This is a genomic window from Pseudomonas sp. IT-P218, assembly GCF_949767605.1.
GTDB classification, from domain to species: Bacteria; Pseudomonadota; Gammaproteobacteria; order Pseudomonadales; family Pseudomonadaceae; genus Aquipseudomonas; species Aquipseudomonas putida_AE.
This window is the reverse complement of the sequence record NZ_CATKQQ010000014.1, coordinates 1-56570: the sequence shown is the minus strand read 5'-3', so window position 1 is coordinate 56570 and position 56570 is coordinate 1. Positions and strand designations below refer to the sequence as shown.

Here is a 56570-nt window from a genome sequence, read left to right as displayed (position 1 = left end):
CATATAAAGAAGCGACTTCATCCGCATAGCCGTTGAACATCAGCGTGACGCGTACATTCGGCTTGAACAGGCCACTGGGCAATCGACGCTCGCGCGCCTGAGTCCAGCGCGGGTGGTCAACCGTAGGGTTCACGTTCGCGTAAAAGCCGTACTCGTCGGAGGCAATGCTCTGCCAGGTGGTTTCAGGCTGCTCGCTCACCAGGCTTATCCGGACAATGGACTTGATGCTTTTGAACCCGTATTTCCATGGCACCACCAGACGCAGGGGCGCCCCGTTCTGATTCGGCAACTCTCGCCCGTACATGCCCACCGCCAGTATTGCCAGTGGGTTCATGGCTTCATCCAATCGCAGCCCTTCTACATAAGGCCAGTCGATCAAGGCGAACCCGGACCGTTGGCCTGGCATGCTCTTGGGATCCTGCAGGGTTTCGAAGCGGATGAATTTGGCTTTTGACGTAGGTTCCACCTGTTTGAGCAATGCCGAAATCGGGAAACCGATCCATGGAATCACCATCGACCACGCCTCCACGCAGCGCAGACGGTAGATGCGCTCTTCCAACTGATAAGGCTTCATGAAGTCTTCCAGCGCATACCGCCCAGGCCGGCCCACCTCCCCGTCCACGACCACGGTCCAGGGTTGGGTCTTCAGTGCGCCAGCGTTGGCAGCCGGGTCGCCTTTGTCTGCGCCGAACTCATAGAAGTTGTTGTAGTGCGTGGCGTCCTTGAACGGGGTGATTGCCTCATCCTTGACGGTGACGGCGCCCCACTGTGTGGCAGGAAGCTTTTCGGCAAACCAGGACGGTGCCTTGCCAGGCTCGACATCCGGGTAACGCGCCGCTTCATCGGCCACAGCCCATCGAGGCAGACTGCTCACGGCCAATCCGGCCACGGCCGCACCCAAAACATTGCGTCGAGAAAGGTAGAGGGATTCAGGCGTGACGTCCGACTCATGGCAGTCGGACGCTTTTGGGACTTTGATCAGCATGGCTACTCCGCAGCATTGGAGAACAGACGCACCAACGTACTGCGGAGTATGAGGGAAATTACATCACTCGGCGCTTTTGCGCCGACGAAGATGTAACAGGTATTGCACGGGACCTGAGGCTGCGTAGCCGAGGAATACCAGGAGCAGGATACGCGGCGGATCACTGAACACGACTGCAAACACCAGCACCACGGCGAGGATCGCCACGAAAGGTACGCGCCCCTTCAGATCCAGTTCCTTGAAGCTGTTGTACTTGATGTTGCTGACCATCAGCATGCCGGCCGCCGCAACCATCAGCGCCACCAGGAAGGACATCTTCGAACCCTGGATGCCGTAATCGCTGAACGCCCAGACTATCCCCGCCACCACACCGGCTGCGGCCGGGCTGGCCAGACCGATGAAATAGCGCTTGTCGGCGGTACCGACCTGGGTATTGAAACGCGCCAGGCGCAACGCCGCGCCCGCTACATAGATGAAGGCGACCATCCAGCCAACCTTGCCCATGTCGCCCAGGGCCCAGCCGAAGGCGAGCAATGCCGGTGCCACACCAAAGGCGACCATGTCCGACAGTGAGTCGTACTCGGCACCGAAGGCGCTCTGGGTATTGGTCATGCGCGCAACGCGACCGTCGAGGCCGTCGAGCACCATGGCCACGAAAATCGCGATGGCGGCAAAGGCGAAATACTTGCTCGCACCGATCGAGTCACCGGCGCTCAAGGCAGCCTGTGCACTCATCGAGTTGATGATGGAATAGAAACCGGCGAACAGGTTCGCCGTGGTAAACAGATTCGGCAGAAGATAGATACCACGATGCCGGACTTTACGGCCTTCAGCGTCATGCCCTTCTTCGACATGTTCATCGATGGGCAGCAGGCTTTCGGCGTCAGAGGCCTGGTTTGGCTCTTCGGGACGTTCGCTCATGGACATTACCTTGCAACGGGGTGGAAAGTTTCGACAGGTGTCTGGGACGACGGTTCGACCGCAAACGATGCAGCTTTATACCAGAACCAGCCCCCCAAACGAAAAAACGCGGCCTAAGCCGCGTTTTTCGTACAAGAGCTCGACTTAGTTCTTGGCTTTGTCGACGATCTTGTTGGCACCGATCCACGGCATCATGGAGCGCAGTTGCTCGCCGATGACTTCGATACCGTGCGCGGCGTTGTTACGACGCTTGGCGGTCATCGAAGGATAGCCGGTAGCGCCTTCGCTGATGAACATCTTGGCGTATTCGCCGTCCTGAATACGTTTCAGGGCGTTGCGCATGGCCTGACGGGATTCGGCGTTGATGACTTCCGGGCCGGTCACGTACTCGCCGTACTCGGCGTTGTTGGAGATCGAGTAGTTCATGTTGGCGATACCGCCTTCGTACATGAGGTCAACGATCAGCTTCAGTTCGTGCAGGCACTCGAAGTAGGCCATTTCCGGCGCGTAGCCAGCTTCAACCAGGGTTTCGAAACCGGCTTTTACCAGTTCAACGGTACCGCCGCACAGAACGGCTTGTTCGCCGAACAGGTCGGTTTCGGTCTCGTCCTTGAAAGTGGTTTCGATGATGCCGGTACGACCGCCACCCACGCCAGCTGCGTAGGACAGTGCTACGTTTTTAGCGTTGCCCGAAGCGTCCTGGTAGATCGCGATCAGGTCAGGGATACCGCCGCCTTTGACGAACTCGGAACGCACGGTGTGGCCTGGTGCCTTCGGCGCGATCATGATCACGTCGAGGTCAGCGCGTGGCACTACCTGGTTGTAGTGGATCGCGAAGCCGTGGGAGAAGGCCAGGGTGGCGCCTTTCTTGATGTTCGGCTCGATTTCGTTCTTGTACAGGGAGGACTGGAACTCGTCCGGGGTCAGGATCATGACCAGGTCGGCAGCAGCAACGGCGGAAGCAACGTCAGTCACTTTCAGGCCGTGGGCTTCAGCCTTGGCAACGGTGGCCGAGCCTTTGCGCAGGCCAACAGTCACGTCAACACCGGAGTCTTTCAGGTTGCACGCTTGAGCGTGGCCCTGGGAACCGTAACCGATGATGGCAACTTTCTTGCCCTGGATGATCGACAGGTCGCAGTCTTTATCGTAGAAAACTTTCATGAATTTCCCCTATATCAGGCCGTTCAGGCCATTCGCTAATTTGGTTTAGATGCTGAGTACTTTGTCGCCGCGGGCGATACCGGTGACGCCACTGCGGACGGTCTCCAGGATCGAAGCGGTGCCAATGGACTGGATGAAGCTGTCGAGCTTGTCGCTGGTACCGGTCAATTGAACGGTATACACGCTGGCACTGACATCGACGATCTGTCCACGGTAAATATCGGTGGTGCGCTTGATCTCGGCGCGCTGGGCGCCGGTGGCCTTGACCTTGACCAGCATCAGTTCGCGCTCGATGTGAGCACTTTCCGACAGGTCGACCAATTTGACCACTTCGATCAGCTTGTTCAGGTTCTTGGTGATCTGCTCGATGACTTCATCGTGACCCACGGTGGTCAGCGTCAGACGCGACAGGGTCGGGTCTTCGGTTGGCGCCACGGTCAGGCTTTCGATGTTGTAGTTGCGCTGCGAGAACAGGCCGACTACACGAGACAAAGCGCCAGGTTCGTTTTCCAGAAGCAAGGAAATAATGTGCCGCATGATTAAGTACGCTCCGTCTTGCTCAGCCACATATCGCGCATGGAGCCGTCTTTGATCTGCATCGGGTAGACGTGCTCGCTGGTGTCGACCGAAATATCGATCACCACCAGGCGATCTTTCATGGCGAACGCCTCTTCCATCTTCGACTTCAAATCTTTCGAATCGGTAATGCGCACGCCAACGTGGCCGTAGGCCTCTGCCAGCTTGACGAAATCAGGCAGCGATTCCATGTAGGAATGAGAGTGGCGGCTGCCGTAGCTCATGTCCTGCCACTGGCGAACCATGCCCAGCACACCGTTGTTCAGGATGACGATTTTTACCGGCAAACCGTATTGCAGGCAGGTCGACAGTTCCTGAATGTTCATCTGGATGCTGCCCTCGCCCGTTACGCAGGCGACGTCGTCATCCGGAAAGCTCAACTTGATACCCATGGCCGCCGGGAAACCGAAGCCCATGGTGCCCAGGCCACCGGAGTTGATCCAGCGGTTCGGCTTGTTGAACTTGTAGTACTGCGCCGCGAACATCTGGTGCTGACCCACGTCGGAAGCAACAAAGGCATCGCCCTTGGTCACTTCGCACAGGGTCTCGATCACCGCTTGCGGCTTGATGACACTGCCGTCGCCCTTGTCATAAGGGAACAGGCCGCGGTCACCGCGCCACTCGTCGATCTGCTTCCACCAGCTGGCAACGGACTCCTTGTTCGGGGTCTCGCCGATTTCCTTGAGGATCGCGACCATTTCGGTCAGGACGCTCTCGACCGGACCCACGATAGGCACATCGGCCTTGATGGTCTTGGAGATCGAAGCCGGGTCGATGTCGATGTGAATGATCTTGGCGTTCGGGCAGAACTTCGATGCGCCGTTGATGACGCGGTCGTCGAACCGTGCGCCGACGGCCAGGATCACGTCAGCATGGTGCATCGCCAGGTTGGCGGTGTAGCTGCCGTGCATGCCCAGCATGCCGATGAACTGACGGTCGGTGCCAGGGAAACCGCCCAGGCCCATCAGGGTATTGGTCACTGGCAGGTTGAGCATTTTCGCCAGCTCGGTCAGCGGCGCGGAGCCGTTGCCGAGAATCACGCCACCGCCCGAATACATCACGGGACGCTTGGCCGCCAGGAGCATTTCTGCCGCCTTGCGGATTTGCCCCGAGTGGCCGCGAACGGCCGGGCTGTAGGAGCGCAGCTTGGCTTTTTTCGGGAAGATGTATTCGAACTTCTCGGCCGGGTTGGTCATGTCTTTCGGGATATCGACAACGACAGGACCAGGACGACCGGATTGCGCCAGGTAGAAGGCTTTCTTCATGACTTCCGGGATTTCCGACGCGTGCTTGATCATGAAGCTGTGTTTCACGATCGGCCGGGAGATACCGATCATGTCGGTTTCCTGGAAGGCGTCGGTACCGACCATGGTGCTCGGCACCTGGCCGGAAATCACCACCATCGGAATGGAGTCCATGTAGGCCGTGGCGATACCGGTGATGGCGTTGGTCGCGCCCGGGCCGGAAGTCACCAGTACCACGCCGGCTTTACCGGTGGCACGGGCGTAGCCGTCAGCCATATGGGTCGCGGCCTGCTCGTGACGAACCAGGATGTGGGTCACTTCCGGTTCTTTGAACAGGGCATCATAGACATGAAGAAGAGCACCACCCGGGTACCCGTAGATATATTTGACGCCTTCGTCACGCAAAAAGCGGACGAGCATCTCACCGCCAGATAAAAGCTCCACGTTGTTCACCTCTAAAACGCCAGAATACCGCCCACAAAAGGGACGGGTCTTAATAGGTTTACTTCTCAGCAGAGCATGAGCGACGGTGGTCGCCGACTACGTCAGCACTGACTGAGCAAGTATTGGGATCGTCCCAAGTGTTGCGGGCCTTTCCCACCCAGCGCGAGGTAACGCGTTGCGGGTGTAACAGGTCGGCGCGGATGTGCGCCTCATGATCTGCCGAGTGGGTCTGCTTCTGGCAGTCCCTCTACAGCGGACTTTGGATTCTTCTGTTTCGTCCCCTGCAAGTCAAGTCGTCTATGAGGTTTATTCTACTAACCACATGAGAACGCAAGAAAAAACCTGTAAACCTCCAGTGTGTTAGCTTCAATTGCGCAACTTTTGACTAGGAATTGGCATGCGTACGCACTTCTTCATCGCCGGCCTGATGGCCGCCCTCAGCCCGCTGTCCCTGGCCGCGCAAATTTACCAGTGGGTCGACGCCCAGGGCGTTACCCATTTCGATGCGCAACCGCCCAGGGATCAGCCAGCCACGACCCTCGTCACGCCCGCCTCCTCTGGAAAATCGGGTACCGCCGCACAGAGCGGCGCCATTGGTGACCAACAGGCGATCGACAAGTCGGTGAAGCAGCAGGTGGCCGAGCAACAGAATCAATTGAGGGCTTTCTGCGAACAGGCACGAACCAACCTGGCGCAGTTGCAGAATAATCCGCGCTTGAGAGAGGAAGTGGATGGTCAGATGCGGCGTCTGGATGACTCCCAACGCCAGGAGCGCATCGGCGAAACGCAGAAACAGATTGCCGACAACTGCATGTAGGAGCTGTCTCGTGGAACGAGGCTGCGATCTCTTGATCTTTGAAAAGATCGCAGCCTCGTTCCACGAGACAGCTCCTACAGGTTCCCGCAGGCACCACAGGTTCCGACGAAGGGGCGGGTTAGCGGGAGGCAGTGATCAGTTGATCGAACTCTTTGAGCAACACCTGCAGCTGACGATCCCGGCCCTGGACATTGCGTCCGGCGAAGACCATTTCCGCCATTTCCTGGATGCCCGATGCGTTCGGCAATGGCAGGTCCTGCTCGAGGATCATCTTCATGCGCGGCAGGAAGATCCATTGCAGCCACTGCTCGAAGTCCAGTGTATCGACCGAAAACGGCTCAACACTGGACAGCGCTTCAGCGGAGGGTGGAACTTCGTCCCACCACCCTTGCACGCGCAATTCACGCTCGATCAGCAGTAGCTGATCGGCGATTTTTAGAAAGCGTGCATCCATTACGACGTGACCTTGGCTTTCTGACGAGCCAGTGCCGCGCCCGAGGAGTCGCCCTGCTTCTCACGCGCCTGGGCGATCAGTTCCCACAGGCTGGCTTGAAGTGCCGGACGGCCGTTGGCGAAGGTCAGGCCACGGCGGGCAAATTGCTCGGCTTGCGGCGCATCGCCTTGGGCCATGCGCACTTGTGCCAGGCGATACAGCACTTGCGGCTCACGCGGGGCCACACGCTGGGCACGTTCGAGGCTGGACGAAGCGCCATTGAGGTCGCCGCTGGCCTGTTGTTGCTGAGCGGTGGTCAACAGGGCCAGTACCGGACCGTCCAGTTGCTCGTCGGCGGACAGGCCACCGGAACTACTGGCCGACGGAATACCGCTCGGCGTCGACGGCATGCTGTAGCTGCCCTGATTGACCGGTGCCGACTGTACAGGCGACGTGTCGATCGGGCCTGGCGTTATTGGTCCTGGAGTAATGGGCCCCGGAGTAATTGGACCAGTGCTGATCGGTGCCGACGCCACCGCACCACCACCTGGCACCATCACGACCACACCGGTATCGCCTTGTGGAATCTCCTGAGGCCTGGACTGCACAGGACGTTGCACCGTCGTCTGACGGTATCCGCCGTTCGCCGATACGCGCTCGCTGTTGGAAACCCTGGTGCCGGAGTCCTCCACCGGAATCGAGCCGCGCTGCACCGTGGAGCAGCCGCTGAGCAAAGCCACGGCGGTAACCGCTGGAATCAACCACTTGTTCACTTGAAACCCTCTTTGCTTAATTCATCCAGCCCTTGACCCAATCCATCACCGTTTCGCCGGAAGGGCTTTCGCCACCGCAAGCGGCACCGGGAGGCGGTTCGCTGCCGCGAATATACGGCATCTGCACGGCGCCCGGGCAACCGGCGTCGGAACCTTGTCCGGTGCGCGAATCGACCCAGGCCTGAACGATATTATCCGGCTGCGGCATGTCCAGCGGCAACGGGTCGGCCTTGCGCATGAAGCTGGTCCAGACCTGCAACGCACCGGTGGCACCGGTGAACGGGGTCTTGCCGTTATCGTCGCGCCCCAACCAGACCACCGCCAGCAAGTCCTGACTGAACCCGGCGAACCAACTGTCCCGCGAGTCGTTACTGGTGCCGGTCTTGCCGGCCAGGGTCAAGGTCTTTGGTAACACGTTGTAAACCGAGCTGCCGGTACCCTCGCGCATGACCCGCTGCATCGCGCTCTGGATCAGGTAGATCGACGCCGGGTCGAAACGCTGCTGGATCTGGAACGGATAGCGCTTGAGCGGCTCGCCTTCAGCCGTCAATACACTGCGAATCCCGCGCATTGGCGTATTGAAACCACCGTTGGCGAGCGTCTGGTACATGGTTGCCACTTCGATCGGGGTCATGCCGCCGGCACCCAACAACATCGACGGGAAGGCCGGGAACTCGCGGCTGACACCCAGGCGCCCGAGTGTCTTGAGGACATTCGGCACGCCCACGGCCAGGCCCAGGCGCGCGGTCGACAGGTTGTAGGAGTGCGCCAGCCCTTGATAAAGGAAAACCGTGCCGTGGGAGCGGCGATCGTAGTTCTGTGGTTTCCAGACCTGGCCGTCCGCGCCCTTGACCGAGAAGGACTCATCCGACAGCCAACTGGTCAATGTGTACTGGCTGGGTTTTTCCAGCGCCGTCAGGTAAACCGCCGGCTTGATCAACGAGCCGATCGGCCGCACCGCGTCCAGCGCCCGGTTGAACCCGGCAAAGCTGGCCTGGCGACTGCCGATCATCGCCTGCACCTCACCGGTTTCCGGGTTGGTCACGACCATGGCCGCCTCGACATCATCCGAACCCTTGCGGCCGGAGAGGCGCTTGAAGGTGTCATTGACCGACGCTTCGGCTTTCATCTGCAGGATCGGATCGAAGCTGGTAAAGATCCGCAGCCCCTCCTCGGTCAAGTCTTCGTCGCGGTAATCTTCGCGCAGCTGGCGCTTGACCAGGTCCAGGAAGCCAGGGAACGAGCTGTCCGCCAGGCTGCCGCGCTTGGTCACGCCCAGCGGCATTTTCTTCGCCGCTTCGACTTGCTCGGCCGTGGCAACGCCCTGTTCCTGCAGCACATCGAGCACCAGGTTACGCCGCTCGAGTGCACGCTCCGGATAGCGGCGCGGGTTGTAGGAGGATGGCCCCTTGACCATGCCGACCAGCAAGGCCACCTGATGCAGCTTGAGCTCGGCCAGAGGCTGACTGAAGAAGAACTGGCTGGCCAACCCGAAACCGTGCACCGCGCGTTGACCGTCCTGGCCGACAAACACCTCGTTGAGGTAAGCCTCGAGGATTTCACGCTTGTCGTAGTGCAGTTCGAGCAGCAACGCCATCATCGCTTCGGTCAGCTTACGGCTCAGGCTGCGCTCGTTGGTCAGGTAGAAGTTCTTGACCAGCTGTTGAGTCAGGGTACTGCCACCCTGGCGCATGCGGCCCGACGAACCGTTGACCCAGATCGCACGGGCGATCGACTTCGGCGAAACACCAAAGTGGTGATAGAAATCACGGTCCTCGACAGCGACCAGGGTTTCGAGCAGATACGGCGGCACCTGGTCGATCTTGATCAGGATCCGGTCTTCGAGGTTTTTCGGGTACAGGCCGCCGATCAGCAGCGGCTCCAGGCGCACCACCGACAACTTCGAGCCTTTGGTCGACGACAGCTCGGCCACGTAATCACCCGAGAAGCGCACACGCACCGGCTGCGCCTGCTCCATACCCTCATAGAACTGGAAGCCACGGGTATTCAGATCGACGGTATTGCCGTTGACCGACGCCGCGCCCGGACCGTTGGCCACGCTTTCACGGCGATAGCCCAAGGCATCGAGCTCGGTGAGAAAATCGTCCCTGCTCAGCTTTTGTCCGACGAACAGCTCGAGCGGGCGCGCGTAGACCTTGGCCGGAATGGTCCAGCGCTTGCCGGAGAACTTCTCCTGCACGATGGCATCGAGGTACACGGCGAACCCGGCCAGCACCACGAGGCCGACCAGGCTGAGTTTAAGGGCCCAGCCCAGCCAGGGCCGCAGGCCTCTGGAGGGTGGTTTTTTTGGGGTACGGGGGGATCGAGTACGAGTCATGGCGGCGGATTATACGCACTTTATTCATACTCAACAGGAGGCCCGCAAGTTTGCGTTAGGCTGGCTAGACGCCATAATGACGACCTGAATTTTTTCCGACTCTTAAGGATCGCCTGTGAGCCAGTCCCTGATCGCCGCCCTGCAAAACAAGGCCCTCTACCCGCATCCTGTAGATGGATTCAAGGTCATCGAGACCCACATTTCCTGGGTCGTGCTTACCGGCCCCTTTGCTTATAAAGTGAAGAAGCCGATGAACTTCGGCTTCCTCGACTTCACCACCCTCGAGGCTCGCGGGCATTTCTGCGCTGAAGAACTGCGCCTGAACCAGCGCCTGACCCAGGATCTTTATCTCGAAGTGCTACCGATCACCGGTAGCGCCGAAGCACCGCAACTGGGCGGCGAAGGCCCGGCCATCGAGTACGCCCTGAAAATGCGCCAGTTTGGCCAGGACGGTTTGCTCAGCACGCTGCAAGCCAACGGCGAATTGACGCCCGCGCACGTCGACCAGATGGCTGACCAGATCGCCCGCTTCCACCTTGACGCACCGCGCGTGCCGGCAGAACACGAAGCCGGGACCCCGGACAGTGTCATGGCCCCTGTGCGGCAAAACTTCGAGCAGATTCGCCCCTTCCTCAGCGACAAGGCCGACCTGCTGCAACTGGACGCCCTGCAGGCCTGGGCCGACAGCAGCTTCGAACGCCTCAAGCCACTGTTCAGCCAGCGCAAGGCCGAGGGTTTCATTCGCGAATGCCACGGTGATATCCACTTGGGCAACGCTACGGTGATTGACGGCCAGGTCGTGATCTTCGACTGCATCGAATTCAACGAACCGTTCCGCTTCACCGACGTGTACGCCGACACCGCGTTTTTGGCGATGGACCTGGAAGACCGCGGCCTGAAGTGCCTGGCACGCCGATTCATCAGCCAGTACCTGGAGCTGACCGGCGATTACCAGGGCCTGGAACTGCTCAACTTCTATAAGGCCTACCGCGCCCTGGTTCGCGCCAAGGTAAGTCTGTTCAGCATGCCGGCCGAGGCGACCCCGGTACAGCGCGCCACGACACTGCGCCAATACCGCAACTACGCCAACCTGGCGGAAAGCTACAGCACCATCCCTTCGCGTTTCATGGCCATCACCCACGGTGTGTCCGCCGTGGGCAAAAGCCACGTGGCGATGCGCCTGGTGGAAGCACTGGGGGCGATTCGCCTGCGCTCCGATGTCGAACGCAAACGCCTGTTCGGCGAGCAAACCGTGGCCAATGACCTGCAGGCCGGCATTTATAGTGCCGACGCCAGCGCCGCGACCTACCAGCGCCTGCACGACATTGCCGCAGTGATCCTGCACGCCGGGTTCCCGGTGGTGGTCGACGCCACTTACCTCAAGCATGCGCAGCGCGACAGCGCGGCGAAAGTGGCCGAGGCAACCGGCGCACCGTTCCTGATCCTAGACTGCAATGCACCGCAAGCAGTGATCGAGAGCTGGCTGGCCCTGCGCCAGGTCGACAAGAAGGATCCGTCCGACGCTACCCTGGCCGTGATCGAAGCCCAGCAAGCCAGCCGTGAAGCGTTGACGCCTGCAGAAATTCTCTGCAGCAAGCGCGTACAGACCAATGAAAGCGGCACCCTCGACACGGTGGTGGAACAGATTCGCCAGCGCCTGCCGGGACTGTAAGCAAACCTTTGAGCCGTGAAGCCTGCCCCGGCTTCGCGGCTTTTAGATAGTGGCACTACACTGGCGTCATGAATCCAACAGGTGACGCAAAATGAGCCAACCGAAACTGCTCGACACCCCGCTCTACGCCTTGCTGCACAAAGACGACATCGCGGGCTTCAATAAAGAGCGCCCCGAGCAAGGGCCTATCGACATGGTCGGTGGTGATTTCCGCGGCCTGGACCTGCGCGAACTGAACGCCGACGGCATCGACTTCACCGACGCCTATTTCCGCTCCGCCGATTTGCGCGGCATCGATTTTCGCAACGCATCGCTTGAAGGGGCGAGCCTCGCCCACGCGCAGATTTCCGGCGCCTACTTCCCGGTGGAACTGAGCGCCGACGAAATCCTGATGTCGATGAACTTCGGTACGCGCCTGCGTTATCGCACCCGCTGATCGCCCGTCTGAATTGACAAGTCCCGCGCCCTCGCCTCGCGCTTGACTGCGTGCTTTTTTGCCTGAAATTCTATCGTTTTTATCATCCTTACCCTCCTCTTCGCAGCTTTTCGAAGCACTCGCGCCTGCACCCTCTTAGAAGCGTTTGCGTCAAAAACGAGCAAACAATCACGCTTTTCCTACTGATGGCTACACTCCTCAGAAGCTTGCCCACGCACCATTCGGCCATCGCAAGGAGGCTTGATGAATGATGAACTGCAACACCTGAAGAATCTTGGCAAGACGTCGGCGCAGTGGCTGCATGCCGTGGGCATCCACAGCGCCTCGGACTTGCGTCGCCTGGGGGCGGTGGATGCCTATCGGGCCGTGCGCACGCGCGGGTTTCGGGCGTCCAAGGTGTTGTTGTACGCAATCGAAGGCGCGTTGATGGACGTGCACTGGAACGACATTCCCGCCGAACGCAAGGAAGCCTTGAACAAACAGCTCGAAGCCATCTCGTCACGCCACAAGAATTGAACGAGTACCGCTCGCCATGTACTTACTCGGGGAACAACCGGCTTACGCCGAAACACTGATCAATCGACTGCAAAACCTTCCTGCCCGCCTGTTGCAGGGGTTGGCACCGAGTGGGCCCGCCGTCGAGTTTCCTGCCATCGACGACCTCGCCGCGGCGCTACCCAGCGACCAGCTGTACATGCTGGACAGCGGTCGATTGCACGGATGCATCGATGATCGCGCGCTGTTCTATCTGCGCCAGGGCGACCTGATCGGCCTGCGCCAGGACGCGGGGTTGCCGCGCTGTCGTCTGTGCAGCAAGACGCCCCTGGCGCTGACGCCCTACCTTCGATCGCAGGTGTTCCAGCACATCTACGCCGACCCGACTCGCTCGGAACTGTTCCTGCAATACATGGCGGGCCAGACGGCCCTGCTGTCCGATGCCGTAGCACGCCTCAAGCAACCGGAATTTCGCGCCACCAACGGCTTCCAGCGCGTCGCCAGCGGCGAAACGCTGATCCATCAGGGCGATGAGGCGGACCATGTGTTCGTGATCATCGAAGGTCACGCCGAAGCATTTGTCGATGGATTCAAAGTGGGCGATGTGCCCAAGGACGAGATTTTCGGCGCCATGGCGGTGTTTACCGGCGAGAAACGCAGCGCTACGGTCATCGCCAGCGAACCAAGCACCATAATGCGTATTCCCAAGGACCAGTTCCTGAGCCTCACCCAGAGCAATCCGAAGATTGCCAGCTGCCTGATCGAGAGCATGGCCCGCCGTATCGACCTGCTGAATAAACAGGTTACACAACTGATGGCACTGAAAACGACAGGCAGAGCTCAATGAATACAAGGACTTGGAACGAGCGTGCGACACGAATCGAAGAAATGGAAAATCACCTGTTGACTTGGTAATGAGAATCGATATGATTATCACAACTGGTCGCGAGACTGGTCGATCTTCTGAAAAGCCCTTGGTTCGGACTCTCAGATTATCTCCTCATCAGGCTAATCACGGTTATTTGACCCGGCTCTTGCCGGGTCTTTTTTTGCCTGTGGAAAAGTCATCCGGCGCTGCGCCAAGTATCCTGAGCACCTGAGTTCTGCTCGCACCGGGCAATTGCGCCATTTGAGGATCAGCATGAAATTTCTCTGTACCGGCATCGAGTTGGCCGATGCCAGCAGCCGCGGTTTCGACATTGACGGCCAGAGGCTGTTCGCCGTGCGCCGGGGCGGCCAGGTCTACGTCTATATCAACCGCTGCCCGCACCGTGGCGTCGGACTGGAATGGAGCCCCGACCAGTTCCTCGACCCCAGCAACAGCCTGATCCAGTGCGCCACCCATGGCGCCCTGTTCCTGATCGAAGATGGCGAATGTGTCGCCGGCCCTTGCGCAGGGCAATCGTTGACCCGTGTCGATTGCCGCGAAGACGCGCAAGGCATCTGGGTCAGCCTCTAACCGCCGAGCAACACCTGCAGACGCCGGTCCACCACCATCTCCTCATGGCTCAGGCGTACGCCGTAGGCCAGCACTTCAACTCCGCACGCCACGGCTTCGCGCAAGGCCTGGGCGTAGGCTGAGTCGATCTCTTCAGCCGGCCGCACGGCCTCGATGCCCGTGAGATTGACGCAATACAACTGCACCGCGCGAATCCCGTCCCGGGCCAGATGCGCCAATTCACGCAAATGCTTGGCCCCACGCTGGGTAACCGCATCGGGAAACGCCGCCACGGGCGTGCCGTCGTAACCCAAGGTGACGCTTTTGACCTCCACGTACGCTGGGCCACCCGGGTAATCGAGGCGGAAATCGATGCGACTGCTTTCCTGGCCGTAGGCGACTTCACGCTTCAGCTCGGTGAAACCGTTCAACTCGGTGATCACGCCCGCCCGCAGCGCCTCTTCGACCAGGCCATTGGCCCGCCCCGTGTTCACGCAGAACAAGCGCCCGTGCGGGGTCTCGCCGACTTCCCAGGTGCCGGGCAGCTTGCGCTTGGGGTCATTGGTGCGGCTGAACCAGACTTGCCCGCCTTCGACCTGGCAATTGAGCATCGAGCCGGTATTGGGGCAGTGAATGGTCAGCAACTCACCATCGACGGTTTCGATATCGGCGAGAAAACGCTTATAGCGGCGAATCAACCGACCTTCTTCGAGAGGGGGATGAAAACGCATCAGCCTTGCCAGCTCCGCAGACCACGACCGATACGCTCCACCGCTTCCTGCAAGCGTTCGAGGTTTTGGGTGTAGGCAAACCGCACATGGTGCCCGGCTTGATAGCGGCCGAAGTCCAGCCCCGGGGTAATCGCGACATGTTCGGTTTCGAGGAAGTGACGGCAGAACGCGAAGGCATCGCCGCCGAACTTGCTGATATCAGCGTACAAGTAGAACGCGCCTTCCGGCTCGACGGCGATCCCGAAACCGAGATCTCTCAGGGCTGGCAGGAGGAAATCCCGACGACGTCCGAATTCGGCGCGACGCTCTTCCAGGATCGCAATGGTGGCCGGCTCGAAACAGGCCAACGCCGCGTGCTGGGCCATGCTTGGCGCGCTGATGTAGAGGTTTTGCGCGAGTTTTTCCAGCTCGCCCACCGCCGCGTCCGGCGCTACCAGCCAGCCCAGGCGCCAGCCGGTCATGCCGAAATACTTGGAAAAACTATTTAGCACAAAGGCACTGTCGTCGACTTCCAGCACGCTGGCCGCATCGGTGCCGTAGGTCAGGCCATGGTAAATCTCGTCCACCACCAGGTGGCCGTGGCGCTGCTTGATGGCCTGGGACAGGCCCGCCAGCTCGTCGCGGGTGAGGATGGTGCCGGTCGGGTTGGCCGGGGAAGCCACCAGCGCGCCCACGCTGTCGTGATCCCAATGCCGGGCGATCAAATCCGGGGTCAGTTGATAACGCACCTCCGGTCCGACCGGGACCAGCTGCGCGGCGCCTTCCACCAGCCGCAGGAAATGCCGGTTGCACGGGTAACCCGGGTCGGCCAGCAGCCAGTGTTTGCCTGGATCGACCAGCAAGGCACTGGCCAGCAGCAGCGCACCGGAACCACCGGGGGTGATGAGAATGCGGCGCGGGTCGATGTTCAAGCCATAACGCTGCTGATAAAAGGCCGAAATGGCCTCACGCAGCTCGGGAATGCCACGGGCGGCGGTGTAGCGCGTCTTGCCCCCTTCCAGCGCGGCCTGCCCGGCGCGGATGATCGGCTCGGCGGTGGTGAAGTCCGGTTCGCCGATTTCCAGGTGGATCACATCGTGACCGGCAGCCTGCAATTCATTGGCCCGCGCCAGCAGCGCCATGACATGAAAAGGTTCGATTGCGCGACTGCGGGCACTGTAGGACTGAGCCATTGGCCTTCCTTCAACAGGGAAAAGAATCGATTCTACCCAAGCGCAGGAACGAGCGAGAACCTAAAGCGGTCAGAGGCCATATGACCCGGGCCACAAACGAACTGAGCGAGTGCCCCAGGTTTGACTAAAATCATTAATTGAGCCGGGTTCCAGAGCCACCAGGCAACACTTTGCCAGCATTTGCCAGCACCGCGGGCTGCGCCCTCGACATCCGGGAGTAGCGCGGTCTGATTTGATCTGGTAAGTTCGCCCGCTTGCAGCCGCAGGGCCGGCAGGTGCCGGTGATGGAGCAATCCTGCGCAGATGGATTACAAGAGTAGAGGCGGTCTATTTCATGTCCACCCAAGCAAAGCAACAAGCGAATCAGACGATCAGCGGCTTCGAGCCCTATGTTCAGAAAGCTGGCGAAGAGTACATGGGCGAGCCCATGCGCAAGCACTTCACCAAGGTTCTGAATCAGTGGAAAAAAGAGCTGATGGAAGGTGTCGACAAGACTGTGGACCACATGAAGGACGAAGCGGCCAACTTCCCGGACCCGGCAGACCGTGCCAGCCAGGAAGAAGAGTTCGCTCTCGAGCTTCGAGCCCGCGATCGTGAGCGCAAGTTGATCAAGAAGATCGACAAGACGCTGCAGCTGATCGAAGACGAAGAGTACGGCTGGTGTGAATCCTGCGGCATCGAGATCGGCGTCAAGCGCCTTGAGGCCCGTCCTACCGCTGACTTGTGCATCGACTGCAAGACACTGGCGGAAATCAAGGAAAAGCAAGTCGGCAAATAATCGCGGCTTGAACGAAGAACGGAGCGTGCGAACGCTCCGTTTTTGTTTCTGATATTTGCTTCGGCAGGAAACCCTGTGGGAGCGGGCTTGCTCCGGGCGGCGTTCCGACGAAAGCGGTGCATCAGCCTATATTGATGTTGAGGCTGATGGCCTCTTCGCGAGCAAGCCCGCTCCCACAGGGTGGTTGGCGCAAGCCTGGAAAAAGTAATATTGCCCTTATGACTGCCATCGCCGCCTCTACCTACATCGGGCGTTTTGCCCCCACGCCCAGTGGCCACCTGCATTTCGGTTCGCTGGTCGCCGCATTGGCCTCCTACCTCGACGCCCGCTCGGTGGGTGGCCGCTGGCTGATGCGCATGGAAGACCTCGACCCGCCCCGCGAAGAGCCCGGCGCCCAGGCGGCGATCCTCAAGGCTCTGGAGAGCTACGGTTTCGAGTGGGATGGTGAGATGGTCCGCCAGAGCGACCGCCACGAGGCCTATGCCGAAGTGCTCAATCGCCTGTTCAGCCAGGGTCTGGCCTACGCCTGCACCTGCTCGCGCAAACAGCTGGAGCCGTACCACGGCATTTATCCGGGGCTGTGCCGCAATGCCGGACACGGCACGGAAGACGCCGCCATTCGTATTCGCGTGCCTGAACTGGATTATCACTTCATCGACCGCGTGCAGGGCGAGTTCCACCAGCACCTGGGCCGGGATGTCGGCGATTTCGTGATTCGCCGCCGCGACGGGTTGTACGCGTATCAACTGGCGGTGGTCCTGGACGATGCCTGGCAAGGCATCACCGACATCGTCCGCGGTGCCGACCTGCTGGACTCGACGCCGCGCCAGCTCTACCTCCAGGAACTGCTCGGCCTGCGCCAGCCGCGCTACCTGCACATCCCGCTGATTACCCAGCCCGATGGTAACAAGCTCGGCAAGTCCTACCGCTCACCGCCCTTGAGCGAAGACCAGGCCACCCCCTTGTTGCTGCGGGCCCTGCGCGCACTGGGGCAGAAACCCGGCGCCGAACTGGCCTACGCCACGCCACGGGAAGTGCTGGACTGGGGCATAACCCACTGGGATGCCCTGCTGATCCCGCGCACACTGAGCCTGCCCGAGGCGCAGCTACAGTGATCGTGCTTGCAGTGGCGCACCCATCCGTTACCATCGCCGCACGTTTTCGGGCACGCGCATAAAAAAGAGAGGCCGGGATGTACATCTATCGCTTGGTCCTGCTCCTGGTAGTGGGGATTTATCTGTTTTCCCCGGCCATCATGGATTGGTGGATCGACGCCACTGGCGCCTGGTATCGCCCTTATCTGCTCTGGCTGATCCTGATCGTCGTGACCTTCATCCTGCAGAGCCAAAAAGATGCCGATGAGCTTTAGCCTGACCCAGATGATCCTGATCAGCGCCGCGTACCTGGCGGTGCTGTTCGGCGTGGCCTGGGTCAGCGAACGGGGCATGATCCCCCGGGCGATCATTCGCCATCCACTGACCTACACCTTGTCGCTGGGGGTCTATGCCAGTGCCTGGGCCTTTTATGGCACCGTGGGCCTGGCCTATCAGTATGGTTACGGCTTCCTGTCCAGCTACCTGGGCGTTTCCGGTGCATTCCTGCTGGCGCCGGTGTTGCTGTATCCGATCCTGAAGATCACCCGCACCTATCAGCTGTCGTCCCTTGCCGACCTGTTCGCTTTCCGCTTTCGCAGCACCTGGGCCGGCGCGCTGACCACGATTTTCATGCTGGTCGGGGTTCTGCCCCTGCTGGCGTTGCAGATCCAGGCGGTCGCCGACTCCATCGGCATCCTCACCCGCGAGCCGGTACAGCATCGCGTGGCACTGAGCTTCTGCGCCCTGATCACGCTGTTCACGATCTTTTTCGGCTCCCGGCACATCGCCACCCGGGAAAAACATGAAGGCCTGGTGTTCGCGATTGCTTTCGAATCGGTGATCAAGTTGATCGCCCTCGGCGGCGTCGGCCTTTATGCGCTGTATGGCGTGTTCGACGGCCCGCAACAGCTGGAACTGTGGCTGCTGCAAAACCAGACCGCCCTCGCCGCACTGCACACGCCACTGCAGGAAGGCCCTTGGCGCACACTCCTGCTGGTGTTCTTCGCCTCGGCGATCGTCATGCCGCACATGTACCACATGACCTTCACCGAAAACCTCAATCCGCGCTCGCTGGTCAGCGCCAGCTGGGGCCTGCCGCTGTTCCTGTTGCTGATGAGCCTGGCCGTGCCGCTGATTCTCTGGGCAGGCCTGAAGCTCGGCGCCACCACCAACCCGGAATACTTCACCCTGGGCATCGGCATCGCCGCCAACAGCAAGGCCCTGGCACTGCTGGCCTATGTCGGTGGACTGTCCGCCGCCAGCGGCCTGATCATCGTCACCACCCTGGCCCTGTCCGGCATGGCTCTGAACCACCTGGTGCTGCCGCTGTACCAGCCGCCGGCCGAAGGCAACATCTACCGCTGGCTGAAGTGGACCCGTCGAGCCCTGATCGTCGCCATCATCATGGCCGGCTACGGCTTCTACCTGCTGCTGGGTGCCGAGCAGGACCTGGCCAACCTCGGCATCGTCGCCTTCGTGGCCACGCTGCAGTTCCTGCCTGGCGTGCTGTCGGTGCTGTATTGGCCGACCGCCAACCGTCGCGGCTTCATTGCCGGGCTGCTAGCGGGGATCCTGGTGTGGCTGGTGACCATGTTGCTACCGCTGGTCGGCAACCTGCAGGGCTTCTATATCCCGTTGCTGAACATGATCTACGTGCTCGACGACACCAGTTGGCACATGGCCGCGATCGCCTCCCTGGCCGCCAACGTGCTGATGTTCACCCTGATTTCGCTGTTCACCAATGCCAGCACCGAAGAAGCCAGCGCCGCCGAAGCCTGCGCCGTGGACAACGTGCGCCGCCCGCAACGCCGCGAACTGCACGCCGCCTCGCCCCAGGAATTCGCCACCCAGTTGGCCAAACCGCTGGGTGCCAAGGCCGCGCAGAAGGAGGTCGAGCAGGCCCTGCGCGATCTTTACCTGCCCTTCGACGAACGACGGCCGTACGCCTTGCGCCGCCTGCGCGACCGCATCGAAGCCAACCTCTCAGGCCTGATGGGACCGAGCGTGGCCCAGGACATGGTCGAGACCTTCCTGCCCTACAAGGCCGGCGGCGAAAACTATGTCACCGAAGACATCCACTTCATCGAAAGCCGCCTCGAGGACTACCATTCACGCCTGACCGGCCTGGCCGCCGAACTCGATGCCCTGCGCCGTTATCACCGCCAGACCCTGCAAGAGTTGCCGATGGGCGTCTGCTCGCTGGCCAAGGACCAGGAAATCCTCATGTGGAACAAAGCCATGGAGGAACTGACCGGGATCGCCGCGCAGCGCGTGGTCGGTTCGCGCCTGAGCACCATTGCCGATCCGTGGAAAGCGCTGCTGCAAGGCTTCATTAACGTTCCGGATGAGCACTTGCACAAACAGCACCTGGCCCTCGACGGCCAGACTCGCTGGCTGAACCTGCACAAAGCGGCGATCGATGAACCACTCGCACCGGGCAACAGTGGTCTGGTGTTGCTGGTGGAAGACCTGACCGAAACCCAGATGCTCGAAGACAAACTGGTGCATTCCGAGCGCCTGGCCAGCATCGGTCGCCTGGCCGCGGGCGTGGCCCATGAAATCGGCAACCCGATCACCGGCATCGCCTGCCTGGCGCAGAACCTGCGCGAAGAGCGCGAGGAAGACGGCGAGCTCAAGGAAATCAGCGGGCAGATCCTCGAACAGACCAAGCGCGTGTCGCGCATCGTGCAGTCGTTGATGAGCTTCGCCCATGCCGGCAGCCACCAGCACAGCGACGAGCCCGTCTGTCTGGCGGAAGTGGCCCAGGACGCCATCGGCCTGCTGGCCCTGAACCGGCGCAATTTCGAAGTGCAGTTCTACAACCTGTGCGACCCCGACCACTGGGTCGAAGGCGACCCGCAGCGGCTCGCCCAGGTCTTGATCAACCTGCTCTCGAACGCCCGCGACGCTTCGCCTGCGGGCAGCGCGGTGCGGGTAAAAAGCGAAGCCGGCGAACACACGGTCGACCTGATCGTGGAAGACGAAGGCAGCGGAATTCCAAAGAGCATCATGGACCGATTGTTCGAACCCTTCTTCACCACCAAGGACCCGGGTGAAGGTACCGGTCTGGGCCTTGCACTGGTCTATTCCATCGTTGAAGAGCATTATGGACAAATCACCATCGACAGCCCGGCTGATGTACAGAGCCAACGCGGCACCCGGATCCGGGTGACTTTACCGCGTCATGTCGAAGCGACGTCCGCTGTGAACTGAGACCGTCGAGAGTATCGAATCAATGCCGCACATTTTGATCGTCGAAGACGAAACAATTATCCGCTCCGCCTTGCGCCGCCTGCTGGAACGCAACCAGTACCAGGTCAGCGAAGCCGGTTCAGTGCAGGAAGCACAAGAACGCTTCACCATTCCCACGTTCGACCTGATCGTCAGTGACCTGCGCCTGCCGGGCGCGCCGGGCACCGAGTTGATCAAGCTGGGCCAGGGCACGCCGGTGCTGATCATGACCAGCTATGCCAGCCTGCGCTCGGCAGTGGACTCGATGAAGATGGGCGCGGTGGACTACATCGCCAAGCCTTTCGATCACGACGAAATGCTCCAGGCCGTCGCGCGCATCCTGCGTGACCGGCAATCGGCGCAAGCCAGCAGCGAACCGGTTGCCGCCAAAGCCGGCAATGGCGCGGCCAAGCCCGGTAGCGACAACAGCAACGGTGAAATCGGCATCATCGGCTCGTGCCCACCGATGCAAGACCTGTATGGCAAGATTCGCAAAGTCGCGCCGACTGACTCCAATGTCCTGATCCAGGGCGAGTCCGGTACCGGTAAGGAGCTGGTGGCGCGAGCCCTGCACAACCTCTCCAAGCGGGCCAAGGCGCCGATGATCTCGGTGAACTGCGCCGCCATTCCGGAAAGCCTGATCGAGTCCGAACTGTTCGGCCACGAGAAGGGTGCGTTCACCGGCGCCAGCGCCGGACGTGCCGGCCTGGTGGAAGCGGCGGACGGCGGCACCTTGTTCCTCGATGAAATCGGTGAGCTGCCACTGGAAGCCCAGGCGCGCCTGCTGCGTGTGTTGCAGGAAGGTGAAATTCGTCGAGTGGGCTCGGTCCAGTCGCAAAAGGTCGATGTGCGCCTGATCGCCGCGACTCACCGAGACCTCAAGAGCCTGGCAAAGATCGGCCAGTTCCGTGAAGACCTGTATTACCGCCTCCACGTGATCGCCCTGAAACTGCCGGCCCTGCGCGAACGTGGCGCGGACGTCAATGAAATCGCCAACGCCTTCCTGGCGCGGCAAAGCGCGCGGATCAACCGTACCGACCTCAAGTTCGCCGCGGACGCCGAGCAAGCCATTCGTCACTACTCGTGGCCGGGTAACGTTCGTGAGCTGGAAAACGCGGTAGAGCGCGCGGTCATCCTGAGCGAGAGCCCCGAGATTTCCGCCGAGCTGCTGGGCATCGACATCGAACTGGGCGACCTGGAAGACGACGAGTTCATCGGCCTGCCCCCACAACAGGGCAACGGCAACGCCGGTAACAACAATCATGAGCCGACCGAAGACCTGTCCCTGGAAGACTACTTCCAGCACTTCGTGCTCGAGCATCAGGACCACATGACCGAGACCGAGCTGGCGCGCAAACTCGGGGTCAGTCGCAAATGCCTGTGGGAACGCCGTCAGCGCCTGGGTATCCCGCGGCGCAAAACCGGGGTGGCCAGCGAAAGCTGAACCCCACCTGTCTCATGTGCGGGTAACACATGATTTTGTGAAAAAACTGTTACCTCAGGTTTTTCACGTAACAGAAGCCGGGGCTTACGGTAACGAAGCCCCGGCTTTTTTTCGCCCCCATTTACCCCTTCGGTTCGCCTAACCCCTTGTTTTACTGGGGTTCGCTAAAGTTGGCACGCACCCTGCTATATGTTTGGTACAAGAACAATAACAAGCAATGCACAAGACAATAAAAATAAGACGTATCGACTCACGCACAATAAAAACAAGACGGCGAGAGGCGCAGCTAACTGATTCTTTTGGAGAGGCGTTGTATTTGGGGCATGCCCCACGACCAGGCCGAGAACAACAAAAAACTGTCTTAAGACAGAGCCTGAACTGGTTGGATCGCAAGATCACTGCAGCACAGCGACCAAAGCAATCCGTTTGCTCTTGGCTCCCGATTGGGAGTGTCATGAAGGAAAGCTTCATGGCGAGGGCACTCAACAAAAACAAGAAGCCCGAAACCAATAACAAAAATGAGCATGCAACTACTTCTTGGGGAGCTTCGGCTCCCCTTGTAGTTTCTGCGATTCGCCCGCCCCGCCTCGCTCCTACACCTCAAATCCGCTGTGTCCTACACCATCCCTCGACTAAATGCTAGAATCCCCGCCCATCATGCGGTCATTCTTCGTTTTGGCCGAACATTCCTTCAAACAGTGCATCCCATGCTGAAGAAGCTGTTCCAGTCATTCCGTACTCCCGTGCGTCGTACGCAACACATCCGCAGCACGCCTGAAGTGCTCAATAGCGGCCAACATTCGCTGCAAAAGGGGCAATTCAGCCGTTACGCGGTGAACATCGTCGAACGCCTGCAGGGCGCCGGTTACCAGGCCTACCTGGTCGGCGGTTGTGTGCGTGACATGCTGCTCGGCATCACGCCGAAAGATTTCGACGTCGCCACCAGCGCCACCCCTGAACAGGTACGTGCCGAATTCCGTAATGCACGGATCATTGGCCGCCGGTTCAAACTGGTGCATATCCACTTTGGCCGCGAAATCATCGAAGTCGCGACCTTCCGCGCCAACCACCCGCAGAACGACGAAGAGGAAGATCAAAATCAATCCTCGCGTAACGAAAGCGGGCGCATCCTGCGCGACAACGTCTACGGCACCCTGGAAGAAGACGCGCAACGCCGCGACTTCACCATCAATGCCCTGTATTACGATCCGGTCAGCGAACGCATTCTCGATTACGCCAACGGCGTGCACGACATTCGCAACCAACTGATCCGCTTGATTGGCGACCCCAAGCAGCGTTACCAGGAAGACCCGGTGCGGATGCTGCGCGCCGTGCGGTTTGCCGCCAAGCTGAATTTCGGCATCGAAAAACACAGTGCCGCGCCCATCCGCGACCTCGCGCCCATGCTGCGCGAGATCCCGTCGGCCCGCTTGTTCGAAGAAGTGCTCAAGCTATTCCTGTCCGGCCACGCGGCCGACACTTTTGAAATGCTGGTCGACCTGCAATTGTTCGATCCACTGTTCCCGGCCAGCGCCGAGGCACTGGAATACAACCCGACCTACACCCACACCCTGATCAGCGAAGCCCTGATCAACACCGACCTGCGCATCAAGCAGAACAAGCCGGTCACCCCGGCGTTCCTGTTTGCCGCCCTGCTTTGGCCCGCTCTGCCGGCGCGCGTATTGCGCCTGCAGGATCGTGGCATGCCGCCGATTCCGGCGATGCAGGAAGCCGCTCACGAGCTGATTGCCGAGCAGTGCCAGCGCATCGCGATCCCGAAACGCTTCACCATGCCGATCCGCGAGATCTGGGACATGCAGGAGCGCCTGCCACGGCGCAGCGGCAAACGCGCCGACCTGCTGCTGGACAATCCGCGCTTCCGCGCCGGCTACGACTTCCTGCTGCTGCGCGAAAGCGCGGGCGAGCAGACCGATGGCCTGGGCGAATGGTGGACCGACTACCAGGATGCCAATGACAGCGAGCGTCGCGACATGATTCGCGACCTCAGTGGCAAGGACGACGGTACCGGCGGCCCACGCAAACGTCGCCGCAGCGGCGGCTCCAAGCGCAAGCGCTCAGCGGACGCTTCGAGCACCACGGGCGAGTAATCCATGGAACGCATCTACATCGGCATGGGCAGCAACCTGGCTGACCCCGCCGAACAGCTGCGCAGCGCCATCGAGGCGCTGGCTCAGTTGCCGCAATCGCAACTGGTCGGGGTTTCTGCCTTCTATCAAAGCGACTCGTTGCTGCCCGGCCAGCCGCGTTATACCAACGCAGTGGCCGCGCTCGACAGCGCTCTGGCACCGCTTGAGCTGCTGGACGCCTTGCAGTCCATCGAAACCGGCCAGGGCCGCGAGCGCCTTGAGCGCTGGGGCCCGCGTACGCTGGACCTGGACATCCTGCTGTTCGGTGACCGCCTGATCGACGAACCTCGCCTGAAAGTCCCGCATTACCATATGCAGGAGCGGGCCTTCGTCCTGTATCCCCTGGCCGAACTGGCGCCCGCCGACCTGCGCCTGGGCGATGGCCGCACACTCGCCGACTTGCTCGCTGCCTGCCCGTTCGTCGGGCTGGAACGCCTGCCGGTAGACTGAGTTGCACCAAAAGATCGCAGCCTTCGGCAGCTCCTACAGGACGGTGATGACCTGTAGGAGCTGCCGAAGGCTGCGATCTTTTGATGTTGGCATTTGCTGAAACGCATCAGTCACCCCGGTAACACCGCGGGCGTAACAATGCGGTAACACACGCAATTGACTTCCCACGTTCTCCTCACGACTATAGGCGTCCCGCTGCCGTCACCACGGCATCAAGGGCGCAATCCAGGCCTTCAAAGCACGACAAAAGACCGTGCGCCTGTATTCAACGAAGAATCACGCGCGTTACTCGCAGTAGTTTCCACAGCGCCTGAATGAGGAACTTTTTCATGCCAGCCATCACCCTGACCACTCTGCAAGGTCTCAAGCAAAAAGGTGAAAAAATCACCATGCTGACCTGCTATGACGCAACCTTCGCCCACGCCTGCAATCAGGCCGGCGTCGAAGTGCTGCTGGTGGGCGACTCACTCGGCATGGTTCTGCAAGGTCACGACAGCACCCTGCCGGTCACCACCGCCGAAATGGCTTACCACGTGGCAGCCGTCAAACGCGGTAACACCGACGCCCTGATCCTTGCCGACTTGCCGTTCATGGCCTACGCCACCACGGAACAGGCCATGACCAACAGCGCCCTGCTGATGCAGGCCGGCGCTCACATGATCAAGGTTGAAGGCGCATTGTGGCTGGCGGACTCGATCCGCCTGTTGGCAGAACGGGGCGTTCCGGTCTGTGCCCACATGGGCCTGACGCCGCAATCGGTGAACATCCTCGGCGGCTACAAGGTCCAGGGTCGCAACGAAAACCAGGCGCGGCAGATGCGTGCCGATGCCATCGCGCTGGAACAGGCCGGCGCGTCGATGCTGCTGCTCGAATGCGTGCCGAGCGAGCTGGCCGAAGAAATCACCCAGGCCGTGGGCATTCCGGTCATCGGGATTGGCGCCGGCCACCGCACCGACGGCCAGGTACTGGTCCTGCACGACATGCTGGGCCTGTCGATTACCGGTCGCGTCCCCAAGTTCGTGAAAAACTTCATGGCCGGCCAGGAAAGCATCCACGCGGCCCTGAGCGCTTACGTCACTGAAGTCAAAGCGGCGACTTTCCCAGGCATCGAACACGGATTCTCTGCATGAACACCGTCAAAACCGTACGCGAACTACGGGCCGCCGTGGCCCGTGCCCGCAGTGAAGGCAAGCGCATCGGCTTTGTGCCGACCATGGGCAACCTGCACAGCGGGCATGTCGCGCTGATCACCAAGGCCACCCAGCGGGTGGATTTCGTGGTCGCGAGCATTTTCGTCAACCCGCTGCAGTTCGGTGCTGGCGAAGACCTCGACAAATACCCGCGCACCCTCGCCGCCGACCAGGAAAAACTGCTCGAAGCCGGTTGCGACCTGCTGTTCGCGCCGACCGTTGAAGAGATGTACCCCGGCGGCATGACCGGCCAGACCCGCGTCAGCGTCCCGCAGCTTTCCGAAGGCCTGTGCGGCGCCAGCCGTCCGGGGCATTTCGAAGGCGTGGCAACGGTGGTCAGCAAGCTGTTCAACATGGTCCAGCCGGACCTGGCGATCTTCGGCCAGAAAGACTTTCAGCAACTGGCGGTCATTCGCGCGCTGGTGCATGACCTGAACATGCCGATCCAGATCATTGGCGAGCCGACGGTGCGGGCGGCCGATGGCCTGGCGCTGTCGTCGCGCAATGGCTTCCTCGACGCAGATCAGCGCGCCGTGGCGCCGGTGGTGTATCGCACGCTGAGCGAGATCGCCGAAGCGATCAAACAAGGCGAGCGCGATTACCCGGCCCTGATCCGTGCCAAGCTGCAACAACTCGAAGCGGCGGGCCTGCGTCCCGACTACCTGGAAATTCGCCATGGGCTGAGCCTGCGCCCGGCCACCCCGGAAGATCGCGACCTGGTGATCCTGGTGGCGGCGTTCCTTGGGACGACGCGCCTGATCGACAACCTGCACCTGAACCTCGACACCCCCGCCTGAAATCCCCCCACGACCGCACCGGTACAAAAAAGTACCGGTCGCAGGTCCGACAAAGCCAAGACAGATCGTCTCTCTGGGTTTACTGTTACCGGTCTGCGCTATTTAATCGTGTGCACGCAGGCTAACCGGGTTACCGCCAGTCAGTGGTCAGGACATTCCGGTATTTTCAGTGTCTTAAAGGCAGTTCAAGTAAAAGGAAACCCGCAGCGATGGCGTATTACCGCACCCCCCACGACGTGACCACCCTGCCCGCCTGGCAGGCGTTGAAAGACCACCGCCAGGCCATGCAGGATTTCAACATGCGCGAGGCCTTCAACGCCGACCCGCAGCGCTTCAATCAATTCACCCTCAGTAGCTGCGGTCTGTTTCTCGACTACTCGAAGAACCTGATCAACGCCCAGACCCGCGACCTGCTGGTGGGCCTGGCCGACGAAGTCGACCTCAAGGGCGCAATCAAATCGCTGTTCGATGGCGAGATCGTCAACGCCTCCGAAGGACGCCCGGCCCTGCACACCGCCCTGCGTCGCCCGGTCGGCGACAAGTTGTCGGTCAACGGCGTCAACGTGATGCCAGAAGTGCACAAAGTGCTGAACCAGATCACCGACCTCGTGGGCCGTATCCACGACGGCCTGTGGCGCGGCTACTCAGAGAAGCCGATCACTGACGTGGTCAACATCGGCATCGGTGGTTCGTTCCTGGGGCCCGAGCTGGTGTCCGAAGCCCTGCTGGCCTATGCCCAGAAAGGTGTGCGTTGCCACTACCTGGCAAACATCGATGGCAGCGAGTTCCACGAACTGGCCATGAAGCTGCGCGCCGAGACCACGCTGTTCATCGTTTCGTCGAAATCCTTCAACACCCTCGAAACGCTGAAAAACGCCCAGGCCGCACGTGCCTGGTACCTGGCCCAGGGTGGCTCGGAAGCCGAACTGCATCGCCACTTCATCGCAGTATCGAGCAACAACGCCGCCGCCGTAGCGTTCGGCATCCGCGAAGAGAACATCTTCCCGATGTGGGACTGGGTCGGCGGGCGTTACTCGCTGTGGTCGGCCATCGGTTTGCCGATCGCCCTGGCCATCGGCATGTCGAACTTCAAGGAACTGCTGTCCGGTGCGTACACCATGGACCAGCACTTCCTGAACACCCCGTTCGACCAGAACATGCCGGTGCTGCTGGCCCTGCTCGGCGTGTGGTACGGCAATTTCTGGGGCGCGCAAAGCCACGCGATCCTGCCGTACGACCACTACCTGCGTAACATCACCAAGCACCTGCAACAGCTGGACATGGAATCCAACGGCAAGAGCGTGCGCCAGGACGGTACGCCCGTCAGCACCGACACCGGTCCGGTGATCTGGGGTGGCGTAGGTTGCAACGGCCAGCACGCTTACCACCAGTTGCTGCACCAGGGCACCCAACTGATCCCGGCCGACTTCATCGTGCCGATCGTCAGCTTCAACCCGGTGGCCGACCACCACCAGTGGCTGTACGCCAACTGCCTGTCGCAAAGCCAGGCGCTGATGCTCGGCAAGACCCTGGCCGAAGCCCAGGCCGAGCTGCGTGACAAAGGCATGAGCGAAGAGCAGGTGCAGAGCCTTGCGCCGCACAAGGTGATCCCGGGCAACCGTCCGAGCAACACCCTGGTGGTCGAGCGCATCAGCCCACGGCGCCTGGGTGCGCTGGTGGCGATGTACGAGCACAAAGTCTTCGTGCAAAGCGTGATCTGGGGCATCAATGCCTTCGACCAATGGGGTGTGGAGCTGGGCAAGGAACTGGGCAAAGGCGTCTACAACCGCCTGGTCGGCAGCGAAGAAACCCCGGCTGACGACGCGTCCACCCAGGGCTTGATCAACTACTTCCGCGGACGTCACCGCGGCTGATTTGACGCTTGTACTAACCTTTGTAGGAGCTGGCTTGCCAGCGAAGACGGTATATCAGGCAATACTTATGTCGACTGATACACCGCTTTCGCTGGCAAGCCAGCTCCTACGAGGGTCGCGCAGCTCCCCTCTTCGCCACAACAAGAAGAAGGAACCGTCATGTTCGATATCAGCACGTTCCCTAAAGCCGATGCCGTGCGCCGGGCTGCACAACTGAGTCAGGACGACTATCACCGCCTGTACCGCGAATCCATCGAACACCCCAGCACCTTCTGGGCCGAACAAGCCACCCGCTTCCTCGACTGGAGCACACCGTGGCAAACCGTCCAGCGCTACGACCTGAAGACCGGTGAAGCCCACTGGTTTGCCGGCGCAAAACTGAACGTCAGCTTCAACTGCATTGACCGTCACCTGGCCAAGCGCGGCGATCAAACCGCGATCATCTGGGAAGGCGACGACCCCGCCGAATCCACCCAGATCACTTACAAGAAACTGCACCATTACGTCTGCCGCCTGGCCAACGTGCTCAAAAGTCGTGGCGTGAAGAAAGGCGACCGGGTGTGCATCTACATGCCGATGATCCCCGAAGCGGCCTACGCCATGCTCGCCTGCACACGCATCGGCGCGGTGCATTCGGTGGTGTTCGGCGGGTTCTCGCCGGATTCGCTGCGCGACCGGATCCTCGACGCCGACTGCCGCACAGTGATCACTGCCGATGAAGGCGTGCGCGGCGGCAAATTCGTGCCACTCAAGCACAATGTCGACAAGGCGCTGCAAAGCTGCCCGGATGTCAGCACCGTGGTCGTGGTCGAACGAACCCAGAACCCGGTGAACTGGGTCGAGGGCCGGGACCTCTGGTATCACCAGGCGCTACGCGACGTAGGCGACGACTGCCCGCCTGAGCCGATGGACGCCGAAGACCCGCTGTTCATCCTCTACACCTCCGGCAGCACCGGCAAACCCAAAGGCGTGCTGCACACCACCGGGGGCTACCTGCTGCAAGCGGCCATGACCTTCAAATACGTGCTGGACTACCGCGACGGTGAAGTGTTCTGGTGCACCGCCGACGTCGGCTGGGTCACCGGCCACAGCTACATCGTCTACGGCCCCCTGGCCAATGGCGCCACCACCCTGATCTTCGAAGGCGTGCCGAGCTACCCGAGCACCTCGCGGTACTGGCAGGTGATCGACAAGCACAAGGTGAACATTTTCTACACCGCCCCCACCGCGTTGCGCGCGCTGATGCGCGAAGGCGCAGAACCGTTGAAGGAATCGTCTCGCGCCAGCCTCAGATTACTCGGCACTGTCGGTGAGCCGATCAACCCGGAAGCCTGGGAGTGGTACTTCAATGTCGTCGGCGAACAGCGCTGCCCGATTGTCGATACCTGGTGGCAGACCGAAACCGGCGGCATCATGCTCAGCCCGCTGGTCAGTGCGCAACGGATCAAACCGGGCTGCGCGACGCAGCCGATGTTCGGCGTACAACCGGTGCTCCTGGACGAGCATGGCAAGGAAATCAAAGGCGCCGGCAGCGGCGTGCTGGCGATCAAATCCAGCTGGCCGGCGCAGATCCGCAGCGTCTATGGCGACCCGCAACGCATGGTCGACACCTACTTCAAGCCCTACCCCGGCTACTACTTCACCGGCGATGGCGCCCGCCGCGACGAAGATGGCGACTACTGGATCACCGGGCGCATCGACGATGTCATCAACGTCTCCGGGCACCGCATCGGCACCGCCGAAGTGGAGAGCGCCCTGGTCCTGCACGACAACATCGCCGAAGCCGCCGTGGTCGGTTACCCGCATGACGTCAAGGGCCAGGGCATCTACGCCTTCGTCACCCCCATGAACGGCGTCGAGCAAAATGAAGAACTGAAAAAAGCCCTGCTCGCCCACGTCAGCAAGGAAATCGGCAGCTTCGCCAAGCCCGACCTGATCCAGTGGGCGCCGGCCTTGCCGAAAACCCGTTCAGGCAAGATCATGCGGCGCATTCTGCGCAAGATCGCCTGCAACGAACTGGACAGCCTGGGCGACACCTCGACCCTGGCCGATCCGAGCGTGGTCCAGGGCCTGATCGACAAGCGCCTGAATCAATAACGTACTACCGCCTCCTGTAGGAGCTGCCGCAGGCTGCGATCTTTTGACGTTGCCTTCAGGATCAAAAGATCGCAGCCTGCGGCAGCTCCAACAGTCAACCACCGGGACACCATGGAATTCATCCGCAATCGCATCGAAACCCAGATCATGAGCCTGACCGGCCTGTCCCTGGGCAAACTCGACCTGGAAAACCCCAAGGGCGACCCCGGGCTGTTCGGGCCCGACTCGGTGAGCTGGCAAGTCCACGGCGACTTCAGCAGCATGTTGATCGGCGGCATCAGCGCCCTGATGTTGCAGGCCCTGCACCCGCTGGCCATGGCGGGTGTGTGGGACCATTCGAACTTTCGCGAGGACATGCTCGGTCGCCTGCGTCGCACCGGGCAATTCATTTCCGGCACCACCTTTGGCTCACGACAGGACGCCGACTGGCTGATCGAAAAAGTGCGCACCATCCACCTGCAAGTCACAGGCACCGCACCCGATGGCCGGCCCTATGCCGCCAGCGACCCCGATCTGCTGACCTGGGTGCATGTGGCGGAGGTCAGCAACTTCCTCGCCGCGCATTTGCGTTATCGCAATCCACACCTGTCCCTGGCCGATCAGGATCGTTATTACGCAGAGATCGCGCTGGTGGCCGAACGTCTGGGCGCCCGTGACGTGCCGCGCTCGCGGCAGGAGATTGCCGCTTATCTTGAGCGCATTCGCCCGCAGCTGCTGTGCGACGAACGCAGTCGGGAAGTGCTGCGATTGCTGTTGAACGCCCCCTCCCCCAGCCGTCTGGCCAAGCCATTCGGCGGTTTGATGATGCAGGCCGGGATCGATCTGCTGCCGGACTGGGCCAGTGACATGCTTGGCGTGCACCAAGGCCCGCTGCAACGCAAATTGATCCGCGCCAGCGTCAACCGCAGTGCGCCGATGCTGCGCTGGGCGGTGCGCAATGGCTCGGTACATCGTGCGAAAAGACGGATGGGACTGTAGGAGCGAGGCTTGCCCGCGAAGAACGATAATGCGGTATTTCAGCAAGCCCAAGCTGCTAAACTCCCGCGCCCAATTCCACCTGCAAGGCGCCCGGCATGTCCTCCTTGAATCAGGCGCTGCGCGCCGCCCTTGAACATCGTCAGGATCTGCTGGCCGAACTGCACAGCCAGGGCACCGACTGCTATCGCCTGTTCCATGGCAGCCAGGAAGGCGCCGGCGGCCTGACCATCGACCGCTACGGCCCGCAACTGATGGTGCAGAGTTTCCACCAGTCGCTCGACCGCGAAGCGTTGCTGCAACTGCACGAAATGGTCAATCAACACCTGGGGTTTGAAACCCTGCTGGTCTACAACGACCGCTCCCGTGGTAACTCGCGCATCGACCGCGAAGACACTGTCTACCGTGCCGACGAAGCCGCGCTGCAAGACCTGGTGGGCCACGAGTGGGGCCTCAATTATCGGGTGCGCGGGCGCCACGCCGGGCAGGACCCGCTGTTGTTTCTCGACCTGCGCAACACCCGTGGCTGGGTCAAGGACCACAGCAAAAACAAAAGCGTACTGAACCTGTTCGCCTACACCTGCGGGGTCGGCCTCAGTGCCGCAGCCGGGGGGGCCAGCGAGGTGTGCAACCTGGACTTCGCCGAAGGCAACCTGGCGGTCGGTCGCGAGAATGGCTTGCTCAACCCGCAATTGCCGACCATGCAATTCATCCAGTCCGACTACTTCCCGGCCATTCGCCAGTTGGCCGGCCTGCCCATCAGCCAGCGTCGCGGGCAGAAACTGCCGAGCTATCAACGCCTGGAACAGCGTCAGTATGACCTGGTGCTGCTCGATCCACCGGCCTGGGCCAAGAGTGCTTTCGGTACCGTCGACCTGCTGCGCGACTATCAGAGCCTGCTCAAGCCGGCAGTCCTGACCACCGCTGACAACGGCGTGCTGATCTGCTGCAACAACCTGGCAAAAGTCAGCATGGACGACTGGCGCGAGCAGGTTTTGCGTTGCGCCGAGAAAGCCGGCCGGCCGGTCCGGGAGTGGACGGTGATGAAACCAGGCGGCGATTTCCCGTCGATGGACCAGCAGCCACCCCTGAAAACCCTGATTCTGCAGTTCTGAAAGTAGCCGTTGTTTTCCGAAAAATCCCGCAGGATGTGAGGACTTCGGAACCGAAATCGCGTGCCATACTCCAAGGCACTCCGATCCAGACAGATGAAGCCGCACATGTACAAAGGATTGATTCGCGCCATCGGCGCCTTGTTGACTGCTCTGGCGCTCTACAGTCTGCTGGGCTTTCTGATTTTGCCGGGCATCGCGTTGCGCGTTGCCAACCAACAACTGGCCCACTACGCCACGACGCCCGCCACCCTCCAGCGTATTGAACTCAACCCGTTCAGCCTTGAAGTGACCCTTTGGGGCCTGAACATCGGCGAGCCCGGCAAAGAGCAGGTCGGCTTCGAACGCCTGTACGCCAACCTGCAGCTCGACAGCCTCTGGACCAACGCGCTGCACCTGTCGGAAATCGAACTGGAAAAATCCAAGACCGAAATCCTCTTCGGCAAGGACGGCAAACTCAATCTGCGCGGGCTGTTCAAACTGCCAGCGAGCGAACCCACGCCGGCCGATCCGAACGCCAAGCCGTTCCCGCTGCGCATAGACCGGATCAAACTGGCGGGCGGCGCCTTGCACTTCAAGGATGAGCGCCCCAGCGAACCGATCGAATTTCTCTACGACAAACTCGACTTCGAACTGAAAAACCTCAGCACCTTGCCCGAAGACAGCGCCGACATGGAACTGGTCGCTATTGGCCCCAACGGTGGCCAGGTCGACTGGACCGGCAACTTCAGCCTCATTCCGTTCGCCTCTGAAGGCAAGCTGAAAATTACCGACGGCAAGATGAAAGCCTTTTGGCCCTATGTGCGCGACGCCGTGCCCCTGGACCTCGAAAGCGGGGTGATGAGCCTCAGTACCGACTACAAACTCAGCCTGGCCAAGCAGACCGAACTGCTGCTGAACAACCTCGCAGTCAGCGTCGCACCCTTCGCGATCAAGGCCCCGGACGGACGGCCGCTGGCGAAGCTCGAGCGTCTGGACATCAGCGAAACCACGGTGGACCTGGCCAAACAGCAAGTGGTGGTCGGCAAGATCCGCAGCCAAAAGCTGGAAACCTGGGCCGCACTGGAAGCCGATGGCCAGCTCGACTGGCAGAAACTGTTCGCCAGCCAACCGTCAAAACCGGCGGCCAAGGCCAACGCCGAACCGCCGAGCACCCCGGCGGCCGCCGATTCGCCGAAACCCGAACCGGCAGAGCCTGGCAAACCCTGGCAAGTGCTGCTCACCGATGTGCAATTGCGCGATTACAAAGTGCATCTGGCGGACCGCAAGGCGCAACCGCCGGTGGAAGTAGAGCTGAGCCCGCTGAATCTCGACTTGCAGAAGTTCGACAGCCTCAATGGCTCGCCCTTCGCCCTCAAGCTCGACACCGGCGTGGGCAAGCAGGGCAAGCTCACGGCCGATGGCGAGGTCAACCTGGCGCCTGTCAGCGCCAGGCTCAACGTACAGACCAAGGACATTGACCTGCGTGTCGCCCAGTCCTACATCAGCCCGTTCATTCGCCTGGAGCTGCGCAGCGGCATGCTCGGCAGCGACCTGGCGGTCAACCTGAAAAGCACCGAGCCGCTGGCCCTCAGCGTCACCGGTCGCGCTCAGGTCGATCAGCTGCACACCCTCGACACCCTCAAGACCCGCGACTTTCTCAAGTGGCAACAGTTGGTGGTCGAAGGCCTCAACTACCAGCACGGCGACAGCCTGTCGATCGACAAGGTCAACCTGCTGCAACCCTATGCGCGTTTCATGATCAACGATGACCGCACCACCAACATCGACGATCTGCTGATCCCGCAACCGCCCGAGTCCGCGACCAAGCCTGCCGCCGCCAGAACCGCCAGCAAGGACAAGCCCCTGGGCATCCATATCGGCGGCATTGCCATCAACGACGGTTCGGCGAACTTCGCCGACTTCAGCCTGACCCCGAACTTCGCCACCGCCATCCAGCAGCTCAACGGTTCGATCGGCACCATCGACAGCCGCCAGGCGAAACCGGCCAGTGTCGATATCAAGGGCAAGGTCGACCGCTACGCACCGGTGACCATCAAGGGCGCGGTCAACCCGTTCGACCCGATGGCCAGCCTCGACATCGCCACCAGCTTCAAACGCGTGGAACTGACCACGCTGACCCCCTACTCCGGCAAGTTCGCCGGTTATCGCATCCGCAAAGGCCGACTCAACCTCGACCTGCACTACGTGATCACCAAAGGCCAGCTCAAGGCTGAAAACAAGGTAGTGGTCGAGCAGTTGCAACTGGGCGAAAAAGTCGACAGCCCGGATGCCGTGAGCCTGCCGCTGAAACTGGCGATCGCCCTGCTCAAGGACGTCGACGGCAAGATTTCCATCGAACTGCCGGTGACCGGCGACCTCAACAATCCGCAGTTCAGCGTGATGCCGATTGTCTGGCAAACCCTGCGCAACCTGATCGTCAAGGCTGCCGCCGCGCCGTTCAAACTCATTGGTGGCCTGGTGGCCGGTGGTGGCTCGGAGGACCTGGGTACCGTGTCATTCGCGCCGGGCTCGAGCGACCTGAGCAAGGACGCCGAAGCGGCATTGGTCAAACTGTCCCAGGCCCTCAAGGAACGCCCGACCCTGCGCCTGGAAATCGAAGGCACCGCTGCCAAGAGCAGTGATGGCCCGCTGCTCGCCGAGCAACGCCTGGAACGGGAATATCAGTACAACTACTACAAGATGCTCCAGCGCCGCGGCGACAAGGTGCCGGCGAAGGCGAATCTGCTGGAGGTGCCGGACAGCGAGAAAGGTCCGCTGCTCGAAGGGATCTACCGCACTCGCCTGAAGGTCCAGCCGCCCGCCGAATGGAAAGACCTGGGCAAGGAAGAACGCACGGCGAAAATGCGTGCGGACGTGATCCAGTTCTGGAGCTCCAGCGAAGTGCTGTTGCGTGAGCTGGGCCAGGAACGCGCCAGCAGCATCAAGGATTATCTGGTCGACAAGGGTCAGCTCGCGGACGACCGGGTGTACTTCATCGACGCCCAGTTGGGCGAAGCGGAAAAGGACGGCAAGGTGGTCACCCCAATGCACCTGGACGCCGAATAATCGGCAAACACTGCAATTAAACAACACACATACCAATGTGGGAGCCAGCCTGCTGGCGATAGAGGGGTGACAGTCAACATAGGTGTTGAATGTTACATCGCTATCGCCAGCAGGCTAGCTCCCACAGTTGTTTTGCCTGGACTGAAATAGAACAGGCCCCGACACGAATGCCGGGGCTGGATGCTGGATGCCGAGTGATAGACAAACGCTGCAATTGAACACCACACATCCCATTGTGGGAGCCAGCCTGCTGGCGATAGCGCTGTAACAGTCAACATAGGCGTTGAATGTCACACCGCTATCGCCAGCAGGGTAGCTCCCACAGTTGTTTTGCCTGGTCCTAAATAGAACAGGCTCCGACACGAATGCCAGGGACTGGATAATGGACGCCGAGTGATAGACAAACGCTGCAATTGAACACCACACATCCCAATGTGGGAGCCAGCCTGCTGGCGATAGCGCTGTAACAGTCAACATAGGCGTTGAATGTCACACCGCTATCACCAGCAGGCTAGCTCCCACAGCTGTTTTGCCTGGACTGAAATAGAACAGGCCCCGACACGAATGCTGGGGCTGGATGCTGGATGCCGAGTGATAGACAAACGCTGCAATTGAACACCACACATCCCAATGTGGGAGCCAGCCTGCTGGCGATAGCGCTGTGACAGTCAACATAGGCGTTGAATGTCACACCGCTATCGCCAGCAGGCTAGCTCCCACAGTTGTTTTGCCTGGTCCTAAATAGAACAGGCCCCGACACGAATGCCGGGGCCTGTAATGGCCACATCCCTGTGGCCGGTCGCATGAACTTCTCAGTTGCGGCAGACGTATGACTCGGCCCGCCTACCGCGCCTTCTCCCAGTCCAGGCGAGAAGTCTTGCCTTACTCGGCTTTCAGGCCGTCAGCGGAGACCGCCTTGACGCCTTTGATTTTCTTGGTGATAGCCACTGCGGTGGTTTTCTGGGCATCCGTTACCGCAACGGTGGACGACAGAGACACAACACCTTTGTTGGTTTCCACTTTGATGTCGGTGCCGGGAATGCCTTTTTCGGTGACCAGGTCCGATTTGACTTTGGTAGTGATCCAGGTATCGGAAACATCCTCTTTCGCTTCGGTGACTTCACCGGCGGCCAGCATCATGGGTGCTTGTGTGGCCTGAGTCTGGGCAAATGCAGCGTTGGCCATGGTCAGGGTCAGCGCGGTAGCAGTAGCGGCAGCGATAGCGAACTTCTTCATACGAGTAACTCCTGTTTTTCTGGAAAATCTGCTGATTGTCTTTTCAGCAGGCTTACCGGAGATATTGCGAACGCTGTGCCAACTTTGAAACAGATGCAAATACCATATAAATCAACAACTTATAAAATCAGCGATTTCTCGAAATCATGCAAAATGCATGAGTTGGAAATTCTCTACATGCAAGTTGCGGGTTTTGAGTAAGGCCTAAGGCCATGAATTGTCGGAAGTTTTCTCAAATACTCGGTAGCCCTGAACGTCGAACAAAAAATACCCCGCACAGGCGGGGTATCAGGCAATAAATGAATGGATCAGGCTTTCGGGGCAACCCCCGTGCAGCCTTTCGGCGCGTACTCCTGGTCGACGGTGGTGGCACAGGTCCAGCCTGCCACCGTACGCGAAAGGGTGATGGTTTTATTCAGCACCTGAGCCGGCGCGTTAAGGATCGTGCAACCGATAGTCCCGGAACCATCAGTGGCTTTACCGCTGGCCGAGGTCGTGCAGTTGGACGTTAATGCAGCGCCGCCGACATTGGACAAATCAGGGTCGTCGCCTTGATTGATCACATCCTCGAACGCCACCTTCAACGCCGATATCTCGGCCAGCCCCGCCGTCACCTTGGCCCGCGCCTGGTACTTGGAGTAAGCCGGTATCGCAAACGTCGCCAGAATCCCGATGATCGCCACCACGATCAGCAGCTCGATCAGGGTAAAACCTTTTTGATTGTTCAAGGACAGCCTCCATGCATGAGTCGAAATCTCATGATCTGCACCTGCAGCAGCACAGCCCATGCCAAGCCCGGCGCGCCCTGTTCTCGGGGGTGCGCGATCGCGACGAGGCACCTTCCCACCCCCAGGAACCGCACTATCTGACACTTTTCGTCACCTCGACAGCGCTGTTTGGTTCCACCGATTGACTAGGCTATAAGTCGTTTCCCGAGGAACGCATCGGCACATTCACGATCTATGAGCCGGTCGGCTTGCGATCAACGCATCGGCGGTTACAAAGGGCTGAACATGGCAGTCAAGGCAGCAAGCACCAGCGTGTACAGCTGGGAAGGCACAGACAGGAAAGGCGCGAAGGTGACGGGCGAGCTGAGCGGCCAGAACCCGGCACTGATCAAGGCGCAATTGCGCAAGCAAGGCATCAATCCCGGCAAGGTGCGCAGGAAATCCACGTCGATGTTCAAGCTGGGCAAACGCATCACGCCCCAGGACATTGCCCTTTTTACCCGGCAGATGGCGACCATGATGAAAGCCGGCGTGCCGTTGTTGCATTCCTTCGACATCATCGGTGAAGGCTTCGACAACCCGGCCATGCGCAAGCTGATCGACGAGGTGAAACAGGACGTGGCGGCAGGCAACAGCTTCGCCACGGCCCTGCGCAAGAAGCCGCAATACTTCGATGAGTTGTACTGCAACCTGGTGGACGCCGGGGAACAGGCCGGCGCGCTGGACACCCTGCTGGAACGGGTGGCGACCTACAAGGAAAAAAGCGAAAGCCTCAAGGCGAAGATCAAGAAAGCCATGACCTACCCGCTGATCGTCGTGTGCGTGGCGATCATCGTGAGCGCTATCCTGCTGATCAAGGTGGTGCCGCAGTTCGAGTCGGTATTCAAGGGTTTTGGCGCTGAACTGCCGGCCTTCACGCTGATGGTCATCGACCTGTCGCAATGGCTGCAGGCGTGGTGGTGGATGCTGCTGGGCGCACTCAGCGCGGGCGCTTTCGCTGTGCGCCACGCGCTGAAAACCTCGCAGGGTTTTCGCGACCGCATGGATACCTGGCTGCTGAAACTGCCGCTGGCAGGTACCTTGATGTACAAGTCCGCCGTGGCCCGGTTCGCCCGCACGCTGTCGACCACCTTCGCTGCCGGTGTGCCACTGGTGGAAGCCCTGGAGTCTGTGGCCGGCGCCACTGGCAACATCGTGTTCAAACGCGCGGTGCTGCGTATCCGGCAGGACGTTGCGACGGGCATGCAGCTGAATTTCTCCATGCGTACGACCGGTATTTTTCCCAATATGGCCATTTCGATGACCGCCATTGGCGAGGAGTCTGGCGCACTCGACGACATGCTCGACAAGGTCGCCGGTTTCTACGAGGACGAGGTCGACAATCTGGTCGACAATCTCACCAGCCTGATGGAACCGTTCATCATGGTGGTGCTGGGTGTTATTGTCGGCGGCCTGGTGGTTGCAATGTACCTGCCCATCTTCCAACTCGGCTCAGCGATCTGACATGCCCTTGAACGAAATCCTGATCCACTTCCCGCTGGCTTTCGTCGTCATCGCCGGGGTAGTCGGCCTGCTGGTTGGCAGCTTCCTCAACGTACTGGTCTGGCGCCTGCCGAAAATGCTCGAACGCGAGTGGCGCGTGCAGGCCCACGACATCCTCGGCCTGCCCGGCGAAACGCCGCTGCCGACCTTCAATCTGATGTTGCCCCACTCCCAGTGCCCACACTGCGGCCATCGGATTCGTGCCTGGGAAAACATTCCGGTATTGAGCTTTCTGTTCCTGCGCGGGCGCTGTTCGGCCTGTGCGACGCCGATCAGCAAACGTTATCCTTTGACCGAACTGGCCTGCGCGCTGCTGTCGGCGTTCATTGCCTGGCACTTCGGGTTCGGCTGGCAAGCCGGCATGGCGATGCTCCTGACCTGGGGCCTGCTGGCCATGAGCCTGATCGACGCCGAGCATCAAATGCTGCCGGATGTGCTGGTGCTGCCGCTGATGTGGCTCGGGCTGATCGTCAACAGCCTCGAGCTGTTCGTGTCATTGCCCGAGGCGTTGTGGGGCGCCATTGCCGGCTACATGACGCTGTGGACGGTGTTCTGGGTGTTCAAGCTGGTCACCGGCAAGGACGGCATGGGTCATGGCGACTTCAAGCTGCTGGCGATGTTTGGCGCCTGGGGCGGTTGGCAGATCCTGCCGCTGACGATCGTCCTGTCGTCCGTGGTGGGTGCGATCATCGGCGTGATTTACCTGCGCCTGCGCAAGGCGCAAACATCGACGCCAATCCCTTTCGGCCCCTATCTGGCCATTGCCGGCTGGATTGCCTTGCTCTGGGGTGGTCAAATAACCGACTTCTATTGGCAGTTTGTCGGTCTGAAATGAATACCCCTGTGGAAAAACCCTGGATTCTCGGCTTGACCGGCGGCATCGGCAGCGGCAAAAGCGCGGCGGCCCAACACTTCATCGACCTGGGCGTGCACGCGGTCGATGCCGACCATGCCGCTCGCTGGGTGGTGGAGCCCGGTCGGCCGGCGCTGGCGAAGATTGCCGAACACTTCGGTCCCGGCGTGTTACAAGACGACGGACAACTGGACCGCGCCGCGTTGCGCAAACTGATCTTCGAAGTACCGGAGCAACGCCTCTGGCTCGAAGCCTTGTTGCATCCGCTGATCGCCGAAGAGATTGCCCATCACCTGGCGCTGGCAAAATCACCTTACGCGATCCTGGTTTCGCCGCTGTTGATCGAGTCTGGCCAGTACGCCATGACCCAGCGGGTGCTGGTGATCGATGCCCCCGAACAGTTGCAGATCGAACGCACCCTGCGGCGTGACCAGACCAGCGAACAGCAGGTCCAGGCGATTCTCAAGGCCCAGTCCAGCCGCCAGGATCGCGTAAGCCATGCCGACGACGTGGTGGTCAACGACCGCGACCTCGCCTGGCTGCACAGCGAGGTCGAACGCCTGCATCACTTTTACCTTACTTTGCGTGGAGGCCAGTCATGAGCCAGATCCCAACCGTCGAATGCCCAACCTGCGGTGCCCCTGTCGAATGGAGCCCCGAGAGCAAGTTCCGGCCGTTCTGTTCCGACCGTTGCAAATTGATCGACCTGGGCGCCTGGGCGTCGGAAGAGCACAAGATTCCGGTGGCCCCGGATGCCGAGGACGAGCTGTTCAGCGGCGATTTCGACCCGCGTCACTGATTACGCGCATCGCAGGGCCTGACTCGCGGCAGAAATCGACGAGATGAACCAGGCCCTGACGTCGCCTCCCGGGGTATTGACACCCAAAATCCATCATGCTAGCGAGTGCTATACTTCTTTCAAATTGCACGACGTGTGCAACGTTCCCCACGGGTACAGGCTGCAGGACAGAGGAGGTCCAGAGCAAACACGAGATGGGAGGTGTGGCATGAATCGGCACTATTACATCAGTGACAACCTCAACGATCTTGAAACCGTTGAAAATGAGCTGGAAGCCAGCGGCATCAATTCCGAACAAATTCATGTGCTCAGTGAAAAGATTGCCGATGTTGAAGAACATCACCTCCACGAGATCAGCTCGTTGATGGAACAGGATACCGTTCACTCCGGGGAGATTGGTGCGCTGGTCGGTGTGCCACTGGCAGCACTGGTCCTGGGTGGCGCCTGGTGGATGGGCTGGACTGAATCCGCCGCAGGCTGGATGCCGTTTGTCTTCCTGGCCATTGTCATTTTGGGCTTCAGCATCTGGGAAGGCGGTTTTTTTGGGTTCCAGGTGCCGAACACCCACTTCCGCAATTTCAAGCAGGCGGTACAAGAAGGCAAACATATTTTCTTTGTGGATGTCGAGCCGAATCAGGAACCGCTATTGGACCAGGTCATCGGCCATCATCCCAATCTGACGATCGCCGGCACGGGAGCGGCAGCTCCCCACTGGACAGTCGCCTGGCAGCACAAATGGCATCAGTTCAAGCGAGTGATATCGGGTTAGCGCCTGGAGACTGAGGGTCATCCGACAGCGGTTCATTGGCCAAAGAAAATGACCCGGCTGAGGAAAACATAGTCCGCCTCGGTGGCCATCAGTCCGATCAGCACCAACAAACACAGGGGCGGAACCAATATGGCGTAGACCATGGCTAACCGTTCCCAGGCCAGATGCATGAAGATGGAGACAATCAAGCCTGCCTTCAGCAACATGAACGTGATAATCAGCGACCACCTGAGGTAGCCGTGGAATTGGAAATAGTCGACCAGGTACGACAGGGTACTGAGGAGGAATAACAGTCCCCAGATCTTGAGATACAGGCTGATCGGATGTTGCTGACCCTGAGCATGTGCCATCACCCGCGCTCCTCTACCACAAATAGAAGAAAGCAAAAATAAACACCCACACCAAATCCACGAAGTGCCAATAAAGCCCGGCTATCTCGACGTTCTGATAGTTTCCGGAGTGCTCATAGTCTCCCCGCCATACTTTCATCGCCACAATGCTCAGGTAAATCGCGCCGATTGACACATGCAGGCCGTGGAAACCGGTAATCATGAAAAAGCTGGCACCAAATTGCGCCGCCCCCATGGGGTTCCCCCAGGGACGCACCCCCTCTGAGATGAGCTTGCTCCATTCAAAGGCCTGCATGCCGACGAAGGTCACACCCAAGGCAGCCGTCGCCAGCATCAGTGCTGTGGTTTTCGCGCGATCGCGGCGATAGGCGTAATTGACAGCCATGGCCATCGTGCCGCTGCTACTGATCAGTACAAAAGTCATGATGGCGATCAGAATCAGCGGGATTTCCTTACCGCCGATCGTCAATGCAAACACTTCGCTGGGATTTGGCCAGAGGTCGGTGATGGTCATGCGTACCGACATGTAGCCGGTGAGAAAACAGGTGAATACAAACGTATCGCTGAGCAGGAATATCCACATCATCGCCTTGCCCCAAGGCACCTGCTTGAACGCCTCTCTATCGGAGGACCAGTCGCTGGCGATGCCCTCCCATCCCGGTGCAGGTGGCGAGCCTGGTGGATTGGATGAGCCGGAGCCGGCTGGGGCTTGTGGATGCGATGCCATGGTTTTTCACCTCAGGCCGCAGAGCCTGGCGATGGCTTCATAGGTTTCTGGCGTGCTGGTCAGCAGCGCGAATAGCACGAACCAAAGACCCAACAGGTAATGCCAATAGATGGCACAGAGCTCTACGCTGGCGCGCAGTTGCGGCAACGGCACGCGATGCAGGAATTTAGCGACGATCATGCCCCAGGCTATCAATCCGCCCAGCAGGTGAAGCCCATGAAGGCCGGTCAACAGGTAGAAGAAACTGTTGGCCGGATTGCTGGCGACAAAGTAGCCCCAGGCGACAAACTGCTGCCAGACCCAGAGTTGTCCCGCCAGAAAGGCAATGGCAAACACGCCCGCCACGACGAAACCGATAACCGTGGCGTCCAGTCGAACCTGTCGGGCCGCCATACGCGACCACTGCAGTGCGATGCAACTGAACACTAGAAACGCCGAATTCAGCCAGAGTTGCCATGGATTGGCCAGCGGCGCCAGGGGCTCTGTCAGGGGTAGCCAGTCGACCATCTGGGAGCGGGCGATAAAGGCGATCAGGAAGAGAAAGAATAACGAGCTGACCACGGCCAGAAACAAGCGCAGGCCTGTTTTTGCGATTCGGCTTCTATCGGCACCCTCGGCCTGAATACCTTCAGGATCGCGATTCCAACCGCCTGCAGGGTCACCGTCATCCGCGTTTCTCAATAGCAATCTGTTCATGGTTTAACGTCCGCTATTCGGGTTCCGGCACTGAGTTGGCGCATTTGCTCCAACTCCTCGGCAGACACCGTTTGCGCAACGAAATCCTGTTCTATGCCCGGCACACTGTAGTCATAGGCCCAGCGATGCACGACCGGCAACTTCTCTCCCCAGTTACCGTGTTTCGGTGGAGTGTTCGGTGTTTGCCATTCCAGGCTGGCCGCGCCCCAGGGGTTACCGCCTGCGGGTTTGCCTTTGAATACACTCCAGGCCAGGTTGAACAGGAACAGCAGCTGGGAAACACCGACAGTCAATGCGACCACCGTAATGAAGGCATTCAACTCTTGCGCCGACTGTGGAATGAACGCGTAGTTGTCGTAGGCGTAGTAGCGGCGAGGCATGCCCTGGAAGCCCAGATAGTGCATGGGGAAGAAGATGGCGTAGGTGCCCAGGAAGGTAATCCAGAAGTGCAGCTTGCCCAGGGTGTCGTTCAACATGCGCCCGGTCACTTTCGGGAACCAATGATAAATGCCGCCGAACACCACCAGGACCGGTGCGACGCCCATGACCATATGAAAATGGGCGACGACGAAATAGGTGTCCGAGAGCGGAATATCCACAATCACATTGCCGAGAAACAGCCCGGTCAGACCGCCCACCAGGAAGGTGACGATAAAGGCCAGGGCAAACAGCATCGGCACGGTCAGATGGATGTCGCCCTGCCACAGGGTCAGGACCCAGTTGTAGACTTTCAGAGCGGTTGGCACCGCGATGATCAAGGTGGTGACGGCGAAGAAAAAACCGAAATACGGGTTCATTCCGCTGACATACATATGGTGCGCCCAGACCACAAAGCTCAGTACGCCAATCGCAATAATGGCCCACACCATCATGCGGTAGCCAAAGATGTTTTTACGCGCATGCGTACTGATCAGGTCGGAGACCAGGCCAAATGCAGGGAGCGCAACGATATAGACTTCCGGGTGGCCAAAGAACCAGAACAGGTGCTGGAACAATATCGGGCTGCCACCCTGGTGATCGAGCTGCTGTCCCAGCGAGATCATCGCCGGCATGAAAAAACTGGTGCCCAACAGTTTGTCGAACAGCATCATGACCGCACTGACAAACAACGCTGGGAAAGCCAGCAAGGCCATGATCGAGGCCATGAAGATGCCCCATACCGAGAGCGGCATGCGAAACAACGTCATGCCGTGCGTACGCGCCTGCAACACCGTGGTGACGTAGTTCAATCCGCCCATGGTGGCGGCGACAATGAAAATCGCCAGCGAGACGAGCATCAGCACGATGCCCCACTCGACCCCAGGCGTCCCCTGGGTAATGGACTGTGGCGGATAGAGCGTCCAGCCCGAACCGGTGGGGCCGCCGGGGACAAAAAAACCGGCGAGCAACACCAGTACCGCGAGCAGATAGAACCAGTAACTCAGCATGTTGACATAGGGGAAGACCATGTCGCGTGCGCCCACCATCAGTGGGATCAGATAATTGCCGAAGCCCCCGAGAAACAAGGCCGTCAGCAAGTAAATGACCATGATCATGCCGTGCATGGTCATCGCCTGATAGTAAGCACTGGCGTCCATGAACGCCAAACTGCCGGGGAAGCCTATCTGTATGCGCATCAAGCCAGACAACACCACGGCGATAACCCCCACGAACAACGCCGTCAGGGAGTATTGAATGGCGATGACCTTGTGGTCCTGGCTCCAGATGTATCTGGTCAGGAAACTCTTGGGCTCGTGCAGTGCCTCTGTTTCGGCTTGCTCCGCATAGGCCATCACGTCATCCTCCTGCCGAAGTTTGCGTGTATTTCTGGCTGCTTTACGGCGACTTCCCTGGCTCAGCCTTGTTCGCGTCAGCGTCGGCATTCGCTTTTGATTTGATGAAAGCGATCAGCGCGTTCAAGTCCTGATCACTCGGGGTAAAGGCCGGCATGACGGCTGCATAGCCTTTGACGATTTTGGCACCGGGATTGAGGATCGAATCCTTTATATAGCCCTCGTCTGCCTTGATACTCGTACCGTCGGCAAGGGTTACGGGCTCGTTATACAGGCCCTGCCAGCTCGGGCCGATACCCTTGCTGCCATCGACACTGTGGCAGGCCAGACAGCCTAGCGACCCGGCTAGCCGCTGTCCTTGCGTCGCCAAGTCGTCACCTCTGTCCAGCGCTTCGCTGGCAGAAGGTTCTTGCGACGCAGCACCCAGTGATTTGATCAGGGCGACGAGCGCACCCAGTTCATCGTCATTGAGAGTATAGGCCACCATGACCGGCGGGTAGCCTTGTACCAGACGGGCCTGCGGTTCGAGGATCGATTGTTTCAGGTAGGCCTCATCGACCTGAACGCTGGTGCCATCGGCAAGCTGTTCGGTGCGGCCGTACAGGTTCTTCCATCCCGGCCCGAGGCTGGTACTGCCATCCTGGCTGTGGCAGGCACCGCAGCCGTATTGCTCGGCCAACTGACGACCTTTTTCCAGTACGCTGTCCTGACCGGGTTTGGTAGCTGCCGCTAATGTCTGCGCAAAGGTCGGCTGGCTGCTGAGCCATTGATCGAAGGCACCCTGCTCCTCCACGATCATCTGGCCGCGCATGTTGTAATGACCTACGCCACAAAATTCAGCGCAAAGGACTTCATATTTCCCGGTTTTAGTCGGCGTAAACCAGAAGTACGACACCATCCCCGGCACCATATCCATCTTGCTGCGAATTTGCGGTATATAAAAATTGTGCAATACATCTTTAGAGCGCAGTAAAACTTTTACCGGTCGATCCAGCGGAAGTCTGACTTCGTTACTTTTTATTAGCACATCGTCCTGGCCGGCGGGATCCTTGGGATCAACGCCAAACGGGTTGACGGAATCAACTAACTTAATTTCAGACTTGCCCAGTTTCCCGTCCTGGCCCGGAAAACGAAAGGCCCACTGCCACTGCTGGGCGACCACTTCAAGTTCATAAGCATTTTTTGGTACCCGGATGAAATCGTTGTAAACAACCAGGCCTGGCGCCAACATCGCGGCAATACCTATCGAGGTAACGACAATCAACCAGAATTCCAACCTCTTGCTTTCCGGCTGGTAGTGGGCCTTGGCCCCCTCTTTATGACGATAACGCATCACGGCTACCGCCATGAATAGCGTAATGGCGATGAAAAAGATTCCGCTGATGATCAGGGTGATAAACAGAGTGGTGTCTATTGATCCCCAGTTGGAAGCTGCCGGTGTTGCATGCCAAGGCGCTAGTACATGGAATAGCACTGATCCAATAACGATGAGTACCAGGACAATTGCTATTGCCATTTCTCTTCATCCTATTCCTGTTGCTCATTGGTTATGCGCAAGCATCGCCACTGACGTCCAGGCAGGGCAGACAAGTACCACCCATCCGGGTGGTAAAGTCATTAAAAAGTATAGTGCCATCGGGTTGTGCCGTGAGGTTGGCAAGCGAGTCCCGGTTGCCAGCTATACTGAATTTCAGATCAGAAACAGAGCAATAGAATCCAGCAGTCTACGACGGAGGCTTCGTTATGAGCGCCATGACGATCGAAGGCTGGTGCAAAACCAGCCCCGACCAAAAATCCACCCCAATAGGTGAAATCCATTTTTACGTCGATGTGCCACTTCGTCAGCGCCTGGAGCAGGCTGAAGAACACCTGAAGAGTTCCCATGGGCCTGAAGCCATGGTTGATGTCGACATGAGCACTCTGGATCTGAAATTGCCAGAGGGATACGACCCCTTGTCCGACTGCCAAATGCGCGTCTATTTGCACCTCGATCGTGGTCAATACCATTTGGTTGGGCACCGCGCGAGCGATGGTAGCTTGATCTATAGCAACGCGGTTTTGATTGATCAGCAGATCTAGGGAACCGCTGGAAAAACGGAGTATGGGATCGTCATCATTTGGCGAATCTGAAATGGATCAAGATTCGGGGTCGTCGTCCTTCCAGGGCGCCGACAGATAACGCGTGCGGTTGAAGGTCTCGAGCCACTCAGGGCTGAACACCACCAGCGCGCTCACCACCATGCCGTTGATGAACGCCTCGGGAAAAATGATCAACCACAGGTAACCGACAAAATCTTCCAGCCAATACGGCATGGCGAACCGTTCGTCGTACCACAACAACGTCAGCGCCAGCACCAGGCACAGCAATGCTGAAAGGGCTGCGGCGAAGAAACCGGAAACGAAGATGTACACGAAGAGATTTCGTGGCTGCGCGCGCTCCACCGCTATCGCACAGCATTCAGTGATCAACACCGGCAACAAAATGAACAGCGTGCCATTGACCCCCATGGCCATCAGGTCCTGACGCCCCAGCAACACCAGGCCTGCCTGCGCCACCAGACCGCCGACGATTGCCAGCGGCCAGTCCAGCAACAGCGTCACCGCTGTCATGCCGATGAAGTGATAGGACACGCCGGTATCGAAGTCCCGCCGCACCAGCCACAGCATGAACAGCGCGAACACCGTACCGAACAGCAGATGCTGGCGACGATTGTCGGTGAACAACTCGACCCAGGGTGCGCGCACGACGGCCCAGAGTAATACCGGTATGTAGATCAACCACCCCACGTTCAGGGTCTGGGATGACAATAACTCGGCACCGATCATGGCTGGGCCCACTCCCTGTCTTTCCGAAAGAGAAAGAGCCTCAGTCTACACCGCCCTTCACCGTCCCTTCGACCTCAAGCCCAATGCCGTGGATCGTTCATCACCGCTTCATGTTCGGCAAACAATTTGGGAAGCTCGGCCTTGAGAAAATCCACCCAGGTGCGGACCTTGGCATCGAGAAAACGCCGTGATGGATACAGCGCATAGACATTGCGCTCGCGCAATCGCCAGGTCGGCAATACACGCAACAAGGTGCCATCGCTCAAGGGCCGTGTGGCGGTGTGGAAAGGCAGCAGGCTGATGCCCATGCCGGCCTCCGAGGCCTTGACCATCGACTCGGCGACATTGCACTGGAAGGTCTTGGCCGGACTGATGGCATGTTCGCCGTGTTCGTCCTGGAATACCCATTGATCGCCATACAAGGGATCAAGCAGGCGCAGGCATTGATGCTCGTTCAGCGCCAGCGGCTGCTGTGGAATGCCCTTGCGGCGCAGGTAGTCCGCGGAGGCGCAAGGTACGCTGTAGATCTGTCCGAGGGCCTGGGCGACCAATTGCGAATCGGGCAGTTCGGGGGCGATCGAAATCACCACGTCGTGCCCCTCCTCCAGTGGATCGGGATTGCGCTGGGACAAGGTCAGTTCGAACACCACGTCGGGATATAGCTCGCTGTAGCGGGCGATCAGAGGCGTGATCAGTACGCCCAGGCCGTTCATGCTGTGCACCCGCAGGCGCCCGGCGGGGTTGATATGCGCGCCACGGGCCTCGGCCGTCGCCTCGTCCATTTCTTCGACGATCTGCCGGCTGCGCAACAGGAATCGCTCGCCTGCTTCGGTCAGGCTCAGGCGTCGCGTGGTGCGTTGCAGCAGGCGTGCCTGGAGATGTTCTTCCAGGTCCGCGACCAATCGGGATACCTGCGCCGTGGACAGATCCAGCGTGTCGGCCGCGGCGGTGAAACTGGCGCAGTCCACCACACGGATGAACACGCGCAAGTTGTTAAGCAAATCCATAAGCCCCCCTCGGGCGAAAATACTGTTCATTGCGAGAAACCTGCAGGAGCAAGCTTGCTCGCGATGGAGGTCAACGATGACGCGGGGAGCCTGACACCCGCGCAGCTCTCAGGTTTTTCGCTAGCAAGCTCGCTCCTACAGTTGTGACTATTACATTTTGCGTAACGCTGCATCCGCCGTTGGCCCCTTTATCCACGGGTGCCGAAGACTAAAATCAACTCATCGAAACCCACGCGGAGCACGCCAGCATGAAAACGTTGATCAGCCTGTTTCTGGCCGTCATCGCCACCTCGGCCATGGCCGCTGACAACGAGCCTCTCGCTGTCTTGTACAACCCCGCGCAGCCGCTGGACATCGCCAAGGTGGTGTCTGTTTCGGACACCGCGACCGCCTGCGGGGTTGTGCCGGCGACCATGGTGTATGTCGATCATCAGGGCCAGACCCGGCGGGTGACGTACAACGTCATCGGCGATTGCACCAGCAACCTGTGATTCGCCGCTGCACTCAGAGCAGCGTCCAGGTGTAGCTGAGGATCAGGCGGTTTTCATCGATATCACTGCGGTAATTGGACCGCGCCATCGCATTACGCACGCGGATCCCCAGGCCTTTGAGGCTGCCGCTCTGCAGCACATAGCCGATGTCCAGGTCGCGCTCACGGTCCTTGCCCTCATACCCCTTGCCGGTATCGACATTGTTGCCGCTGATGTAGCGCAGGGTACTGGTCAAGCCCGGTACACCCAGGGCCGCGAAGTCGTAGTCGTAACGTGCCTGCCAGGAACGTTCATCGGTGTAGGCGAACTCATAGGTGGGCACCTCGTTACCCAACGGTGAGATGTTGGCGAATACCCGCGGGAACGCGCTGTCGCCAAACATGCCCTGATAGCCGACATAAAAGGTGTGGCCGCCACGTTTGGCCGACAGCAACGAGTAGAACGCCTGGTTGTCGATGTTGCCCAGCAGTTTTTTGCCGTCCTCGCGCGAATCGAAGTAGCCGAGGTTGGCGCCGAGGATCCAGTCACCCACGGGTTCGCTGTGCTTGAGGCCGAGGAAGCGCTGGTTGTAGATGTCCTCCAGTTGCCCGTACCAGGCGCTGACCGAGGTGCGCTTGTCGTTGAAGGCATAATCGCCACCGGCAAAGTTGAACCCGTCACTGCTGACCTGACGTTGCGGCACATGCCCGAGCATCGCCTGCATTTTTTCATCACCCGCCTCGTTGCGCAGGCTGGTTGAACTCAGGTGTCCGCCCTGCAAGGTCAGACCATTGATCTCACTGGAGGTGATGCTTGCACCCTGGTAACTCGGCGGCAGCAGGCGAATATCACTGAACACCAGTACCGGCAGATTGGGTTGCAGCTCACCGACTTTCAGCTCGGTTTTCGAGTAACGCATCTTCAACGCGCCTTCCAGACGGCTGTAATTGTCCGCTGCGCGACCGTCGTCCTGCACCGGCAGCAAGCCGGTATTCACCCGGTCCGGGCTGCTGTCGAGCTTGAGACCCAGCAAGCCGATGACATCCACACCAAAGCCGACGGTGCCCTGGGTGTAACCGGACTTCACGTTGAGGATGAAGCCCTGGGCCCACTCCTCGGCCTTCGATTGCTGGTTGGCGCCGACGATGTCGGAGTAGTCGCGACTGAAGTAGTAATTGCGTGCCTGCAACGTCGCGGTGGTGTCTTCGATAAACCCGCTCTCGGCGGCCATAACGCCTGTGGAAAAACCCGAGACGACAGCCAGGGACAACGCCGTACCCGTTGCTTGGAGATTCTGCTTCATCGTTTTTCTCTTATTGTTATTGATCGACTGATTGAACAGTTTCAGTTGCAGTGGATTTACGAAGGAGATCGGGACGACGGGCGCTTAACAGCACATGGGTGACCATGCCGAAAATCAGACCCCAGAACGCGGCGGACAAGCCGAACAGCGACATGCCTGAAGCGGTGATCAGAAAGGTCACCAGCGCGGCTTCGCGGTCGCTCGGCACGGCCATCGCCCCCGTCAGCGCCCCGGCAATGGCAGCAAACAGCGCCAGCCCCGCCAACGCCGCAATCAGCTCTTTGGGGAACGCAGAAAACAGCGAAACCAACGTGGCGCCGAAGATGCCTAGCACCAGGTAGCACAAGCCTCCGACAACGCCGGCCACGTAGCGCTTGCGCGGATCCTCGTGAGCCTCTCGACCGGTGCAGATAGCCGCCGTGATCGCGGCCAGGTTCAGTCCATGGCAACCAAAGGGGGCCAGCAGCGCGGTGCCCAATGCGCTGCTGGCGATGATCGGGCTCGCAGGCGTTTGGAAACCACTGGCACGCAGCACGGCCATGCCCGGCACGAACTGGCCGGTCAGCGCCACCATCACCAGTGGCAAGGCGATGTTCAGCGTCGCGCCCAGGCTGAACTGGGGCGTGATCCACACCGGCGTAGCCAACCCGATGACCAATGCCTCGCGATGCAGATCACCGCTGAACGCGGCAATCGAACAGCCCGTCAGCAACACCAGCATCACCGCGTAACGTGGCATCACCCGCTTGCCGATCAGATAGGCCGCGAACATCGCCAGCACCAACAACGGCTTGTGCTGCATCGATACGAACAGCCCGGTGCCGAAGCTGAACAGGATCCCGGCCAGCATCGCCGCCGCAATCGCGGCGGGCAGTTTGCTGATGATCCGGTCGAAAGCCCCCGAGACCCCGACCACAAAGATGATCAGGCTGCTGACCAGATAAGCCCCCACCGCTTCTGCCATGGAAATTTCAGGCAACAACGCCACCAACAACGCCGAGCCAGGCGCCGACCAGGCGATGATGACCGGAACGCGATAGCGCAGGCTCAAACCGATGCCCAGCACGGCGCTGCCGATGGAGATCGCCCAGATCCAGGACGACAACAGTTCCCGCGGCAGATGGGCCGATTGCGCCGCCTGAAAGATGATCACCAAGGGCCCGGCATAGGAAATCACCGTGGCGATAAAGCCGGCGACAGCGGCTGACAGGGAGAAGTCCTGGATAAACGCCTTCATGACTCAAGCGCCCGTCGGCGACAGCGTTGGGCTGACAGCCATGGCGCTGCGCCGGTTGCTGATGGCGAACACGGTCATGGCGAGGGCCGCCACGGCACCCGGCAAGGCAAACGCCATGAAGTTCAGTTGCAGCGGCAGGCTGATGCCGAGCAAGGCGCCACCCAGCAGGGGACCGACGATGGCACCGTTGCGGCCGATGCCCGACGCCCAGCCCAGGCCAGTGGAACGAATGGTCATGGAGTAGAACTGCGCGGCGCAGGCGTACAGCAGAATCTGCGAGCCGATGGTGGTGGCGCCAGCGATGGCGATCAGCAGGTACAACACCGGCATCGGGCTGTTGAAGCCCAACAGGGTGATCGACACCGCCGCCATGGCGAAGAACACCGACAGCACCCGCGGCAGATTGAGCTTGTCACCCAGCACACCGCCGCCGACCGCACCGAAGATCGCCCCGAAGTTCAGCACCAGCAGGAACGACAGGCTCGAGCCCAGGCTGTAACCAGCGTTGGCCATCAGTTTAGGCAGCCACGAACTCAAGGCGTAGACCATCAGCAGGCAGCAGAAAAACGCCAGCCACAACATCAGCGTACGCAGTGCACGGCCTTCGCGGAACAACTGCAACACCGGGGTGCCCGTGCCCTTCACTTCACTCATGTGCAACTGATCATCGGTCTGTGCGACGTAAGCCGGGTCGATGCGCTGGAGAATGTTGCGGGCTTCTGCAGTGCGCCCCTGGCGCAGCATGAAACCCACCGACTCGGGCAGGAAGTACATGATCAGCGGCAACAGCAGCAACGGCAGGACCGCCACGTAGAACACCGACTGCCAGCCGAAACTCGGGATCAGCACGATGCCCAGCCCGGCCGACAGCATGCCGCCCACCGAGTAACCACTGAACATGATTGCCACCAGGGTGCTGCGGATCTTTTTCGGCGCGTATTCGTTCATCAACGCCACGACATTGGGCATCACGCCACCAATGCCCAGCCCGGCAATGAAACGACAAATCCCAAACTCGGCGGGGTTGCGGGCGAACCCGTTGAGCACGGTGAAACCACTGAAGAGCATCACGCAGAGGGTGATGGCTTTCTTGCGCCCGATTTTGTCCGACAGCGGGCCGAAGAACAGCGCGCCGAACATCATGCCGAACAATGCATAACTGCCCAGTGCACCGGCTTGCAGAGGACTGAGCCCCCACTCTTTCATCAGCATCGGCAAGACCACGCCGTAGATCACCAGGTCGTAACCATCGAAAATGATGATCAGGGCACACCAGAACAGCACCATCCAGTGGAAGCGGTTGAATCGAGCGTTGTCGATAACCTCATGTACGTCGATCTTGCGCATGGCGTTCATCTCTTGTTTTTGTTTTTTAAGGGCGGCGGCAGCACGGCTCACGTCCGTACAGCCGAGGGTAGAGTCACCAGGCGCGGGTCAATATCCGCATTGCGCAGACCACTATCCGTTTTGTGCAGCGCCCTGGACCGGGCTTGGGAGCGAGAGGATTTGCTCCTCTCCGATAAACTGTCTTCTTTACAATCACATTTGAGCGCTAAGCTTGGGCGTATGGATGATTCAGATTACTTACGCCTGCTGACCATTGCGGCCGAGCAAGCCAACGCGTTCCTGTCCAATGCCCGCAAATGGGAGCGCGAGCGTTGGGTCTGCCAACGCCTGCTGCAGGGCCTGAACATTCCCTACCGTGCCGACGAATTCGCCCCGGCCGGGGAGCCGCCGGATGTATTGTTCCGCGACGCCAGTTTCGAGGTGTTCTTCGTGCTCGACGAGGGCCGGCGCCTCAACGATGAATGGCGCGATGAACTGCAGCGGCGGCGCAGCGCGTTCTCCCTGAGCCAGCTGGTACGGCGCGAGGCCAAGCCCCGGCGCATACCTGCCAACGAGTTCTTGCTGCGCCTGGCGCCGACCTTGCGCAAAAAAGCGCACAACTACAAAGAACGCGGCATGGACCTTGGCGAGCTGGACATCATCGCCTTCGCCAGCCTCAAGCGCGAAGTACTGGACCTCAACAGTCATTTCCCGCCGCCCACCGAATACCTGCGCCAGGGCTGGCGCTCGCTGTCGCTGGTGGGCCCGACCTTCGCCCGCGTGCTGTTCGCCCATCCCGATGCGCCGGATTTCCTGCGCAGCAACCTGGGACGCAGCATTGTGTTCGACGTCGGGATCAGCCTGTGAGCCCACTGCAGGAACTGATTGCCGAAGTCCCGCAAACCGGCCGCGTACGCTGGATAGGCGTGCGCCCGGAACGTCACGCGCCGATGATCGAACTGGATGCCGTGGAGGCGCGACTGGAGGCGGGCCTGACAGGCGATCGCGCCCGACCCGGCATCCGCAATGCGCGGCAGGTGACGCTGATCCAGTGGGAGCACCTGGCGGTGATCAGTTCGCTGATGGGCCGCCCGGACGATCAGCCGGTCAAGCCTGAAGATTTGCGGCGCAATCTCGTTATCAGTGGGATCAATCTGTTCAGCCTCAAGGGCCGGCGCTTCCGCATCGGCCAGGCGATTTTCGAAACCACCGGATGGTGCCAGCCCTGCGCACGCCTGCAAGCCAACCTGGGCCCCGGGACGTTTCAGGCGGTGCGCGGACATGGCGGAATCACCGCCCGGGTGTTACAAAGTGGCATCATTCGCCTGGAAGACAGGGTGAGCGTCGAGCCCATTCCGGACAGCGGCTATGCTCCGTTCAACGTTCGTTAAATCAGCCTGTAGCTTCTACACCTTCAGCAACGTCTACCTGACGAGGCCTTTATGACCAGCCGCCTGAACCCCGACGACCAAAAGCATGTCGAAGAGTACCTGCAGTTGTCCCAACACCGAGTCGAGCGCCGGCCTTTCCGGCCGTGGATGCTCCTGGTGCTGGTATTGGCAGTGACCATTGGTCTGGGCCTGCTGAGCCGACTTATCAGTTACCTGACGCTATGAGCTGCTTCGCGCTCGCTTGGGTAACCACACCGATTTCCTTTAGCCTTGTGAGTTATCCCCATGTCCCATCGTATTGTCATTGTCGGCGGCGGCGCCGGCGGTCTGGAGTTGGCTACCCGTCTGGGTAAGACTCTGGGCAAACGCGGCACGGCCAGTGTGATGCTGGTCGACGCGAACCTGACCCATATCTGGAAACCGCTGCTGCACGAAGTCGCGGCCGGGTCACTGAACTCTTCCGAAGACGAACTCAACTATGTTGCCCAGGCCAAGTGGAACCACTTCGAGTTCCAGCTGGGGCGCATGAGCGGGCTTGATCGCGCCAATAAAAAAATCCAGCTGGCCGCCACTTATGATGAAGCCGGTCTGGAACTGGTGCCGGCCCGGGAAGTGCATTACGACTCGCTGGTGATCTCCGTCGGCAGTACCACCAACGATTTCGGCACCCTGGGTGCGGCGCAACACTGCCTGTTCCTGGATACCCGCAAACAGGCCGAGCGCTTCCATCAGCAGTTGCTCAACCACTACCTGCGCGCACACGCAGGGCAGACCGACAAGGTCGAGCAGATCAGCGTCGCCATCGTCGGTGCCGGTGCCACCGGGGTCGAACTGGCCGCCGAGCTGCACAACGCCGCCCATGAACTGGCGGCCTACGGCCTGGACCGGATCAAACCGGAAAACATGCACATCACCCTGATCGAAGCCGGCCCCCGGGTGCTGCCGGCCCTGCCGGAACGGATCGGCGGGCCTGTGCATAAAACCCTGGAAAAGCTCGGGGTCAACGTCATGACCAATGCGGCCGTCAGTGAAGTGACCGCCGACAGCCTGATTACCGCGGATGGCAAAGTGATCAATGCCAGCCTGAAAGTCTGGGCCGCCGGGATCCGTGCACCGGGGTTCCTCAAGGACATCGATGGCCTGGAAACCAACCGCATCAATCAGCTGCAAGTGCTGCCGACCCTGCAAACCACCCGCGACGAGAATATCTTCGCCTTCGGTGACTGCGCGGCCTGCCCGCAACCGGGTTCCGATCGCAATGTGCCGCCGCGCGCCCAGGCTGCGCATCAGCAGGCGTCGTTGCTGGCCAAATCGCTGAAGTTGCGCATCGAAGGCAAGGCGCTGCCGGAGTACAAGTACACCGACTACGGGTCGCTGATCTCGCTGTCGCGTTTTTCGGCTGTGGGTAACTTGATGGGTAACCTGACCGGTAGCGTCATGCTGGAAGGCTGGCTGGCGCGGATGTTCTACGTGTCGTTGTACCGCATGCACCAGATGGCGCTGTATGGGCCGTTTCGCACGGCGATGCTGATGCTGGGCAGCAAGATTGGTCGCGGGACCGAGCCGCGGCTTAAGCTGCACTGATATAAAACCTGTGGGAGCGGGCTTGCTCGCTCCCACATTTGGTTTTGCAGTGTTCTGGAAATTTTCGCAGGCAAAAAAAAT

General features: G+C 60.0%; 54 protein-coding genes (1 of these 54 running past the window's edge). 32 read left to right on the top strand and 22 right to left on the bottom strand.

From position 1 onward, the window contains the following. From msrP to ACM6I6_RS12735, 5 genes are all read right to left on the bottom strand, one after another. Positions 1–985: the 5' portion of a protein-methionine-sulfoxide reductase catalytic subunit MsrP gene (gene msrP, locus ACM6I6_RS12755; protein WP_414919983.1), read on the bottom strand. Its footprint begins 29 nt before the window's first position; 985 of the gene's 1014 nt are visible here — the first part of the coding sequence; the start codon lies at positions 983–985; its stop codon lies beyond the left edge, outside the window. 63 nt (positions 986–1048) lie between these two features. After that, positions 1049–1906: a CDP-diacylglycerol--serine O-phosphatidyltransferase gene (pssA, locus tag ACM6I6_RS12750; protein ID WP_077185869.1), complete on the bottom strand. Its 858-nt coding sequence runs from the start codon at positions 1904–1906 to the stop codon at positions 1049–1051. 144 nt (positions 1907–2050) lie between these two features. After that, positions 2051–3067 (bottom strand): ketol-acid reductoisomerase, encoded by a 1017-nt coding sequence (ilvC, locus tag ACM6I6_RS12745; RefSeq protein ID WP_007909969.1) that lies wholly within the window; start codon positions 3065–3067, stop codon positions 2051–2053. Positions 3068–3112: 45 nt separating this feature from the next. Next, positions 3113–3604: an acetolactate synthase small subunit gene (ilvN, locus tag ACM6I6_RS12740; RefSeq protein WP_003176102.1), complete on the bottom strand. Its 492-nt coding sequence runs from the start codon at positions 3602–3604 to the stop codon at positions 3113–3115. Between the two features lie 2 nt (positions 3605–3606). Next, positions 3607–5331, bottom strand: coding sequence for an acetolactate synthase 3 large subunit (locus ACM6I6_RS12735; protein ID WP_274074595.1), 1725 nt, complete (start codon positions 5329–5331; stop codon positions 3607–3609). Between the two features lie 397 nt (positions 5332–5728). On the opposite strand from ACM6I6_RS12735, the gene ACM6I6_RS12730 reads away from it, so the two are divergent. Continuing rightward, positions 5729–6148, top strand: coding sequence for a DUF4124 domain-containing protein (locus ACM6I6_RS12730; protein WP_323608702.1), 420 nt, complete (start codon positions 5729–5731; stop codon positions 6146–6148). A 118-nt stretch (positions 6149–6266) separates the two neighbouring features. On the opposite strand, the gene ACM6I6_RS12725 is transcribed toward ACM6I6_RS12730, so the two are convergent. From ACM6I6_RS12725 to mrcB, 3 genes are read right to left on the bottom strand one after another with little or no spacing between them, the layout of a single operon-like run. After that, positions 6267–6602, bottom strand: coding sequence for a YqcC family protein (locus ACM6I6_RS12725; protein WP_154910693.1), 336 nt, complete (start codon positions 6600–6602; stop codon positions 6267–6269). Continuing rightward, complete coding sequence (locus ACM6I6_RS12720) at positions 6602–7354, bottom strand: tetratricopeptide repeat protein (protein WP_274074593.1); 753 nt, start codon at positions 7352–7354, stop codon at positions 6602–6604. Before ACM6I6_RS12720 ends, ACM6I6_RS12725 begins: the two co-directional genes overlap by 1 nt. A gap of 16 nt (positions 7355–7370) precedes the next feature. Next, the gene (mrcB, locus tag ACM6I6_RS12715) at positions 7371–9692 is read right to left on the bottom strand and encodes a penicillin-binding protein 1B (RefSeq protein WP_274074592.1); all 2322 of its coding nucleotides are present in this window, start codon (positions 9690–9692) and stop codon (positions 7371–7373) included. Positions 9693–9807: 115 nt separating this feature from the next. On the opposite strand from mrcB, the gene ACM6I6_RS12710 reads away from it, so the two are divergent. The 5 genes from ACM6I6_RS12710 (at position 9808) to ACM6I6_RS12690 (ending at position 13754) form a co-directional block, all read left to right on the top strand. Then, positions 9808–11364 carry an AAA family ATPase gene (locus tag ACM6I6_RS12710; protein WP_274074591.1) on the top strand — a complete coding sequence of 519 codons (1557 nt, stop codon included), beginning with the start codon at positions 9808–9810 and terminating at the stop codon, positions 11362–11364. Between the two features lie 91 nt (positions 11365–11455). Next, a complete protein-coding gene (locus ACM6I6_RS12705) occupies positions 11456–11800 on the top strand; it encodes a pentapeptide repeat-containing protein (RefSeq protein ID WP_274074590.1) in 345 nt (114 codons plus the stop codon). Positions 11801–12043: 243 nt separating this feature from the next. Next, on the top strand, positions 12044–12316 hold the full coding sequence (locus ACM6I6_RS12700; RefSeq protein WP_007971093.1) for a TfoX/Sxy family protein: 273 nt from the start codon (positions 12044–12046) through the stop codon (positions 12314–12316). Positions 12317–12332: 16 nt separating this feature from the next. Next, positions 12333–13142, top strand: coding sequence for a Crp/Fnr family transcriptional regulator (locus ACM6I6_RS12695; protein ID WP_274074589.1), 810 nt, complete (start codon positions 12333–12335; stop codon positions 13140–13142). A gap of 294 nt (positions 13143–13436) precedes the next feature. Continuing rightward, positions 13437–13754, top strand: coding sequence for a Rieske (2Fe-2S) protein (locus tag ACM6I6_RS12690; protein WP_274074588.1), 318 nt, complete (start codon positions 13437–13439; stop codon positions 13752–13754). Here ACM6I6_RS12690 and sfsA read toward each other — a convergent pair. Both sfsA and ACM6I6_RS12680 read right to left on the bottom strand, forming a co-directional pair. Further along, positions 13751–14464, bottom strand: a complete 714-nt coding sequence (gene sfsA, locus ACM6I6_RS12685) for a DNA/RNA nuclease SfsA (protein WP_414919982.1) — start codon at positions 14462–14464, stop codon at positions 13751–13753. The two genes, ACM6I6_RS12690 and sfsA, sit on opposite strands and share 4 nt — an antisense overlap. Continuing rightward, a complete protein-coding gene (locus ACM6I6_RS12680) occupies positions 14464–15636 on the bottom strand; it encodes a pyridoxal phosphate-dependent aminotransferase (protein WP_274074586.1) in 1173 nt (390 codons plus the stop codon). Before ACM6I6_RS12680 ends, sfsA begins: the two co-directional genes overlap by 1 nt. 334 nt (positions 15637–15970) lie before the next feature. Between ACM6I6_RS12680 and dksA the strand changes: the two genes are divergently transcribed. The 14 genes from dksA (at position 15971) to ACM6I6_RS12610 (ending at position 35873) form a co-directional block, all read left to right on the top strand. Next, complete coding sequence (dksA, locus tag ACM6I6_RS12675; RefSeq protein WP_046815673.1) at positions 15971–16414, top strand: RNA polymerase-binding protein DksA; 444 nt, start codon at positions 15971–15973, stop codon at positions 16412–16414. A 218-nt stretch (positions 16415–16632) separates the two neighbouring features. Then, positions 16633–17529, top strand: a complete 897-nt coding sequence (gene gluQRS / locus ACM6I6_RS12670) for a tRNA glutamyl-Q(34) synthetase GluQRS (protein WP_274074585.1) — start codon at positions 16633–16635, stop codon at positions 17527–17529. A gap of 77 nt (positions 17530–17606) precedes the next feature. Continuing rightward, a complete protein-coding gene (locus ACM6I6_RS12665; RefSeq protein WP_003176118.1) occupies positions 17607–17783 on the top strand; it encodes a hypothetical protein in 177 nt (58 codons plus the stop codon). Next, positions 17767–20721, top strand: a complete 2955-nt coding sequence (locus ACM6I6_RS12660) for a sensor histidine kinase (RefSeq protein WP_274074584.1) — start codon at positions 17767–17769, stop codon at positions 20719–20721. The genes ACM6I6_RS12665 and ACM6I6_RS12660 overlap by 17 nt, the downstream gene beginning before the upstream one ends. A gap of 22 nt (positions 20722–20743) precedes the next feature. Beyond that, a complete protein-coding gene (locus tag ACM6I6_RS12655; protein WP_406592051.1) occupies positions 20744–22183 on the top strand; it encodes a sigma-54-dependent transcriptional regulator in 1440 nt (479 codons plus the stop codon). Between the two features lie 707 nt (positions 22184–22890). Beyond that, positions 22891–24291 carry a polynucleotide adenylyltransferase PcnB gene (locus tag ACM6I6_RS12650; protein ID WP_274074582.1) on the top strand — a complete coding sequence of 467 codons (1401 nt, stop codon included), beginning with the start codon at positions 22891–22893 and terminating at the stop codon, positions 24289–24291. A 3-nt stretch (positions 24292–24294) separates the two neighbouring features. Next, the gene (gene folK / locus ACM6I6_RS12645) at positions 24295–24780 is read left to right on the top strand and encodes a 2-amino-4-hydroxy-6-hydroxymethyldihydropteridine diphosphokinase (RefSeq protein ID WP_323608703.1); all 486 of its coding nucleotides are present in this window, start codon (positions 24295–24297) and stop codon (positions 24778–24780) included. 329 nt (positions 24781–25109) lie between these two features. After that, positions 25110–25910 (top strand): 3-methyl-2-oxobutanoate hydroxymethyltransferase, encoded by an 801-nt coding sequence (panB, locus tag ACM6I6_RS12640; protein ID WP_274074580.1) that lies wholly within the window; start codon positions 25110–25112, stop codon positions 25908–25910. Then, positions 25907–26767: a pantoate--beta-alanine ligase gene (gene panC / locus ACM6I6_RS12635; RefSeq protein WP_274074579.1), complete on the top strand. Its 861-nt coding sequence runs from the start codon at positions 25907–25909 to the stop codon at positions 26765–26767. The genes panB and panC overlap by 4 nt, the downstream gene beginning before the upstream one ends. Positions 26768–26976: 209 nt before the next feature. Then, positions 26977–28641 carry a glucose-6-phosphate isomerase gene (gene pgi / locus ACM6I6_RS12630; RefSeq protein ID WP_323608705.1) on the top strand — a complete coding sequence of 555 codons (1665 nt, stop codon included), beginning with the start codon at positions 26977–26979 and terminating at the stop codon, positions 28639–28641. 159 nt (positions 28642–28800) lie between these two features. Continuing rightward, positions 28801–30738, top strand: a complete 1938-nt coding sequence (gene acs, locus ACM6I6_RS12625) for an acetate--CoA ligase (protein WP_414919981.1) — start codon at positions 28801–28803, stop codon at positions 30736–30738. A 111-nt stretch (positions 30739–30849) separates the two neighbouring features. Continuing rightward, positions 30850–31716 (top strand): oxygenase MpaB family protein, encoded by an 867-nt coding sequence (locus ACM6I6_RS12620; protein WP_414919980.1) that lies wholly within the window; start codon positions 30850–30852, stop codon positions 31714–31716. Positions 31717–31811: 95 nt separating this feature from the next. Beyond that, positions 31812–32828, top strand: coding sequence for a class I SAM-dependent rRNA methyltransferase (locus ACM6I6_RS12615; RefSeq protein ID WP_414919979.1), 1017 nt, complete (start codon positions 31812–31814; stop codon positions 32826–32828). Between the two features lie 93 nt (positions 32829–32921). Further along, positions 32922–35873: a DUF748 domain-containing protein gene (locus ACM6I6_RS12610; RefSeq protein ID WP_414919978.1), complete on the top strand. Its 2952-nt coding sequence runs from the start codon at positions 32922–32924 to the stop codon at positions 35871–35873. 882 nt (positions 35874–36755) lie between these two features. On the opposite strand, the gene ACM6I6_RS12605 is transcribed toward ACM6I6_RS12610, so the two are convergent. Next, positions 36756–37109 (bottom strand): BON domain-containing protein, encoded by a 354-nt coding sequence (locus tag ACM6I6_RS12605; protein WP_274074573.1) that lies wholly within the window; start codon positions 37107–37109, stop codon positions 36756–36758. A gap of 308 nt (positions 37110–37417) precedes the next feature. Next, positions 37418–37837 (bottom strand): pilin, encoded by a 420-nt coding sequence (locus ACM6I6_RS12600; protein ID WP_274074572.1) that lies wholly within the window; start codon positions 37835–37837, stop codon positions 37418–37420. Between the two features lie 11 nt (positions 37838–37848). On the opposite strand from ACM6I6_RS12600, the gene ACM6I6_RS12595 reads away from it, so the two are divergent. The 6 genes from ACM6I6_RS12595 to ACM6I6_RS12570 all read left to right on the top strand — a co-directional run bounded on the left by ACM6I6_RS12595 (position 37849) and on the right by ACM6I6_RS12570 (position 41800). Then, positions 37849–38022, top strand: coding sequence for a hypothetical protein (locus ACM6I6_RS12595; RefSeq protein WP_274074571.1), 174 nt, complete (start codon positions 37849–37851; stop codon positions 38020–38022). 100 nt (positions 38023–38122) lie between these two features. Beyond that, positions 38123–39340: a type II secretion system F family protein gene (locus ACM6I6_RS12590; protein ID WP_323608709.1), complete on the top strand. Its 1218-nt coding sequence runs from the start codon at positions 38123–38125 to the stop codon at positions 39338–39340. Position 39341: 1 nt separating this feature from the next. After that, positions 39342–40214, top strand: coding sequence for a prepilin peptidase (locus ACM6I6_RS12585; RefSeq protein ID WP_414919977.1), 873 nt, complete (start codon positions 39342–39344; stop codon positions 40212–40214). Then, on the top strand, positions 40211–40834 hold the full coding sequence (gene coaE, locus ACM6I6_RS12580; RefSeq protein ID WP_274074568.1) for a dephospho-CoA kinase: 624 nt from the start codon (positions 40211–40213) through the stop codon (positions 40832–40834). The genes ACM6I6_RS12585 and coaE overlap by 4 nt, the downstream gene beginning before the upstream one ends. Beyond that, complete coding sequence (gene yacG, locus ACM6I6_RS12575; RefSeq protein WP_060543361.1) at positions 40831–41031, top strand: DNA gyrase inhibitor YacG; 201 nt, start codon at positions 40831–40833, stop codon at positions 41029–41031. The genes coaE and yacG overlap by 4 nt, the downstream gene beginning before the upstream one ends. A gap of 208 nt (positions 41032–41239) precedes the next feature. After that, positions 41240–41800: a magnesium transporter gene (locus tag ACM6I6_RS12570; RefSeq protein ID WP_274074567.1), complete on the top strand. Its 561-nt coding sequence runs from the start codon at positions 41240–41242 to the stop codon at positions 41798–41800. 32 nt (positions 41801–41832) lie between these two features. On the opposite strand, the gene ACM6I6_RS12565 is transcribed toward ACM6I6_RS12570, so the two are convergent. Genes ACM6I6_RS12565 through ACM6I6_RS12545 form a run of 5 tightly spaced genes read right to left on the bottom strand, consistent with a single transcriptional unit; the run spans position 41833 to position 46861 of the window. Beyond that, a complete protein-coding gene (locus ACM6I6_RS12565) occupies positions 41833–42150 on the bottom strand; it encodes a cytochrome C oxidase subunit IV family protein (RefSeq protein WP_323627337.1) in 318 nt (105 codons plus the stop codon). Between the two features lie 13 nt (positions 42151–42163). Next, the gene (locus ACM6I6_RS12560; protein ID WP_414919976.1) at positions 42164–42877 is read right to left on the bottom strand and encodes a heme-copper oxidase subunit III family protein; all 714 of its coding nucleotides are present in this window, start codon (positions 42875–42877) and stop codon (positions 42164–42166) included. Between the two features lie 6 nt (positions 42878–42883). Further along, positions 42884–43573: a cytochrome c oxidase subunit 3 gene (locus ACM6I6_RS12555; protein WP_323608713.1), complete on the bottom strand. Its 690-nt coding sequence runs from the start codon at positions 43571–43573 to the stop codon at positions 42884–42886. Continuing rightward, positions 43570–45345 (bottom strand): cytochrome c oxidase subunit I, encoded by a 1776-nt coding sequence (gene ctaD, locus ACM6I6_RS12550; RefSeq protein WP_274074608.1) that lies wholly within the window; start codon positions 45343–45345, stop codon positions 43570–43572. Before ctaD ends, ACM6I6_RS12555 begins: the two co-directional genes overlap by 4 nt. 43 nt (positions 45346–45388) lie before the next feature. After that, positions 45389–46861: a c-type cytochrome gene (locus tag ACM6I6_RS12545; protein WP_414919975.1), complete on the bottom strand. Its 1473-nt coding sequence runs from the start codon at positions 46859–46861 to the stop codon at positions 45389–45391. A 227-nt stretch (positions 46862–47088) separates the two neighbouring features. Between ACM6I6_RS12545 and ACM6I6_RS12540 the strand changes: the two genes are divergently transcribed. Continuing rightward, positions 47089–47424 carry a hypothetical protein gene (locus ACM6I6_RS12540; protein WP_323608715.1) on the top strand — a complete coding sequence of 112 codons (336 nt, stop codon included), beginning with the start codon at positions 47089–47091 and terminating at the stop codon, positions 47422–47424. A gap of 57 nt (positions 47425–47481) precedes the next feature. Here the strand turns inward: ACM6I6_RS12540 and ACM6I6_RS12535 are convergent, their stop codons facing one another. Then, entirely contained in the window at positions 47482–48171 is a 690-nt protein-coding gene (locus ACM6I6_RS12535) for an energy-coupling factor ABC transporter permease (RefSeq protein ID WP_274074561.1), read from the bottom strand. A gap of 74 nt (positions 48172–48245) precedes the next feature. Further along, positions 48246–49178, bottom strand: a complete 933-nt coding sequence (locus ACM6I6_RS12530) for a LysR family transcriptional regulator (protein WP_274074560.1) — start codon at positions 49176–49178, stop codon at positions 48246–48248. Between the two features lie 248 nt (positions 49179–49426). Between ACM6I6_RS12530 and ACM6I6_RS12525 the strand changes: the two genes are divergently transcribed. Next, the gene (locus ACM6I6_RS12525) at positions 49427–49669 is read left to right on the top strand and encodes a DUF2790 domain-containing protein (protein ID WP_274074559.1); all 243 of its coding nucleotides are present in this window, start codon (positions 49427–49429) and stop codon (positions 49667–49669) included. Between the two features lie 13 nt (positions 49670–49682). On the opposite strand, the gene ACM6I6_RS12520 is transcribed toward ACM6I6_RS12525, so the two are convergent. The 3 genes from ACM6I6_RS12520 to ACM6I6_RS12510 are packed head-to-tail and all read right to left on the bottom strand — an operon-like array spanning position 49683 to position 53535. Further along, positions 49683–50951 (bottom strand): OprD family porin, encoded by a 1269-nt coding sequence (locus ACM6I6_RS12520; RefSeq protein ID WP_274074558.1) that lies wholly within the window; start codon positions 50949–50951, stop codon positions 49683–49685. 16 nt (positions 50952–50967) lie between these two features. Next, positions 50968–52188 carry a benzoate/H(+) symporter BenE family transporter gene (locus tag ACM6I6_RS12515; RefSeq protein WP_414919974.1) on the bottom strand — a complete coding sequence of 407 codons (1221 nt, stop codon included), beginning with the start codon at positions 52186–52188 and terminating at the stop codon, positions 50968–50970. Positions 52189–52191: 3 nt separating this feature from the next. Further along, on the bottom strand, positions 52192–53535 hold the full coding sequence (locus tag ACM6I6_RS12510) for an aromatic acid/H+ symport family MFS transporter (RefSeq protein ID WP_414919973.1): 1344 nt from the start codon (positions 53533–53535) through the stop codon (positions 52192–52194). Between the two features lie 219 nt (positions 53536–53754). On the opposite strand from ACM6I6_RS12510, the gene ACM6I6_RS12505 reads away from it, so the two are divergent. Genes ACM6I6_RS12505 through ACM6I6_RS12490 form a run of 4 tightly spaced genes read left to right on the top strand, consistent with a single transcriptional unit; the run spans position 53755 to position 56489 of the window. Continuing rightward, positions 53755–54381 (top strand): DUF1780 domain-containing protein, encoded by a 627-nt coding sequence (locus ACM6I6_RS12505; RefSeq protein ID WP_007970534.1) that lies wholly within the window; start codon positions 53755–53757, stop codon positions 54379–54381. Next, a complete protein-coding gene (locus ACM6I6_RS12500; protein ID WP_323608718.1) occupies positions 54378–54905 on the top strand; it encodes an MOSC domain-containing protein in 528 nt (175 codons plus the stop codon). Before ACM6I6_RS12505 ends, ACM6I6_RS12500 begins: the two co-directional genes overlap by 4 nt. 51 nt (positions 54906–54956) lie before the next feature. Then, positions 54957–55130, top strand: coding sequence for a DUF3094 family protein (locus tag ACM6I6_RS12495; protein ID WP_007996394.1), 174 nt, complete (start codon positions 54957–54959; stop codon positions 55128–55130). Between the two features lie 60 nt (positions 55131–55190). Continuing rightward, on the top strand, positions 55191–56489 hold the full coding sequence (locus tag ACM6I6_RS12490) for an NAD(P)/FAD-dependent oxidoreductase (RefSeq protein ID WP_323608719.1): 1299 nt from the start codon (positions 55191–55193) through the stop codon (positions 56487–56489). Positions 56490–56570 lie beyond the last annotated feature (81 nt).

Excerpts from the sequence above, each read along its gene's own strand:
- ACM6I6_RS12595 (WP_274074571.1), top strand. The coding sequence starts at position 37,849 with ATGCATGAGTCGAAATCTCATGATCTGCACCTGCAGCAGCACAGCCCA.
- ACM6I6_RS12570 (WP_274074567.1), top strand. The coding sequence starts at position 41,240 with ATGAATCGGCACTATTACATCAGTGACAACCTCAACGATCTTGAAACC.
- ACM6I6_RS12610 (WP_414919978.1), top strand. The coding sequence starts at position 32,922 with ATGAAGCCGCACATGTACAAAGGATTGATTCGCGCCATCGGCGCCTTG.
- ACM6I6_RS12515 (WP_414919974.1), bottom strand. The coding sequence starts at position 52,188 with ATGAAGGCGTTTATCCAGGACTTCTCCCTGTCAGCCGCTGTCGCCGGC.
- ACM6I6_RS12555 (WP_323608713.1), bottom strand. The coding sequence starts at position 43,573 with ATGAACAGATTGCTATTGAGAAACGCGGATGACGGTGACCCTGCAGGC.
- pssA (WP_077185869.1), bottom strand. The coding sequence starts at position 1,906 with ATGAGCGAACGTCCCGAAGAGCCAAACCAGGCCTCTGACGCCGAAAGC.
- ACM6I6_RS12660 (WP_274074584.1), top strand. The coding sequence starts at position 17,767 with ATGCCGATGAGCTTTAGCCTGACCCAGATGATCCTGATCAGCGCCGCG.
- ACM6I6_RS12545 (WP_414919975.1), bottom strand. The coding sequence starts at position 46,861 with ATGGCAATAGCAATTGTCCTGGTACTCATCGTTATTGGATCAGTGCTA.
- ACM6I6_RS12530 (WP_274074560.1), bottom strand. The coding sequence starts at position 49,178 with ATGGATTTGCTTAACAACTTGCGCGTGTTCATCCGTGTGGTGGACTGC.
- coaE (WP_274074568.1), top strand. The coding sequence starts at position 40,211 with ATGAATACCCCTGTGGAAAAACCCTGGATTCTCGGCTTGACCGGCGGC.
- ACM6I6_RS12725 (WP_154910693.1), bottom strand. The coding sequence starts at position 6,602 with ATGGATGCACGCTTTCTAAAAATCGCCGATCAGCTACTGCTGATCGAG.
- ACM6I6_RS12680 (WP_274074586.1), bottom strand. The coding sequence starts at position 15,636 with ATGGCTCAGTCCTACAGTGCCCGCAGTCGCGCAATCGAACCTTTTCAT.
- ACM6I6_RS12565 (WP_323627337.1), bottom strand. The coding sequence starts at position 42,150 with ATGGCACATGCTCAGGGTCAGCAACATCCGATCAGCCTGTATCTCAAG.
- ctaD (WP_274074608.1), bottom strand. The coding sequence starts at position 45,345 with ATGGCCTATGCGGAGCAAGCCGAAACAGAGGCACTGCACGAGCCCAAG.
- pgi (WP_323608705.1), top strand. The coding sequence starts at position 26,977 with ATGGCGTATTACCGCACCCCCCACGACGTGACCACCCTGCCCGCCTGG.
- ilvN (WP_003176102.1), bottom strand. The coding sequence starts at position 3,604 with ATGCGGCACATTATTTCCTTGCTTCTGGAAAACGAACCTGGCGCTTTG.
- ACM6I6_RS12655 (WP_406592051.1), top strand. The coding sequence starts at position 20,744 with ATGCCGCACATTTTGATCGTCGAAGACGAAACAATTATCCGCTCCGCC.
- ACM6I6_RS12535 (WP_274074561.1), bottom strand. The coding sequence starts at position 48,171 with ATGATCGGTGCCGAGTTATTGTCATCCCAGACCCTGAACGTGGGGTGG.
- panB (WP_274074580.1), top strand. The coding sequence starts at position 25,110 with ATGCCAGCCATCACCCTGACCACTCTGCAAGGTCTCAAGCAAAAAGGT.
- ACM6I6_RS12525 (WP_274074559.1), top strand. The coding sequence starts at position 49,427 with ATGAAAACGTTGATCAGCCTGTTTCTGGCCGTCATCGCCACCTCGGCC.
- ACM6I6_RS12540 (WP_323608715.1), top strand. The coding sequence starts at position 47,089 with ATGAGCGCCATGACGATCGAAGGCTGGTGCAAAACCAGCCCCGACCAA.
- acs (WP_414919981.1), top strand. The coding sequence starts at position 28,801 with ATGTTCGATATCAGCACGTTCCCTAAAGCCGATGCCGTGCGCCGGGCT.
- mrcB (WP_274074592.1), bottom strand. The coding sequence starts at position 9,692 with ATGACTCGTACTCGATCCCCCCGTACCCCAAAAAAACCACCCTCCAGA.
- ACM6I6_RS12665 (WP_003176118.1), top strand. The coding sequence starts at position 17,607 with ATGTACATCTATCGCTTGGTCCTGCTCCTGGTAGTGGGGATTTATCTG.
- ACM6I6_RS12560 (WP_414919976.1), bottom strand. The coding sequence starts at position 42,877 with ATGGCATCGCATCCACAAGCCCCAGCCGGCTCCGGCTCATCCAATCCA.
- ACM6I6_RS12615 (WP_414919979.1), top strand. The coding sequence starts at position 31,812 with ATGTCCTCCTTGAATCAGGCGCTGCGCGCCGCCCTTGAACATCGTCAG.
- ACM6I6_RS12505 (WP_007970534.1), top strand. The coding sequence starts at position 53,755 with ATGGATGATTCAGATTACTTACGCCTGCTGACCATTGCGGCCGAGCAA.
- ACM6I6_RS12730 (WP_323608702.1), top strand. The coding sequence starts at position 5,729 with ATGCGTACGCACTTCTTCATCGCCGGCCTGATGGCCGCCCTCAGCCCG.
- sfsA (WP_414919982.1), bottom strand. The coding sequence starts at position 14,464 with ATGCGTTTTCATCCCCCTCTCGAAGAAGGTCGGTTGATTCGCCGCTAT.
- ACM6I6_RS12695 (WP_274074589.1), top strand. The coding sequence starts at position 12,333 with ATGTACTTACTCGGGGAACAACCGGCTTACGCCGAAACACTGATCAAT.
- dksA (WP_046815673.1), top strand. The coding sequence starts at position 15,971 with ATGTCCACCCAAGCAAAGCAACAAGCGAATCAGACGATCAGCGGCTTC.
- ACM6I6_RS12585 (WP_414919977.1), top strand. The coding sequence starts at position 39,342 with ATGCCCTTGAACGAAATCCTGATCCACTTCCCGCTGGCTTTCGTCGTC.
- ilvC (WP_007909969.1), bottom strand. The coding sequence starts at position 3,067 with ATGAAAGTTTTCTACGATAAAGACTGCGACCTGTCGATCATCCAGGGC.
- ACM6I6_RS12495 (WP_007996394.1), top strand. The coding sequence starts at position 54,957 with ATGACCAGCCGCCTGAACCCCGACGACCAAAAGCATGTCGAAGAGTAC.
- ACM6I6_RS12510 (WP_414919973.1), bottom strand. The coding sequence starts at position 53,535 with ATGCGCAAGATCGACGTACATGAGGTTATCGACAACGCTCGATTCAAC.
- ACM6I6_RS12650 (WP_274074582.1), top strand. The coding sequence starts at position 22,891 with ATGCTGAAGAAGCTGTTCCAGTCATTCCGTACTCCCGTGCGTCGTACG.
- ACM6I6_RS12700 (WP_007971093.1), top strand. The coding sequence starts at position 12,044 with ATGAATGATGAACTGCAACACCTGAAGAATCTTGGCAAGACGTCGGCG.
- ACM6I6_RS12690 (WP_274074588.1), top strand. The coding sequence starts at position 13,437 with ATGAAATTTCTCTGTACCGGCATCGAGTTGGCCGATGCCAGCAGCCGC.
- ACM6I6_RS12520 (WP_274074558.1), bottom strand. The coding sequence starts at position 50,951 with ATGAAGCAGAATCTCCAAGCAACGGGTACGGCGTTGTCCCTGGCTGTC.
- yacG (WP_060543361.1), top strand. The coding sequence starts at position 40,831 with ATGAGCCAGATCCCAACCGTCGAATGCCCAACCTGCGGTGCCCCTGTC.
- folK (WP_323608703.1), top strand. The coding sequence starts at position 24,295 with ATGGAACGCATCTACATCGGCATGGGCAGCAACCTGGCTGACCCCGCC.
- ACM6I6_RS12605 (WP_274074573.1), bottom strand. The coding sequence starts at position 37,109 with ATGAAGAAGTTCGCTATCGCTGCCGCTACTGCTACCGCGCTGACCCTG.
- ACM6I6_RS12590 (WP_323608709.1), top strand. The coding sequence starts at position 38,123 with ATGGCAGTCAAGGCAGCAAGCACCAGCGTGTACAGCTGGGAAGGCACA.
- gluQRS (WP_274074585.1), top strand. The coding sequence starts at position 16,633 with ATGACTGCCATCGCCGCCTCTACCTACATCGGGCGTTTTGCCCCCACG.
- ACM6I6_RS12705 (WP_274074590.1), top strand. The coding sequence starts at position 11,456 with ATGAGCCAACCGAAACTGCTCGACACCCCGCTCTACGCCTTGCTGCAC.
- panC (WP_274074579.1), top strand. The coding sequence starts at position 25,907 with ATGAACACCGTCAAAACCGTACGCGAACTACGGGCCGCCGTGGCCCGT.
- ACM6I6_RS12490 (WP_323608719.1), top strand. The coding sequence starts at position 55,191 with ATGTCCCATCGTATTGTCATTGTCGGCGGCGGCGCCGGCGGTCTGGAG.
- ACM6I6_RS12620 (WP_414919980.1), top strand. The coding sequence starts at position 30,850 with ATGGAATTCATCCGCAATCGCATCGAAACCCAGATCATGAGCCTGACC.